The sequence below is a fragment of the Azospirillum sp. TSH64 genome, assembly GCF_003116035.1.
Lineage (GTDB): Bacteria > Pseudomonadota > Alphaproteobacteria > Azospirillales > Azospirillaceae > Azospirillum.
On record NZ_LGQW01000015.1, the window covers coordinates 6,280,653 to 6,338,323 of the forward strand.

The window sequence follows — 57,671 nt, forward strand, 5'->3', positions numbered from 1 at the left end:
CCCTGCTCTACCAACTGAGCTACCTGGGCATCTCGGCGCCGCTTGGTGGGTGACCGTTTCGGTCGGTGCGGCGCGTCGTGTGGGGCGCTTTTTAGAGAGGTTCGGACGGGCTGTCCAGAGGAAAATTCAAAAAATTTTCGACCCCGCTCACAGCCCCTCGTCGGGGTCGGATCCGCCGGGCACATCGGCGGTTTCCGGGCCTTCGATGCGGTAGACTCCGCCCAGCCAGCGCGACAGGTCGATGTCGGCGCAGCGCTTGGAACAGAAGGGGCGGGTGGCCGGCTCGGTCGGGCGGCCGCAGATCGGGCAGTTGGTGCCCGCCTGGGCCTGGGGCTGCGCATGGGGCTGGGAGCGCTGCGGTGCGCCGGGGGAGCGGGAGTCGGTCAAGGGAAGGCCTCCGTAACGAACTTAAGCAGTCAGGGCCGCAGCAGGGCCGCCAGCGGCGTGCCGCGGCGGGCCCGGGTCAGTTCGACCAGACCCAGTTTGGACATGCCATAAACTTGGGTCTGCACCGGGTCGCTTTCCACCGCCTGCGACAGTGCGGCCAGCACACGCTCGGCATCGCCGCGGCTGCGCATGTTGACGAAATCCACCACCACGATGCCGCCGACATTGCGCAGGCGAAGCTGGCGCGCGATCTCCGCCGCGGCGTCGAGGTTGACGTCCAGGGGGTTGCCGCGCTCCCCGGCATTCACGTCGACCACCGTCAGCGCCTCCGTCCGCTCGATCACCAGCGAACCGCCGAGCGGCAGCGGCACCCGGACGTCGAGCAACTCGGCAATCGCAGAGTCGAGGTCGCGCAGGTCGAACAGGCGCTGGGCGTCGGTGTGGCCGCCGAGGCGCGGCAGCAGGTCGGGGGCGTGGTGCCCGCACCAGTCGCGCAAGGCCGACAGCAGCGGCCCATCGCCGATCCTGATCCCGCCAGCGGGCGGCGGGTCGTCGACCAGGATGGCGGCCGGGGCGGCCGCCCCTTGCTCGATCAGGGCGCGGGTGGGGGCGTCGGGGCCGGGATGCAGCAGGCGCGGGGCGGAGCCGGCGCGGGCATCGTCGCGGATGGCGCGCCATTGCAGGTGCAGCGCCTCCGATTCGGCGGCCAGCAGATCGTCGGATGCCTGGGCGGCGCCGGCGCGCACGATCCAGCCGGCGCCGGTGGCGAGCTGTTCGATGCGGCGGGCCAGTGCCGTGCGTTCCGGACCGGAGCCGAGGCGCTTCGACACCGCGATGTCACGGCCGAGCGGGGCATGCACCAGGAACCGGCCGGGCAGGGTGATGTCCATCGTCAGCGACGGACCCTTGGCCCCGGCGGCGTCGGCCTTCACCTGAACCAGCACCGGCTGGCCGGTGCGCAGCAGCGCGCCGATGGGGGCCGGCTTGGCGCCCGGCCGATTGGCGCGCGGTTGTGGGGAATCGTCGTCGAGGACGGGGCGGCGCACGTCGGCCGCCGGCAGCAGGCCGGACAGGCTGTTCCCGAGATCGACGAAGGCGCCGTTCAGGCCGGTGGCGATGCGCTCGACCCGGCCGAGGATGATGGCGCCGAGCAGCGACGGGCGGCCGGCATGGTCGATGTGCAGGTCGGTCAGGCGGCCGTCGGTCAGCACCGCCGCCCGCGTCAGCGGGCCGTCGCGGTCGACCAGCAGCTCAAGCCTGCTCATCGGTCGGATGGGCGATCGGGGGGTGCGGGAAGCCGGCGCCGTGCAGCATGCCGGCGACCTCGTGCAGCGACAGCCCGACGACGTTGCTGTAGGAACCGCCGATCCAGCGCACCAACGCCCCCGCCCGGCCCTGGATGGCATAGCCGCCGGCCTTGCCCTTCCATTCGCCGGACGCGATGTAGGCGTCGGCTTCCGACCGGTCGAGCACCTTGAAGGTGACGTCGGTGCGGACCAGCCGGTCGATCCGGCGGTGACCGTCCCCGTCGGGCACCAGCAGCACGATGCCGCCGATCACCCGGTGCCGCCGGCCGGACAGCAGGGACAGGCAGCGTCGTGCCTCCTCCTCCCGTTCGGCCTTGGGCAGGATGCGGCGGCCGCAGGCGACCACGGTGTCGGCGGCGAGAATCCACGAATCGGGATGGCGCGCGGCGACGCACGACGCCTTCTCCGCCGCCAGACGCAGGGCGTGCTGGGGCGGGAGTTCGTCGCGCAGCGGCGTTTCGTCGAGATCGGCGGGATCGACCGCGTCAGGCACGATGCCGATCTGGCGCAGCAGGTCGAGCCGGCGGGGCGAGGCCGAAGCCAGCACCAGCCGGGGCGCCTTGGACGGGATCGTCACGGGGAACCGCGATGCAGCAAGGATGCTACTTGAACCGGAAGGTGATGCGGCCCTTGGTCAGATCGTACGGCGTCATTTCCACATTGACGCGGTCGCCCGCCAGGACGCGAATCCGGTTCTTACGCATCTTGCCGGAGGTGTGCGCCAGAACCTCGTGATCGTTGTCGAGCTTCACCCGGAACATCGCGTTCGGAAGCAATTCGACGACGGTCCCGGAAAACTCGATCAGATCTTCCTTTGCCATAGGCCCTTATGTCCGTCCTAATAGTTTCGCGGCAATAACTGACCTTCCAAGGCCGCCGGGTCAAGGGGGATTCCCACCTCCGATGCGTTCGGCCGCAGCCATTCGCGCGGGGCAGCCCCGCGTTGCGTGCCGGAAATGCCCCGTGACCCCCGCCGCGTCAGACCGACTGGTAGGGGTTGAGTGGCGATGCACCGCCTTCTTCCAGGCGGCGCGGCTGGTCCATCGCCTTGCCGATCGCCGCGAACATCTCGCGCTGGTCGATCTCCATGCGGCGGGTCAGGCGGCCGACGGTTTCCGCCGCACTGAGCGCACGGCCGCTGGATCTGTCGTGGAACAGGTTGTGATTCGCCTTCGCAGCACTGGGCAACAGGTCGGCGGCGACCGCGCCCGGTGTCGATTCGGCGGCTCGGATCAGCTTCGCCGCCCCGCCGGAGCCCAGAACATAGGCCATGCGGCTTTCCGATTCGCTGGCCGGGCGGCCCAGCCGCTTCTCCAGCGCCTCGCGCCCCTCGGCCAGATAGCGGGCGGCCATGCCGGCCGACAGGTCGACGTCGTGGCGAAGCTCCAGGATCTGGCGGCGGATCGCCGGATCCTTGACGCTGGACACCCCGTTGCGGACCTGGATGTGCGACGCCAGCTCGCCCTGGCCATAGGCGGCGCCATGGCGGCGGAACAGGTCGAGCCAAGTCGATTCGAGAAACTGGAACGGGCCGGCGGCCGAGCTGCGGCTGTTCTTCGCCGCACTGTCCAGCCCGCTCTCCTGGGTCGCCTGGGCGAGGATGGCGGTGAAGCTGTGGCCCGACAGGCCGGCGACCTGCTGCGAGGCGACCAGCACCCGCGTGGCGGTCGGATCCTCGGCCGCAACGGCCTTCACCGCCTCCGCCACCTTGGCGGAGCTTGGGGCCGGTGAAGTCTGCGCCGGTGCCGCCGGCTTCAGACCGGGCAGGGGCGCGCGCGGCGCTGCGGTCTCCGCGGACGTGGAGTCGGAGGCCATCAGGACCGGCGCTTCGGGCTTTGCGGCGGGAACCGGCACCGTGCTGCCGTCGGCGAGGCGGATGGGGGTGACCGGCTTGGCCGCGGGCAGGGGAACCTGGGTCCCGTCGCCCAGCAGGATCGGGGCCGGCGGCTTTGAAGTCGGCAGGGGGGCGGCCGGCAATGGCGGGGTCTTCTGACCGTTCGCCGGCCGGCCGACCGGCACGGTCCCGGCACCAGTCCGGGTGGACTGGACCAGCGTGTCGCGGAAGGACGGCTCGCCGACGCTGCCGTCGGTGAGCACGGGGGAGGCGTCGGGCTTGCGCTCCGGAACGGGGGCGAGAGGGGGCTGCGCAACCTTCATGGCACACACTTCGCTACGGACCGGCCGAGCCTGCCGGGAGAAAGCCCCGTCTTTCCATGCCCCACGAGCGTGGGCATGGCCGGACGGATGCAGGCACTATAGCACCGACTCGTCAGCGATGTGCGATCAACTGTGGGCGCGGGGCGTCGTCCCCGGCCTCATCCCCGCCGGGGAACGGATGGCCGGCCAGCGGATCATCAGGCAGCGGATCGTCGGGCAGCGGATCATCGGGATGCGCGACGCGCGCCCAGCGGCCGATGGCGGCCAGCAGCTTGGATTTTTCCAGCGGTTTGGCCAGATGGGCGTTCATGCCGGCCTGCAGGCAGCGTTCGACCTCGATCTGCATCACGCCGGCGGTCAGGGCGAGAATCGGGATGCGGCTCACCGGGCCGGGCAGGGCGCGGATGCGGCGGGTGGCCTCCAGCCCGTCCATCACCGGCATCTGCACGTCCATCAGCACGAGGTCGTAAGGCTGCTCCTGCACCGTGGCCACCGCGGCGGCGCCGTCGTCCACCGCGTCGACCCGATGGCCGGCCCTGGTCAGCATGGTCACCGCCAGATCGCGGTTCATCGCCAGATCCTCCGCCAGCAGGATGCGGGCGCTGGCGACGCCGGACTCGAGAGGGGACAGGATGGCGCTGTCGGGCTGGATCGCGGCGCTGCCGGCGGGCAGCAGAGGCAGCGAGAACCAGAAGGTGCTGCCGGTGCCGAGCTGGCTTTCCATGCCGATCTCCCCGCCCATCAGCTCCACCAGCCGGCGGCAGATCGCCAGCCCCAGCCCGGTGCCGCCGCGCCCGCGCTCCAGCTGGGTGAAGCGCTGGAACAGGTCGCGCTGCCGTTCGGGGGCGATGCCGATCCCGCTGTCGGTGACGGTGAAGGTGCAGATGCGGCCGCCGCCCTTGCTGCCGTCCTCGATCGCCTTCACCGTCAGGCGGACCGAACCGCGGTCGGTGAACTTCACCGCGTTGCTCAGCAGGTTCAGCAGGAGCTGGCGCAGCCGGTCGGGGTCGCCCATGACGAAGCCGCGGGCGGTGGCCGAGATGCCGGTCTGCAGCTCCAGCCCCTTCTGTTCCGCGGCCAGCCGGACGATGGCGACGCAGCGGTCGGCCAGATCGTCCAGCCGGAAGGGCACGCTGACCAGGTCGAGCCGCCCCGCCTCCAGCTTCGACAGGTCGAGCACGTCGTTGATGACGGTCAGCAGCGACCGTCCGGCATCCCGCACCTGCGAGGCGTAGCGCCGCTGTTCGGCGGTCAGCGGGGTTTCCAGCAGCATTTCCGCGAACCCGATCACGCCGTTCATCGGCGTGCGGATCTCGTGGCTCATGGTGGCGAGGAATTCCTCCTTGGCGCGGCTGCCGGCCCGCGCCTCCTCCATGGCGGAGCGCAGCTCCTGCTCGCGCTGCTTCAGGCGGCGCGACATGTTGTTGAAGGCATGGGAGACGACGCGGAATTCGTGGGGGGCGCGGTCCGCCTCGATCACGGTGCCGCCGCCGCCGTCGCCGATGCGGGTGGCCGCGGTGCCGAGTTCCCACACCCAGCGCAGGACCGAGGCGCGCAGCAGCACCCAAAGGGCGGTGACGCTGACCAGCGCCGCGATGGCGAGCAGGCCCAGGCTCTGCCACAGGTCGCGCCGGGCCTCCGCCAGGATCGGCCCGGTCGGCATGCCGACGGCGAAGACGGTGTCGGTCTCGTCCGAATGGCGGAAGGCCCACAGCCGGCCACGGCCGTCGGCGCTTTCCGCATCCAGCGTGCCGTCCTTCTCCTTCAGCATCTGCCGGATATGCGGCATGTTGCCGATGTTGCGGTTCAGCCAGCCCTCAGGATCGGGCTGGCGGGCGACGATCACGCCGTGGCGGTCCAGCACCATGACGCGGGCGTCCGGCTGCTTCATCACCTTCACCAGATCGGTCAGCCAGGTGAGGTCGACCGCCACGCCCATGACGCGGACGATCCGCCCATCCTCGATGATCGGGCTGGCGACGATGATCAGCGGCTTCAGCGAGCGCTTGCCGATGATGAAATCGCTGACCACCCAGCTTCTGGTGTCCAGCACGCGCTGGAAATATTCGCGTTCCCGCAGGGTGATGCCGGCACCGGGGCCGGTGGTGTCGCAGATGATGTTGCCGTCGGCGTCGGTCAGCCAGACGCCGGTGGTCCAGCGGTGCTGGCGCGGCATCGGCGCCAGGGTGGCGACGCAGGCGTCGGTGTGGTCCATCGTCGCGTTGCGGATGGCGGGCACCAGCGACAGCACGCCAAGCAGGTTGCGCGCCTCGCCGATCAGGTCGTGCTGGCGCTCCACCCCGTCGTCGGCCAGATGCTGCACCAGCTCTCGCGCCGCGTCGATGTGGTCGTCGAGCTGCTGGTCGGCGAGATAGAGCGTCCCCCCCAGCGGCAGCGCCAGCGAGGCCAGCACCACGCCCATCAGGCGGGCGCGCAGGCTGCGCGGGCTGAAGGCGCGGAGCAGGCGGTGCATCGGACCTGCGGGCATGGATGACGGCTCTCCGCGGGAATGTTCGTCTACGCCCCCCGAGCCTAAGGCGGCTCAGGGTGCGTTGCGATGACACAGCTCAATAGCACTGGCGGGGACGCGAAGTGAACACGGAGCCGCGCAAAAAGTTGCAGAATACCAAATTTATTACCGACCATGCCGTGTGGTGGGCGATTGGGAGGAGGCGATTGGACGGGGCGAGCGGACGGGGTGACCGTCAGACGGTCGGCCCGCGGGACAGCGGGAAGCGCTGCTTCATCTTGGCCATCAGGCCGTCGCGGACCTGGCGGTAGGCTTCCAGCATGGCGTCGCGGGTGCCGTCGACCAGGGTGGGGTCGAAGGTGTTCCAGAACTCCACGTCGCAAGCCATGGTGCGCGTCATCTCGATGGCGCGGTGCTGTGCCTCCGGCGACAGCGAGACGATCAGGTCGAAGTTGGTGTCCTCCAGATCCTCGAAGGTGCGGCAGCGGTGCTTGGACAGGTCGATGCCGATCTCCTCCATCACCGCGACGGCGAAGGGATCGACCTCGTCGCCCTCGCGGACGCCGACGGAATCCACATAGACCCGCGTGCCGTGGTAATGGCGCATCATCGCCGCCGCCATCGGCGAACGGATCATGTTGTAGGTACAGGCGAACAATACGCTCGTGACCGGCAGAGGGGTGAGGACCGGGGTCGCCGCCATGGCCTTGCCCGGTCCGTCAGCCGCGAATGTGCAGGACGCAGATCAGCGTGAACAGCCGGCGCGCGGTCTGCAGGTCCATCTCCACCTTGCCGGCCAGCCGTTCGCGCAGCATCTCGGACCCCTCGTTGTGCAGGCCGCGGCGGCCCATGTCGATGGCTTCGATCTGCGACGGCGTCGACCGCTTGATGGCGGCGTAATAGCTCTCGCAGATCAGGAAATAGTCGCGGACGATCGACCGGAAGCCGGTGATCGGCAGCATCAGCCGGTCGAGTTCGCTGTTGTCCTCGCGCCGGACGTCGAAGACCAGCCGGTTGTCCTCGATCGACAGATGCAGGTGGTACGGCCCGTCCTCCGCGAACTCGCAGGGGCAGAACTCGTTGTCCTCCAGCAGGTCGAAGATGGCGACGGCGCGCTCATGCTCGACCTCCGGCTTGTGGCGGACGACACTCCGCTCGTCGAGCGTCACATGGGTGATGCGCCGCTTGCTTTTCGTCGTCACGCCCCGCCTCCCCCGCAGTCTTCAGTCTTTGTAGAACTTATTCTTTATAGTTTGGCAGCCGCTGGGCGACGGAACGCGCATGCGCCTCCAGCCCCTCAGCCATCGCCAGCGTCACCGCCGCCGGGCCGATGGCCCGCAGGCTGTCGGCGTCGCAGGCGACGAAGGTCGTCCGCTTCATGAAGTCCAGCACGTTGAGGCCGGAGGAGAAGCGGGCGCTGCGCGCCGTCGGCAGCACATGGTTGGGTCCGGCGACATAGTCGCCGATGGCCTCCGGCGTGTAGCGGCCGAGGAAGATGGCGCCGGCATTGCGGACCTTCGCCGCCAGCGCGTCCGGATCCTCGACGGCCAGCTCCAGATGCTCCGGCGCCAGCCGGTCGACCAGGGCGGGGGCATCGGCCATCAAGTCGCCGACCAGGACGATGGCGCCATGCTCGCGCCAGCTTTCGCCGGCGATTGCCGTGCGCGGCAGCGTCTCCAGATGCTTCTCCACCGCCGCGGCCACCGCGTCGGCGAAGGCGGCATCGTCGGTGATCAGGATCGACTGCGCCGAGGTGTCGTGCTCCGCCTGCGACAGCAAATCCATGGCGATCCAGGCCGGATCGTTGTGGCCGTCGGCGACCACCAGGATCTCCGACGGGCCGGCGATGCTGTCGATGCCGACGAGGCCGTAGACCTGCCGCTTGGCGGCGGCGACGAAGGCGTTGCCGGGGCCGACGATCTTGTCGACCGGCCGGATCGTCGCCGTGCCGTGGGCCAGCGCCGCGACCGCCTGGGCACCGCCGATGCGGTAGATCTCGTCGATGCCGCAGCGCTTGGCGGCGGCCAGCACCAGCGGGTTGATCGCCCCGTCCGGCGTCGGCACCACCATGACGACGCGCTCGACGCCCGCCACCTTGGCCGGCAGCGCGTTCATCAGCACCGAGGACGGGTAGGAGGCGGTGCCGCCCGGCACATAGAGGCCGACGGCGCCGACCGCCGTCCAGCGCGCACCCAGCCGCACGCCGGCGGCGTCGCGGTAGTCGGTGACCTCCGGGATCTGGCGGCGGTGGAAGTCCTCGATCCGCTGGGCGGCGAGGTCGAGCGCCTCCAGCGTCTCGGCCGAGCATTTGGCCGTGGCGGCGTCGATCTCGTCCCGGCCGATGCGCAGGGTGTCGGCGGTCAGGGTCTGGCGGTCCCAGCGGGCGGTGTAGTCGATGAGCGCCGCGTCGCCGCGGCTGCGGACCTGATCGATGACGCCGGCGACCAGCGTCTGGACATCCTCGCTGGCCTCGCGCTTGGCGTGCAGCAGCGCCTCGAAGCCGGCGGCGAAGTCCGCGTCGCGAATATCAAGCCTGACGGGCATTCACCGCCTCCCGGAACTTGTCGATCCACTGAGAAATCTCGGCCGTCCGCGTCTTGAAGGCGGCGCGGTTGACGATCAGGCGCGAGGTGACGTCGGCGATATGCTCCACCTCCACCAGCCCGTTGGCCTGCAGGGTCGAGCCGGTGGAGACCAGATCGACGATGCGGCGGCAGAGGCCCAGCGTCGGCGCTAGCTCCATGGCACCGTTCAGCTTGACGCATTCGGCCTGGACGCCGCGCGCGGCGAAGTGACGCTTGGTCACCTCCGGGTATTTGGTGGCGACCCGCACATGGCTCCAGCGCGACGGATCGTCGCTCTTCAGCATCTCCGCCGGTTCGGCGACCGACAGCCGGCAGGCGCCGATGCCGAGGTCGAGCGGGGCGTAGATCTCCGGATAGTCGAACTCCATCAGCACGTCGTTGCCCGCCACGCCCAGATGGGCGGCGCCGAAGGCGACGAAGGTCGCCACGTCGAAGGAGCGGACGCGGATGATGCTGAGGTTCGGCACGTTGGTGGCGAAGCGCAGAAGCCGGCTCTTGTCGTCGTCGAAGGCCGGCTCCGGATGGATGCCGGCATGGGACAGCAGCGGGCGCAGCTCCTTCAGGATGCGGCCCTTGGGCAGGGCCAGCACCAGCTGGTCGTCGACAGGAACCTCGGCGGCCGGCAAGCCCAGGGCGCTGGTATCGGCGGACAAAACACTCTCCTCGCATCGCTCGCCGGGGCGGTGTGGGGGCCCCGGATGAACCATCGCCGCGATAGATAGCACATTCCGGGCGCCCGTCACCTGTCGCTGTCGCGACCGCGAGATTTAACGGGGAAAATATGCTCAATGAGGAATTTCACACAAACCGCAAAAATGGGTTTGACCAAACTCCATCAAAAGGGTAGATAAAAATCCATGGACGCCCCGCCGGGCATCCCGCGGCAATTTGACTTCTGCAGCTTGCGCCGCGTCACCAAACGCTAAAGCGCCACGATACCGGTCGTGGACCTCTTCAAGAAGGAGAGACCGGAATGACATCGCGAGTTTCCGCTCCCCCATCCGCGCTTCGGACCGCTTTTCCGGCCTGCATGATGCGCTCGGGCCTGTGTTGCCGCTGACATCGCGGCCCCAAGACACAGCGCCCATTCCGCACATCCGCCGATCCTGACCATCAGGTCCCGAACGCATCTGCGCCGCCGCCCCGCCATGACGAGGGCCGCCCGCGCGCCCAATCCCATCTGGGGGGAGCAGTCCGCCATGTCCCACGCCAACGCCTACGCCATCGAAGTCCAGGGCCGCTCCGCCGGCATCGTCGTCGCCGAACGCGGCGGCTTCACCTTCTTCGTGTCCGATTGGGCTTTCCGCGATCTCGACCGCCGCGTCTTCCGCAATGTCGGACAGGCCCAGCGCGCCGCCCACCAGCATTACAGCCGGCTGCCCGACACCCGCCGCCGCTGAACCCCGATAAAAGCCCGCTGCCAAGAAACCCGCTCCAATAGCCCGCTGCTGAAAATCCTGAGGAAAGACCCGATGAAGCGTATCCTGATGTCGGTGGCCGTCGCCGCCGGCCTGCTGACCGCCGCGACCTCCGCTTTCGCCGCTCCGCTGAAGCTGGGCGTGTCGGCCGGCCCCTATGGCGAGATCCTGGAATTCACCGCCAAGCTGGCCGCCAAGGAGGGCATCGAGGCGCAGGTGATCGAGTTCACCGACTGGAACATGCCCAACGCGGCGCTCCAGGCCGGCGACATCGACGCCAACAACTTCCAGCACCAGCCCTTCCTCGACAATCAGGTCAAGCAGCGCGGCTACGACATCGTCTCCGTCGCCAAGAGCGTCGTGGTGCCGATGGGCGTCTACAGCAGCAAGGTGAAGGCGCTGGCCGACCTGAAGCCGGGCGCGTCGGTGTCGATCCCCAACGACCCCACCAACGGCGCCCGCGCCCTGTTCCTGCTGGCCAAGGCCGGCGTGATCGGGCTGAAGGAGGGCGCCGGCCTCAACACCACCATCGCCGACGTGGTGAACCCGAAGGGCATCAAGCTGGTGGAACTGGACGCCGCCCAGCTGCCGCGCTCGCTCGACGACGTGGATGCGTCGGTCATCACCCTCAACTATGCCGTGCTGGCCGGGCTGGAGCCGAAGAAGGCCCTGGTGCTGGAGGATGACCAGTCCAAGTGGAACCTGGTGTGGGCGGTCCGCAAGGATCGCATAGAAGACCCGACGATCAAGCGCTTCATTGCGCTGTATCGTTCGCCCGAAGTGCGGCAGTTTATCGAAACGCGCTTCAACGGTTCCATCATTCCGACGTGGTGAGGGAGGCTGGGGGACGCTGGACGTCCCCTTTTGCCGATTAAAAGATGATAACGCTAACAAACATTCACAAGACTTACGCGGCGCGCGGCGGTGGGGCTCCGGTCCATGCGCTGGCCGACATCGACCTGTCCATCGAACGCGGCGAGGTCTTCGGGATCATCGGCCGGTCCGGCGCCGGCAAATCCACGCTGCTGCGCACGGTCAATCTGCTGGAAAGCCCGAGTTCGGGCAGCGTCACGGTGGACGGGGTGGAGATGACCGCCCTGTCGGCGGCGGAGCTGCGCAAGGCCCGCCATTCCATCGGCATGATCTTCCAGCACTTCAACCTGCTGTCCTCGCGCACCGTCTTCGACAATGTGGCGCTGCCGCTGGAACTGGCCGGTACCCCGAAGGCGGAGATCCGCCGGACGGTGGAGCCGCTACTCGACCTCGTCGGGCTGGCCGACAAGCGCGACCGCTACCCGGCGGAACTGTCGGGCGGGCAGAAGCAGCGCGTCGGCATCGCCCGCGCGCTGGCCAGCAAGCCGAAGGTGCTGCTGTCGGACGAGGCGACCTCCGCACTCGACCCGGAGACGACGACGCAGATCCTGCATCTGCTGGGCGACATCAACCGGCGGCTCGGCCTGACCATCGTGCTGATCACCCACGAGATCGCCGTCATCAAGGAGATCTGCCACAAGGTGGCGGTGATGGAGAACGGCCGGGTGATCGAGCAGGGGCCGGTCTTCGACATCTTCGCCCACCCCAACCACCCGACCACCCGCAGCTTCGTCGATCCCGTCATCAACCGCGGCATCCCCGACAGCCTGCGCGACCGGCTGTCGCCCCAGCCCGGTTTGGGGAGCAACCCGGTGCTGCGCATCACCTTCACCGGCGCGAAGGCGACCACCCCGGTCATCAGCGCCATCAGCCGCCAGCTGAACCTGGACCTGAACATCTGGCACGGCCAGATCGACGAGATCCAGGGCGCGCCGTTCGGCACGCTGGTGGTGGAGGCGCTGGGCGATCAGGCCAAGGTCGATGCCGCCATCGCGCTGGTGAAAGAGAACAATCTGGGTGTCGAGGTGTTGGGCCATGCTCTCCCCGCAAATCATTGACCTGCTGATCAAGGGGCTGATCGACACGCTGCACATGGTGGCGGTGTCGGGCGCCATCGGGACGCTGATCGGCCTGCCCATCGGCGTGATGCTGGCCGTCACCGGCCGGGGCGAGCTGTTGCAGAATTTCGCCTTCAACAAGGTGATGGGGGCGGTGGTCAACATGACCCGCTCCACCCCCTTCATCATCCTGGTGGTGGCGATCATCCCCTTCACCCGGCTGATCGCCGGCACCTCCATCGGCACCAACGCCGCCATCGTGCCGCTGACCGTCGCCGCCGCCCCCTTCATCGCCCGCGTGGTGGAGAATGCGGTGCGCGAGGTCGACCGCGGGCTGGTCGAGGCGGCGCAGGCGATGGGGGCCACGCCGTTCCAGATCATCCGCAAGGTCCTGCTGCCGGAAGCCCTGCCGGGCATCGTCGCCGGCCTGACCCTGTCGGCGGTCAGCCTGGTCGGCTATTCCGCCATGGTCGGTGCCGTTGGCGGCGGCGGCCTGGGCGATCTCGGCATTCGCTACGGCTATCAGCGCTTCCTGCCGGAGGTGATGCTGGCGGTGGTGATCGTGCTGATCGTGCTGGTGCAGATCGTCCAGTCGACGGGCGACCTGATCGCCCGCCGCGTCAACAAACGCAATCTGAAGTCCTGACCCCCCAAAAGACCTGACTCAAGAAACCGAGGAGTGTTCGAGATGCTGCGCTTCCGTTCGCTGGCTTCGCTGCTGGCCGGTGCCGCCACCATGGCCATCGCGCTTGGTGCTTCCGCCGAGACCATCAAGGTCGGCGTCACCGCCGGTCCGCATGCCCAGATCCTGGAAGCGGTGAAGCCCATCGCCGCCAAGGACGGGCTGGACATCCAGATCCTGGAATTCACTGACTACGTCATCCCGAACCAGGCGCTGGCCGGCGGCGATCTCGACGCCAACAGCTTCCAGCACCAGCCCTATCTGGACAACCAGGTGAAGGACCGCGGCTTCGATCTGGTCAGCGTCGGCAAGACGGTGGTCTATCCCATCGGCATCTATTCCAAGAAGGTGAAGAGCCTGGAAGAGCTGCCGACGGGTGCCAAGTTCGCCATTCCCAACGACCCGACCAACGGCGGCCGCGTCCTGCTGCTGCTCCAGGCCAAGGGCCTGATCAAGCTGAAGGACGGCGGCACCCTGAAGGCCTCGCCCATCGACATCGTCGAGAACCCGAAGAAGCTGGAGATCGTCGAGCTGGACGCCGCCCAGCTGCCGCGCTCGCTGGACGACGTGACCGCCGCCGCGATCAACACCAACTTCGCGCTGGAGGCCGGCATCGACCCGGTCAAGGACGCCATCGCCCGCGAGGCGGCCGACAGCCCCTATGCCAACGTCATCGCCGTCCGCAAGGCCGACAAGGACAAGCCCTGGGTCGCCAAGCTGGTGAAGTCCTACAACAGCCCCGAGGTGAAGGAGTTCATCCTCACCAAGTTCAAGAACGCCGTGGTTCCGGCATTCTGAGTCAGCGCGTTCTGAGACCGATGAGGGCACGCCCGGCGGCGCTGAGCGCGTCGCCGAGCGTCCCGCCCGGTTCCGGGCAGACCAGCCGCATCGACGGATACCAGGGCCGGCAGCCGGTGCCGAGCGCCGTCCAGTCCCCCGCCGGCCCGATCCGCCAGACCGGCACGCCCAGCGCGCCGGCCATCTCCGCCACCGAGGTTCCGGCGGAGATCACCAGATCCAGCGCCGCCGTCAGGGCGGCGGCACCATCCAGATCGTTTTTGAGGTCGAGCGGTGGGCGGTGGATCGCGATGCCGAAACGCCGTTCGGCGTCGGCGAGTTCGGCCTCGCACTCGTCATATTGCAGGCTGATCAGCCGCAGGCCGGGCAGGGTGAGAATCGGCGCCCAGTCGGTCAGCGGGGCGTAATTGGCGTCGCGCGCGGCACCGCGCAGGCCGCTGCGCCAGCAGAGACCGACGGTGAGGCTGGAGCCGCCGCCCCCCAACCACTCCCGCCACCGCTCTACCGCCGCCTCGTCGGCGCGCAGCCATCCGCCACGCTTCGCAAAGCCGGCCAGCCCCCAGCCCAGCCGCAACGGCAGCGACCCGGCCGGGATGTGACAGTCGGCATCCGCCGGATCCGCGGTCGCGGCGCGCACCGTCGCCTGTGGGAAGGAGCGCGCGAACAGCGCCACCAGCCGCGGCTCGCATTCCACGATGATCCGGCCCGCGGCTGCGGCTGCGCGTGCGATCAGACCGGGGTAGCAGGCGCTGTGCATCAGCTCGTCGCCGACTCCCTGCTCGCGCCAGACCAGCAGCGTCCGTCCCGCCAGGTCGCCGCCGTCCCAGGCGGGAATGCGGAAGCGGCGGTCGGGCAAGGCCTGTCCGGCGGCGAAGCGGGCCTCCAGCCCGGTCCAGCCGGTGTCGAGTTCCCCACGTGCCAGCGCCGCATAGCCGCGGTTGAAGGCGGCGAGCGTCAGGGTCGGGTCGTCCTCCACCGCCTGCCGGTAGGCAGCATCGGCCTCGACCGGACGGCCGGCGGCGTGCAGGGCGTTGCCCTGGTTGTAGCGCCACTCTGCCCGTCCGGGCTCCAGCGCCAGGGCGCGGCCCCAGCCCTTCAGCGCGGCATCGGGCCGGCCCTGCCGCTGGCGCAGATCGGCCAGCCCGGCCCAGCCGGCGCCGGCTCCGGGCGCAAACAGGATCACCCGCCACCAGGCCAGCCCGGCAGCATTGCCGTCGCCCGCCCGCTCCAGTGCCAGGGCGAGGTTGCCCAGCGTGGCGAGATCGCCGGGGCGGCCCTGGAGCGCCAGACGCAGATGGGCGACCGCCTCCGCCGGCCGGTCGAGCACCAGGACCGCCAGCCCCAGGTTGCTGATCGCCGCCGGGTCGCCGGGTCGCAGGCGCAAGGCCCGGCCGGCGGTGCGCTCCGCCTCGGCGGCATGGCCGGGGTTGCGCAGGGCCTCGGCCGACAGGGCGGTCCAGCCCTCCGCCGTCGCGGGGTCGAGGGCGAGCGCTCGCATGAAGAAGGGCCGGCCTTTCCCGCCCATCGCCTGCCGCGCCAGCCCGGCATTGATCCACAGCCCGGCATGGACGGGGGCGAGGCGCCGTGCCGCGTCGGTCGCCTCTGCCGCTTCGGCCGCCGCGCCGCGGGACAGCCGCAGGGCGCCGAGATTGCCGAGCGCCTCGACATCCTCGGGCGCCAGCGCCGCGGCGGCCTGCCAATCGGCCTCGGCGTCGGCGAGCGCGCCCATCTCCTGCCGGGCCAGGGCGCGGCGCTTGTGGCGGTCGGCGCTCGGCTCCGCCGCGATGGCGCGGGTCAGCAGGGTGTCGGCGATGTCGGGGCGGCCGGCCTGCTGGCCGAGCAGCGCGTAGCCTTCCAGCGCCGCCGGCATCTCGCCGCCCTGGTCGAGGATGCGCTGATAGGCCTTCTCCGCGTCCGGCCAGCGGCCCGACCCGTGCAGGTCGCGCGCTTCGGCCAGCCACTCCTCGATTGGCAGGGCAGAGGGCAGAGCAGGGGGGGGCAGAGCAGAGGGCGGAGCAGGGGCCAAGCGGCGCAATTCCGCCGCCATGCGCGCCAGCACGTCCGGCAACCCCTCGCCGGGGCGGGTGCTCCACAGCCGCATTGACGGGAACCAGGGGCGCACCCCGGTGCCGAGCGCCGTCCAGTCGCCGGCCGGGCCGAAGCGCCAGACCGGCACCCCGAGTGCGCCCGCCATCTCGCCGACGGAACTCGCCACCGTCACCACGAGGTCGAGGCCGGCGATCAGTGCCGCCACGCCTTCCAGATCGTTCTTCAGATCGGTGCCGGGCCAGCGATGGATGCGCAGGTCCAGTTGCGCCTCGACGGCGGCGATCTCCGCCTCGCGCCCGTCATATTGCAGGGTGACCGGGATCAGGCCGGGCAGGGTCAGCAGCGGCGCCCAGTCGGCGAGCGTGGTGTAGGAGGCCTTGCGCTCCCCCAGCATGTTCTGGCTGCCCCAGCAGAGGCCGACGCGCAGCCCCGGCCCCAGCGCCGCCAGCCGGTCGCGCCACTCCGCCAGCCGCAGCGGGTCGGGCGCCAGCCAGGAGGGCCGGGCGGGAAAGTCGGCGAGGCCGGGGCGCAGCAGCCGGGGCAGCGATCCCATCGGCAGATGCGCGCCGGCGTCGGCGGGGGCGGGATCTGCCGTCTGCGCTCGTACGGTGACGCCGGGAAGGGCGCGGCCGACCAGCCCGGTCAGGCGGGCATCGACCTCGACGACCAGCGTTTCCGGGCCGAGCCGCTCCGCAAGGTCGGGCAGGGCGGTGCCGAACATCAGCTCGTCGCCCAACCCCTGTTCGCGCCAGACCAGCAGGCGCGCCCCCGGAGTTCCGTCCCAGGCCGGCAGGGAAAAGCTGCGCCCGGCCGACACGCGGCGGGAGGCGAAGCGCGCCTCATACTCCTCCCAGCCTCCCGTCAGCCGGCCGCGCCCGAGCAGCCGCAGGGCGAGGTTCCAGCGGGCCAGCGCAAAGCCGGGCGCCTGGATCAGCGCCTGGGCGTAGAGCGCCTCCGCCTCGTCGCCGCGGCCCTGGGCCTCGCACAGCAGGGCGAGGTTCACCATGGCTTCGGCATCGCCGGGGGCGAGCCGCAGGGCCTCCAGATGCGCCGCCTCGGCCTCATTGGTGCGGCCGGTCTCCTTCAGCACGACGCCGAGATTGGTCAGGGCGGTGGCATGGCCGGGGTCGAGCCGCAGGGCATGGCGCAGCGCCGTTTCAGCCTCTGCATACTCATCCTGGGCCCGCAGCAGCGTGCCGAGATTGGCCGAGGCCTCGGCATAGCCGGCGTTCAGCTCCAACGCGCGGCGGTAATGGACGGCGGCCTCCGCCAGCCGGTCCTGCTCCTGGAGCGCGCTGCCCAGGCTGTTGTGCGCCTCGGCATAGGTTTCGCGGAGCGCGAGCGCGCGGCGGTATTCCGCCTCCGCCTCCGCCAGCCGGCCCAAAGCGTGCAGCGCGAGGCCGAGGTTGGCGTGCTGTTCGGCGACGCCGGGGCGGCGCGCGACGGCCTGCCCGATCAGGCGGACGGCCTCGGCATCCAGCCCGCGCTGGTGATGCAGCACGCCGATCAGGTGCAGCGCGTCGGCGTTCCGCCCGTCGGCGGCCAGCATGGCGCGATAGCCGCGCTCCGCCCCGTCCAGATCGCCGGCGCGGTGATGGGCCAGCGCCTCGCGCAGGAGGGCGGCCAGTCTGGACGAGAGCCTGGAGGCGGCGGAAGGCGGCATGGGGCGGTGGCCGGATCGGAAAGAACGTGGCGTTTCGATAGCATGAGTCGGCGGGATGGCGCGCAGGCAAAATCCCAAGAACATTTAAGGGGACTGGCGCGGCACATTTCATTCTGTATACTTGCGCTCAATTCGGTCCAGGCTAGGCTTCCTTGGCCAATATCCATCCAAAAGGCGTATATCTTGAGTAAGACTGCAATCATTGTCGATGACAGCAAGCTTTCGCGCATGCATGTGCGGGCCATGGTCTTGCGCAACAAGCCGGACTGGACGGTGGTCGAGGCTGCGAACGGCGGCGAACTCTTCACGACGTTGCAGGACACGCCGGTCGATGTTGCCATCATCGACTACAACATGCCCGGCGACAACGGCGTGGAGACCGCGGCCAAGCTGCGCCAGAGCCATCCGGGCATCCACATCGCCATCATCACCGCCAATGCCCAGGACGCGGTGGTGTCCGGCATCCGCGGCGTCGGCGCCGCCTTCATGCCCAAGCCGCTGGAGGAGGAGCAGGTCGTCCGCTTCCTGAACTCCACCGCCTTGCCGCCACGCCGCCCGACACAGCCGCAGCAGGAGTGACCGCGTCCCCATGCTGAGCGATCTGGAGCGCGACGCCCTGGCCGAACTGGGCAACATCGGCATCGGCCGGGCATCGACGGCGCTCGGCCGCATGCTGGGCGGGCTGGTGACCCTGTCGGTCCCGACGGTGGACATGGTGCCGCCGGACACGGTGGCCGGGCTGCTGGACCGGGCGCTGACGCCGCCGCTGGTGGGCATCTCGGAAACGCTGGGCGGCCTGTTCGCGGGCTGCGCCCTGCTGGTCTTCCCCCAGGCGGGCAGCATTGCCCTGGTGCGCGCCGCCCTGCCGCCCGAAATCCCCGCCGAGGAGGTGCCGGAGCTGGAGGACGAGGTGCTGTCGGAGTTGGGCAACGTCGTCCTGAACAGCGCGCTGGCGCTGGTCGCCAACCTGCTGGGCGAACCGGTCGACACCGGTCTGCCGGCGGTGTTCCGCGGCAATGCGGCGGAGGTGTTGCGGGGCTGTGCGGGAACGGCTCCGACGGCGGAGGGGGCCGCGGTGCTGTTCCACATCGATCTGCGCACCAGCCTGCCGGGCGGCGAAGGCGTCGTGGTCGGCGGGCGGGTGGTCCTGCTGCTCGACGCCGGCTCGGCCGGCGCGCTCCAGGCGACGCTCGGCCGCTACATCGGCCGGCTCGTGGCGTAACGGAAACAAGAACAACCGGCCGGTCGGACAGGCGGGTAAGGAAGACGGGTAAGGACCATGGCACTCATCAAGAAGACCAAGATCGATACGGCGCGCACCGCCCGGACCAGATCCGGCGCCGACGACGAGGGTCCGGACCGGTCCGCCGCCGCTGTCGAGTCCGCGCCGGCCGCCTCGGCAGCCGCCCCCCCGATGGCCGCCACGGGTGCGCCGCAGCGCCGCCGGGCGCGCGCCGATTCGCGCCGACGGCAGGCCGCCACCGGCATCGCCGCCGCCTCGACCGAGCTGGCCAGCGGCATCACCCAGGCGGCGTCGGCGGCGGAGGAACTGCGCCGGGCGATGGAGCAGATCGCCGCCGGAGCCGAGGAGTCGGCCGGCGCCACCCAGCAGTCGCAGCGCATGATCGGCCGCGCGTCGGAACTGCTGACCCGCTCGCGCAGCACGGCGGAGCAGGCGGTGCTGCGGGTCGAGGCGTTGCAGGCGACGCTGAAGGACGTCAGCGGCCAGATCCTGTCCTCCATCGAGGGCATCGTCCGCGCCGCCGAACGGCAGGAGGCCTCGGTGCGTCTGGTCCGCGACCTGGAAGCCCAGGCCCGCGAGATCGGCACCATTGTGCAGAGCGTCGCCGCCATCGCCGACCAGACCAATCTGCTGGCGCTGAACGCCGCCATCGAGGCGGCCCGCGCCGGGGAGGCCGGCAAGGGCTTCGCCGTCGTCGCCGACGAGGTGCAGGCGCTGGCCGAACGGTCGGAGCGCAGCGCCAACGACATCCAGTCGATGGTCGGGGAAATCCAGGATGCGGTGGCCGCCATCGCCGCCGGCATCGTCGCCTCGTCGGACGCGGCCAAGGCGGAAGTGGAGCGCGGCCGCAGGATCGTCGAGCAGCTGGAAGGCGTGCGGTCGGACATGTCGACCCTGGTCCAGGGCGCGCAGGAGACGATCCGCGCCGCTGTCGAGGCCGATCAGGCGGCGCGCGAGGCCCTGCGCGGGGCCGAGACCATCGCCGCCAGCGCCGAGGAACAGTCCGCCGCCGCCGAGGAGGCGCTGCGGACCGCGGGCGAGCAGGCGGTGGCCCTGGCCCAGAGCCAGCGCGCCGCCGGCCAGCTGTCCGAGGTGGCCGAGGATCTGGATGGCACCGCAGACCTCGCCGCCACCGCCGACGAGCTGGCGTCGGCCGCCGAGGAGCTGTCGGCCGCCATCGAGGAGATCAACCGCGGGGCGGCCCAGATCATGACCGCCATCGGCCAGATCTCCGGCGGGGCGCAGTCGCAGAGTGCCGCCACCCACCAGCTTGCCTCCGCCATCGCGGAAATCGACGCGGCGGCGACGCTGGCCGCCGGCCGGGCCGGCGAGTCGGTGGAACGCTGCACCGCGATGGAAGGGCTGCTGGGCGAGACGCGGGACACCATCGGCCGGCTTGCCGACGGCATGCTGGAGGCGGTGGAGTCTTCCCGCCGGGCCGGGGACCGGCTGGACGCGCTGGACCGGATCGGCCGGCGCATCGACAAGGTGGTGGACGCCATCGCCACCGTCGCCATCCAGACCGGCATGCTGGCGGTCAGCGGCTCCATCGAGGCGGCGCGGGCGGGCGAGTTCGGCCGCGGCTTCACCGTGGTCAGCGGCGACATCCGCAAGCTGGCCGGCGACAGCGCCGACAGTGCGGAGCGGGTGAAGGACATCGTCCGCGACATCCAGGACCAGATGCTGCGGGTGCGCCGCGACGTGGAGGAGGGGTCGGCCACCGCGGTGACGGAGATCGCGCGGCACCGCGCCTTCGGCGTCACCCTGACCGCCAGCGCGCAGGAGCTGCGGGTGGTCACCGCCGGCAGCCGCGAAATCCTGGAGGCCGCCACCGAGACGACCATGGCGCTCCGCGAGACCCGCGTCGGGGTGGAGCAGGTGGCCACCGCCGCCGCCGCCGCGAACCTCGCCGGCACCGAAGCGGCCAAGGCGGCGCGCGAGCAGGCGAAGGGTGCCGAGGAACTGGCGTCGGCGATCGAGGAGATCGCGGCGATGGCCGACAGCCTGCTGGGCGCGGTTTGACCGCCGTGGCCGGGCGCGCGCCAGGGGAGACGGACGGGGAGACGGGCGGCGCTCTCGACTTCGTCACGGTGACGGTCGCCGACCTGCGCCTTGCCCTGCCGCTGCCGGCGGTCCGCGCGGTGATCCGGTTGCCGGAACTGGTGCGCATCCCGCTGGGGCCGCCCAGCCTGGACGGGCTGGCGCACTGGCATGGCGACGCGGTGCCGGTGCTGGACCTCGCCACGGCGTTGGGCAGGCCGGGCGGCGCGGAGCCGACGCGGGAGACGCGGGTGGTGCTGGTCGGGCATCGCAGCCAGATGGGCGGCCAGACGACGGTGGGGCTGCGGGTGGATGCGATGGCCGGCATCCTGCGCAGCAATCCCGACCGCATCGATCCGGTGACGCAGGAGGAGGGCGGGCTCGACCCCGCCCTGCTGGACGGCCTGCTGCGTGACGGCCCGGCGACCATCCTGAAGCTGGATGCGCTGATCGACAGCCAGTTCGGCGATCCGGCGGAGACGGAGCGGACGGACCGGGGCTCAACCTCCGCGGCGGCCGGCTTCGGTCCCGTGCCGGCCGGGGGAAGTGGTGCCGCGGGCGGTATCAAGGGCACTGTCGACCGGCAGGCCCTGCTGGTCTTCGAGGTGTCGGGACAGGAATTCGCCCTGCCGGTGGATCGGGTGCGCGAGGTTTTGCCGGCCCCGCGCGAGGTCACGCGCATGGCGCGGTCCAGGGCGCACCTGCTGGGCGTGATGGCGGTGCGCGACCGGCTGCTGCCGCTGGTGGGCCTGCGCGCCCTGTTCGGGCTGGAGGCTGGCGAAGGGCAGGACTCCAGTGGATTGGCGGCCGGGCGCCGCGTCGTCGTGGTGCGCTCCGGCAATGGGCAGGCGCCGGTCGGCGTGCTGGTGGACGAGGTGCGCGAGATCCTGCGGCTCGACCCGGCGCTGATCGACCCGGTGCCGCCGCTGCTCGCCCGCGAGCCGGAATTCGAGGATCTGGACGGCATCGCCAGAGCGGATGGCGGGGCTGGCGGCGTGTCCGGTGGTGGGCGGCGGCTGGTGTCGGTGCTGTCGGCGGAGCGGCTGTTCCGCCATGGCGCCGCATTCGGGACAGGGGCGGGCGCTGCGGAGGCGGACGGGGAAGGGGACGGGATGGAACCGGCGCAGCCTGCGGATGGCTCCAACGGGATCGGCGGTGCGGGGGAACGCTTCGTCGTCTTCCGCCTTGCCGGGGCGGAATATGGCCTGCCGGTCTCCGCCGTGCGCGAGGTGTTGCGCCGGCCCGACAGCATCACGCCATTGCCCAATGCGCCCGACTTCGTCGCCGGCGTGCTGACCCTGCGCGGCGAGGTGCTGCCGCTGATCGACCAGCGCCGGCTGCTGGCGCTGCCGGCCGCCGACAGCAAGAGCGGACCAGCCGGGCTGGAGCGCGGGCGGGTGGTGGTGGTCGGGCGCGACGGGCTGCTGGTCGGGCTGCTGGTCGACGGGCTGTCCGGCCTGCTGACCGTCCCGGCGGATCGGATCGGTCCGGCCCCGGCGGTGTCGGCGGCGCAGCGCCGGCTGATCCGCCGGGTGGCGACGCTGGATGCGGCAGGGGATATGGCCGGGGATGTGGCCGGTGCCGCCCGCCTGATCCTGCTGATGGAGGCGGACAGCCTGCTCGACATGGACCGACTGGCGGAGCTGCCCGTTACCCCGCGGTGACGGACGGATGGGGGGGCGGCGTGCTGACGGTTCTGGTGGTGGACGATTCCGCGCTGATGCGCCGGCGCATCGCGGATCTGCTGGTCGAGGCCGGTTTCCGGGTGGAGACCGCGGCGACGGGAGAGGAGGCGCTGGCGCGCCTGCCGGAGGTCGATCCGGATGTGGTGACGCTGGACATCACCATGCCCGGCATGGACGGGCTGACCTGCCTTGCCCGCATCATGGTGGAGCACCCCAAGCCGGTCGTCATGGTCTCCGCCCTCACCGGGGCGGGGGCGGGCGAGACGCTGGAGGCGCTGCGGCTGGGGGCGGTGGAGGCGGTGCAGAAGCCGGCCGCCGGCTCCATCGGCCGCATCGGCGAGGAGCTGGTGGAGACGGTGCGCGCCGCCGCATCCTCCCGCCCGCGCCGGGTGCGTGGTCTGCGCGAACGGCTGCGCCTGGCCCGCGCCCGCATCGCGGGTGAGGATTTCGTGGCGCCCGCACCGCCGGCGGCGCCCTCCGTGGCGGTGGATGGCGAGGTCGAGGGCGTGGTGCTGGTCGGCGTGTCCACCGGCGGGCCCAGCACGCTGGAGGACATCCTGCCGCTGCTGCCGGCCGGCTTCCCCTGGCCGGTGGTGGTGGCGCAGCATATGCCGGCCGCCTTCACCGCGACGCTGGCGCGGCGGCTGGACGAGATGTGCGCGCTGAGCGTGGTGGAGGTGGAGCGGGCGACGGTGCTGGAGCCGGGCACGATCTGCATCGCCCGCGGCGGTGCCGACGTGGAGCTGGCGCGGCGCGGCGGACGCTTGCAGGCGGTCTGCGTGCCGTCCTCGCCCGACCGGCCCTGGCACCCCAACGCCGACCGGCTGGTGACCAGCGCCATGCGGCTGCTGCCGCCGGAGCGGCTGGTCGGCGTGCTGCTGACCGGCATGGGCAACGACGGGGCGGCGTCCATGGCGGAGCTTCATGCCCGCGGCGGCCGCACCATCGCGGAATCGGAGGACAGCGCGGTGGTCTTCGGCATGCCGCAGGATCTGATCCGGCGCGGCGGTGCCGGCGTCGTGCTGCCGTCGGACCGGATCGCCGGCCAACTGACCCGCTGGCTGTCGCCCGCCGCGCGGCGGACCGAAAGGACTAGGGAGTGACGCCATGGGACTTGTGAAGAAGAAGGCCGCTCCGGAGGTCTCCCCGGCCGCCGCCGGGGGGGTGCGCGATCCGCTGGCCGCGCTGGAGGATGCCGGCGCCGCTGTCCGCCGCGATGCCGCCCACGGGCTGGGCCACAGCCCGCCGCCGGGTGCCGAAGCGGCGCTCGCCCGCCGGCTTCAGGCGGAGGGCGACGCCGGCGTGCGCGAGGCCATCCTGACGGCGCTCGCCCGCATCGCCACGCCTGCGGCGGCGGCGGTCCTCGTCCCCTTCCTCGACCGCGAGGATGCGGCCTTGCGCAACGCGGCGCTGGAAAGCCTGCAGCAGATGCCGGCGGAGGTCGCCGCCCCGGCGCTGCTGCCGTTGCTCGACCATGCCGACACCGATCTACGCATCTTCGCGGTGCAGGGGCTGGGAAGCCTCGTCCATCCGGACCGCGCCGACTGGCTGGCACGGGTGATGGAGCGCGATCGCGACGTGAATGTCGGCCTCGCCGCGGTGGAGGCGCTGGCCGAGGCCGGCAGCCCGGAAGCGCTGTCCAGCCTGGAGACCCTGGCCCGCCGCTTCCCCGACGACGCCTTCGTCGCCTTCGCCGTCGATGCCGCGCGTTCGAGCTTCGGCGGACGGTGAACGGAGTGAGCGAAACCGACCCGCAAGGCCTGTCGCCGGAGGATTATGCGACCCTGTGCGGCTTCCTGCGGGACCGCACCGGCCTGTCCTTCACCGAGGCCAAGCGCTATTTCGTCGACCGCCGCGTCGCCGCCCGCATGCAGGCGGTCGGGGCGACGGATCTGCGCGCCTACATGAACCTGCTGCGCTTCCAGGCGTCGGGGGAGGAGCTTCAGCGGCTCGTCAACCTGATGACGGTGAACGAGACCTATTTCTTCCGCGAAAAATACCAGTTCGACTGCCTGGTGAATTCCGCCCTCGACGAGCTGGTGCGCGGGCGGCCGAAGGGGTCGCGGCTGCGCATCTGGTCGGCCGGCTGCGCCACCGGGGAGGAGCCCTATTCCATCGCCATCATGCTGCTGGAGAACTGGAGCCGGGTGGACGATTACGAGATCGAGCTGCTGGCGTCCGACATCGACAGTGCGGTGCTGGAGCGCGCGCGCGAAGGCATCTATGACGAGCGCGCCCTGCAAGGGCTGCCGGCGCATCTGCGCGCCAAATATTTCCAGCCCCTGCGCGGGGCGGCCGACGATTGGGGACCGCGCTGGCAGATCGTCGAGGATTTGCGGGACTCGGTCGATTTCTCGCTGGTCAACCTCGCCGACCCGCAGCAGGTCCGCGGTTTCCGCGGGATCGACGTGATCTTTTGCCGCAACCTGCTGATCTATTTCGACGATCTTGGCCGACGGGAGACCGCGAGCATGTTCCACGATGCCCTGGCGCCGGGCGGCTTCGTCTGTCTCGGCCATTCGGAAAGCATGAGCCGCATGTCCTCGCTGTTCGTGCCGCGCCGCTTCCCCGACGCCATCCTTTACCAGAAGCCGGTCGACGGGGGTGCCGCATGAGCGCGAACCATACCGGTGGGCCGCGCGTCCTGGTGGTGGACGACGCCGTGACCGTGCGCGCCTTCAGCCGCCGCGTGCTGGAGGGCGCCGGCTTCGTGGTGGACGAGGCGGTGAACGGCATCGAGGGGCTGGAGCGCGCCATGGCCGTCGTGCCCGACCTGGTGATCGTCGACGTCAACATGCGCAAGATGGACGGCTACACCATGCTGCGCGTCCTGCGCCGCGATCCGGCGCTGCGCGACGTGCCGGCCATCATGATCAGCACCGAATCGAAGGACAGCGACCGCGAGCAGGCCCTGCTGGCCGGTGCCAACTGGTACATCGTCAAGCCGCCGCGGCCGGAGGTGCTGGTGGAGGCGGCGCGGCTGCTGACAGGGCAACCTCTCACCACGGAGGGCGTGCCATGAGCGAGCTGTTCGACCAGTTCGTCGTCGAGGCGCAGGAGCTGCTGGAGACGGCCGGCGGCGCGCTTCTGGCACTGGAGCGCGATCCCGCCGACCGCGCGTCGGTGGACGAGCTGTTCCGCGCCTTCCACACGCTGAAGGGGGCGAGCGGCCTGTTCGACATGGCGCCCTTCACCCGGCTGGTCCATGTCGGGGAGGACACGCTGTCGCTGCTGCGCGACGGCCGGCGCGGCATGACGCCGGAGCTGGCCGACCGGCTGTTCCGCGCGCTCGACCAGTGCGCCCGCTGGGTGGCGGCGCTGGAGGACACCGGCGCCCTGCCCGCCGACGCGGCGCAGGCATCGGAGACGCTGGTCCGCGGGCTGTCCGGAGTGTCTGCGGAGGGGGCGGCCGGTGGCGGCGAGGCCGCCGGGGAGACGGACGCCTTCCCCTGGGTGGCGGCGCTGGCCGGCGAGGACCGGGAGGCGGTTGGGGTGGCCGGCGGCGTGCTGACCGCCATCGACTACAGGCCCGATCCGGACTGCTTCTTCACCGGCGACGATCCGCTGGCCCTGTTCCGGCGGGTCCCCGACCTGCGGTGGCTCCGGATCGAGCCGGCCGAGCCGCTGCCGCCCCTGGCGCAGTTGGACCCCTACCGCTGCCTGCTGCGCTTCCGCGCGCTGAGCGGGGCCGGGGTGGAGGCGGTGGCGCCGGCCTTCCGCAGCGTTCCCGATCAGGTGCGGATCGGCAGCGTCACACTGATGCCTGCTGCGGCGCCCCCCGCGGCACCGCCCTCCGCCAAGCCGATCACCATGGCGCCGCCGGGCTCGCTGGCGGCGGCGATGCTGGAGGAGCAGGCGCGCATTCTCGATCTGCCCGGCAGCGCTGCCGAACGCCAATCCCGCAACGCCGCGGTGACGCGTGCGGTCACCGCGATCCTGACCGCGCTGGGCCGGTCGGCCGACCGGGCCGTCGTGGCGGCGGCCTGCGTCGATTCCAGGACGTTGCGCCGCTTCCTGGCCGACGGGCCTCCGGAAAAGGACCCTGCGGAAAAACCCGCCGCTGCCGAGGCGCGGCCCGCCTCCCCGCGCCGTGCCCTGCGGGTGGAGCCGGAGCGGATGGACGCGCTGATGGCGCTGGTCGGCGAGCTGTCGGTGGTGAAGGGGCAGTTGGAACCGCTGGTCCGTCGCGTCGGGGACGGCGAGCTGACGCGCGACATGAAGGCCTTCTCCGCCCGGCTGGACAGCCTGGTCGGCGACCTGCGCCATGCGGCGCTGCGCCTGCGGCTGCTGCCGCTTGCCCGCGTGTTCGATCCGCTGCCCCGGCTGGTGCGCGACACCGCCCGCCGGCTGGACAAGACGGTCGAGCTGGTGCTGGACGGGGCGGAGACGGAGGCCGACAAGGACATCCTCGACGTGCTGGGCGAGCCGTTGCTGCATCTGGTGCGCAACGCAATCGACCACGGCATCGAGGCGCCGGAGCGCCGGGCCGCGTCGGGCAAGCCACCGGGCGGCACCTTGCGGGTCCATGCCTTCCAGGACAAGGGTGGGGTGGTGGTGGAGGTGTCGGACGACGGCGCCGGCATCGACCCGGCGGCGATGCGCAAGGCCGCCGTCGCCAAGGGGCTGCTCGCCCCGGATGCCGCCGCGGCGCTCGGCGACGACGAGGCCGTGCGGCTGGTCTTCGCCCCCGGCTTCAGCACCGCCGGCAGCGTGTCCGACCTGTCGGGCCGCGGGGTCGGCATGGATGCGGTGCGGGCGGCGGTGGAACGGGCCGGCGGCCGGGTGGAGATCGCCTCGACCCCCGGCAGCGGCACGCGGGTGCGGCTGGCGCTGCCGCTGACGCTCAGCATCACCCGGGTCGTGGTGGTGGAGGCGGCGGGATCCTTCTACGGCATCCCGGTGGCGGTGGTCGGCGGCGTCCAGCGGGTGCCGCGTGCCGAGATCCGCGGGGTGAAGCGGGCGGAAAGCGTTGTGCTGCGCGACCGGGTGGTGCCGCTGGTCCGTCTGCGACGCCTGCTGGGCCAGCCCCCCGATGACGGGCACGGGCACGGGCATGGGGACGGGCATCGGGACGGGCGGAGCGGCGGGGCCGACTGCGTCGTGCTCGCCGAACTGGGCGACGGGCCGGTCGCCGTGGCGGTGGACGATGTCGGCGAGCGTGCCGACGTGGTGCTGCGTCCGATGAGCGGGGTTCTGCGGGGCTTACGCGGCTATGCCGGCACGGCGGTGCTGGGCGACGGCCGGCTGATCCTGGTGCTCGATCTGCGGGAGCTGTTGTGATGCCGATCCGTTATGACGCCGACCTCGCCCGCTTCGAGGCCGCCTGCACCGTCGAGGACGCCCTGCCGCTTGCCGAATGGCTGGAGGCGACGGCGGCGCCGCGCGTCGATCTGTCGGCTTGCACCGACCTGCACACAGCACTGCTGCAACTGCTGCTGGCGGCGCGGCCGACGGTGACGGCGGGCCCGGAGGACGCGTTTCTGGCGCGCTGGGTCGGCCCCGCTCTGGGCGTCCCCCCCTCCCCAGGGGGAAAACCTGCTTAGAACTGGCCCTTGGGAATCCGGTAGATGTCCGGGTTTCCGGGGTTGGAAATGTAGGACAGGGACAGGGCCGCGGGGGTCAGGGTCTTTCTGTCGCCAGTCTGCTCGACCGGGCCGGACAGGGTCAGGATCGTCGCCGGACCCTGGGTGGTGATGCCCCGGAACAGCATCACCGATCCATCGGGAAGCACGGCGTCCACCGCCGATTTCTGCGGATCGTACCCCGCGCCGAGCAGATAAGTCTTCAGCAGCTGCGCTGTCCCCAGGAGTTGCTCCGCGGTGGCCGGCACACCGGCGACCGCCCCCCAGCCGACATTGATCTGGATGAGTGTCTTGCTCTTGTGACCGAGGATGTAGGCCAGCTTCGCCTTGCCGGTGTCCGGCAGAAGATCGGGCACGGTCACCGAGATGCTGGTGGTGCGCTCGATCTTGTTCTGCTCGACCGCGATGTCGGGGCGATTGACTTTGAAGTCCTTCTGGATGGCCGCGATGACCTGCGCCTCGGTCATTCCGAAGGTGGCGCTGCGAAAGCCGGTGACGACCGCGGCGCCGGGCTGTTCCGCCGGTGTCGCTTCGGCAGCGCCGGTGGCGGAGGCGGAAAGCCCCAGGACACCGATCAGCATCGCCACGGATGCCAGACGGCGGCACCTCAATGAAGAAAAGAACGCCATGGACGACAACTTTCTGCGTGAAATGGCATCAGGCCAGCGACCGGGCGACCAGTTCCGGCCACCGGTGCAGCGAGAAAAGATGCGCATAAATCAAAGCCAGCCAGCCCTTGCGCTGCCAGTCGAGCAACTGGTCGTCGGGCAGTCGGCCCAGCTTTTCCTCGTCGACCACCTGGAACCCGTCGGCGCGTGCCTGGGCCCCGTTGCTCAGGCTGATCTGCGCGGCCTTTTCCGTCAGGACGCCGGCTTCGACGATGGCCTTCACGAAGGCAGCGCCTGTCCGCGCCTCGTTCCGGAAGGTGGCGCAGAAGCTCAAGGCCTGACGCGTCGCATCCGTCGGCTGGTCGCCGTCGAACAGCGGCACGTCCTGGTCCGGGCCGATCAGCGTGCTGTCCGGGTCATAGCCGAGGGCCGAGCTGTCGCTGTCGGGAAGATCGATGAAAATGAACGGGTAGCGGCGAACATAGGCCGGCACGTAGCAGCCCGCCTTCCACCGGCCGTCGGCATCGACGAACAGGTTCTCGTCGGTCTTGATGCCGACCACCGCCACCGCATCGACGGTGGCCCCGGAGGTGAAGACGATCGGATAGTCGGCGAGCGCGGCGCCGAACTCATTGGCAAGCAGCGGGATCAGGCTGGTTTGGCGCGCGAAGGCGGCGGTCGGCGCCGAAGCAAGGCGCAGGCCCCGGTCACGGGCCGGATCGAGGGAAAACACCCTGTTGTAGAACAAGGGCATCTGGATACGCTGCGATTCCGAAGATGCGGACGGCTGCTCGGTCATTCATAACCTGATTGGTTGGGTGCGCCTCGGCCTGCCGGGAACCGCCGGACTCTGCCGGGATATGCCGGATCCGACAGGATTTCACGCACCGGAGTCCGCCGAAGCGGACTGTGGATGGTCGATAACGCTCCAGGGTCGGTCCGGTGCCTAACCGACTCATCGGACGAACTCCGACCTCCAACATCCGCCTGTCAGCGGCCGAGATTGGCAATTTCCACCCGGCGGTTCTTGCCGTCCTTGGGATTGCGCGGATCGAGGGGCATCTCGGAGCCGTAGCCCGCGGTCTGCAGGCGGTCAGGCGAAATGCCGAAGCGGCTGCTGAGATACTCCTTGACCGCATTGGCGCGGCGGGCCGAAAGCTGCTTGTTGTAGGTGGGGCTGCCGACAGCGTCGGTGTGGCCGCCAATCCGGAAGCGATAGCCCTTCAGGTCGGACGTCGTCAGCGCCTGGCCCAGTAGATCGAGCACCTCCGTCGCGGAGGGGAGCAGGGTGGCCGAGTTGAACTCGAACTCGACCTTGAAGTCGAGCTTGCGCATCTGCGAGGACGGCTCGGCCGCCGCCGAATTGTTGGTGCCGTTCGCCAAGTTCAGGCCGCGCTCCACACCCGGCTTGGGGCGGGCGTTGCTGACTGCGGACTGCTGGGTCGGTGTCAGCGCGTCCACGATGCCGTTGACGGACATCGGCGCTTCCCCGGCGCCGGCGGCCAACGCCGCACCGGACCAGGCAACCATGATCGCGACAGCGACGGCCTTCATCTGCATCCCTTTCGGCTGGAACATAGCTGGGCCAATTCTCTCTGTATGCGTGTGAACGGAAGCTGGGAAAACTATATCCTAAATTTGCGAGAACTTCTACCCGGAAGAGTTGGTCATGGCGACTTTGCCTATTCCATAAAGGATGGATTGGATGGATATGCGGCAACCGCTCAGGGAATCATCGTCGTCGACTGGCCCGGATTGACGATGGAGATCACGCCGGCCCAGGCGCACATGCATTTGGATGGAGTGTCGAGTGCCGGCGCGTTGTCCAGAATGACCGTCGGCGCGCCGGGAGCCCACGGGACCGGGGTGTTGGGAATGCAGGGCATGGGCGTCAGCACCCCCATGGCGGCGGCGGTGGCCGAGGCGACCGCCGGGTTGGCGAGGCTGCTGCACATCCCGAACGGCAGGATGTTGACCATGGGCTGATGGTCCATGATGTTGGCTGCCGGCTGGTTGCCGGCCATCGTCCGATGCACCGGCAGCACCACCAGCGTCGATGGCGCCATGCCGAAACTGCACTGAAGCGTGGCTCCGTTCACGACCTGCATCGGCATGTCGGCTGCTTCCTCTTTGAAATGGGCATTCGCAAAAGACGGCTGCTTGCGGACACGTCGGACGAAGGCCGGCTCTCAGCTTTTCCGTGCGCTTCACGCTTCATGCTTCACGCGGCTCCGCTTCCACGCGGTCCGATCCGGGCGCCGGCCTTCAGCCACCGAGCGGCATGGGGGCCGCCAGCACGCCGTCCGGTCCGGGTTCCATGCGCAGCAGCGTGGCCGGCCGCTCGCCTTCCATGAAGATGGCGCTCGCCGGACCGAAGAAGTGGATGGTCTGCTCCGGTGTGCAGGTCGGAAGAAAGACACGCGTCACGCGCGGATCGTAGAAGCGGAAATAGACCACCCGTCCGTCAGGCAGCCGCGCCATGGTCAGATGGCGCAGATGGCTCCGCACCTCGGTCAGCCCGGCATCCGTCTTCAGCAGGATGCCCCAATGCCGGTCCCAGCCTTCGCCGAGGAACCAGCGCGTGAAGGGGGACTCCGGGATGAGTTCCGCCAGATAGGGGGCTGCCTCGGCCAACTCGGGCTCCAGCTCTCCCCGGTAGAGGCAGATGGACGGCACCCCGTGCCGGTCCAGCATGGGCAGCAGCGCCGGGCAGCCGGCGCCGTCGATCACGGCATAGACCGGCAATTGATCGGCGAACAGCGTGCCCGCCAGAGTCCGAAGCGCCTGTTCCGTGATCATCGCGAGCCTCCGCCGTCCATGGCCGCCGCTTTGCGGCCCGCCTCGCACTGTTCGCAGAAGGGTGTGCCGTTGTCGTAGGCGTCCTTCAACTGCTTGGCGACCGGATGCGAGCTGAGCGCCAGCTTCGGCGGCGTGTATTTGGGTTTCGGCTCGACGGCCGTGGCGCTGCCGTGGCTGTCGGACGCCGCGGCTTTCGGCAGTTTCGGCATGTCCGGATGGGCGCCGGCACCGGACCCCGCCGACCCGCCGCTGTTGATCAACACCATCGCGCCACTGATGGTGACCCCGGACGGGCCGATGGTGATGAAGCTGCCGGACGCCTTGATGGTGACGGACACCCCGGCTTCCAGCACCAGATTCATGCCGGCCTTCAGGTGGATTTCCATGCCCGACTGCATGGCGGCGTTCTGCGCGATCTTCTGGTGCAGATCGTGTTCGACGGTCAGCGACACGGTGCCGGTGACCTTCTCGTTCCGGTCGCCCTCGACCGTCAGGTGCTTGTCGGCGTCGACCCGTTCGACCTGGTTCCCGCCGACGATCAGGTGCCGGTCCCGGCCGATCCGTTCCAGCTTGTCGTTCCGGACATGGTTGTCCTGGTTGCGCTGGGCGTGGATCAGGATCTGCTCCTCGCCCGCCTTGTCCTCGAAGCGCAGCTCGTTGGCGCCCGATCCCTTCACCGTGCTGGTGCGCACGCCCGACTGCGTCGCCTTGGCGGGCAGTTCGTAGGGCGGCATGGCGTCGCCGTTGTAGAGGCTGCCGGTGACGACCGGGCGGTTGGGGTCGCCGTCCAGGAAATCGACGATCACCTCCTGGCCGATGCGCGGCAGGAACTGCGCACCCCAGCGCTTGCCCGCCCAGCTCTGCGCCACGCGGATCCAGCAGGAGCTGGTCTCGTCCGCCTTGCCGGTGCGGTCCCAATGGAATCGCACCTTGATGCGGCCGTACTTGTCGGTCCAGATCTCCTCGCCGCTCTTGCCGCTGACGATGGCCGTCTGCGGCCCGCGCATCACCGGAAGGGGGGTTTCGCGCGGCGGCCGGAACTGCTCCTGGCTGTTCAGCACGGTGAAGCGGCAGCGGTACGGCTCCTGCGCGGCCGCGGAGTCGCTGCCGCCCTCGAACTCGTCGGACACGATCTCCGACACGGTGGACAGCACCAGATACTCGCGGTTCCGGTCGTCGATCGGGTGGTGCGTCAGCGAGAAGAGCTGGCCGCAGCGCAGGTCCCGGACCGTCGTCGCCGCCTCCACCGTCTCATGGCGGCACTGGATCTCCTCCAGCCGCATGCGGGCGTAGACCGGCCCCATGCCGCTGCGCTGGCCGGTCTTCATGTAGGCCATGTCGGCCGGATACTCGAACACCTCCATGCCCGACAGCGCGTGCGGGCGCGCCATGGACAGTCCGGTGCGCAGCATCGCTTTCGGCCGCTCGAAGTCGAAGTCGTCCACGGTGCAGGCCCCGCTCAGCACGTGCCGACCGACAGTCCAGGCGTCGACGGACGGCACGCTTTCGCGGTGGCGCGCCTCGGGATTGTAGCGCAGCCGGTCGGTCGGGGTCAGGTGGTCGTGTGCCCCGACCCCGTCGCCGAGCACCAGCGTATGGTTCCCGTTCCGGTGCGTGAAGTAATAATAGATGCCTTCGTGCTCCAGCAGCCGGCTGATGAAGGCGAAGTCGCTCTCCTGATACTGGACGCAGTATTCCCAGGGCTGATAGCTGCCGGACAGGCGGTCCTTGATGTCGGTGAAGCCATGCTCGCGCAGCACGGCCTTCACGATGTCCGGAACCGTCTTGTCCTGGAAGATGCGGCAGTCGCGGTTGCGGGTGAGGAACCACAGCCACGGCCGCAGCACCGCCCGGTAGAGGCCGTGCCGCCCGGCCGATCCGACATGGGAGAAGGCCGTTACGAAGCCGTTGAAATGGCGCTCCCCGGTGTCGAGCTTGAGCCGCACCGTCATGTTCTGGCCGAGCATGCTGTCGAAGTCGATCTTCGGGCGCGCGGTCAGAAGATCGATGTCGAAGCGGAACAGCGTGCTGATCTCCTCGACCGCGGTCATGCGGCGGAAGACCAGCACGTCCTCTCCCAGATGCGAGGAGACGGCGATGTCGCGGTAGGCCTGCGTCAGCATTCCAGTTCACGCCTCCGATGCCGGGGTCCGGCGGCTCCCGGCTCAGCCGAAGTCATAGGAGAAGTCCTGTTCCGTCACCCCGACATGGATGCGCGGCACGGTGCCGCCCCCCAGCATGCGTTCCAGCATGGCGTTGCTGACGGTCGGCAGCACCGTGTTGGTGAGGATCGCGTCGATCATGCGGCCGCCGCTCTCCAGCTCGCCGCACCGGCTGGCGATCAGCGTCACCACCGCGTCGTCGTAGGTGAAGGGGATGCGGTGCGTCGCCTGGACGCGCTTCTGGATGCGGCCCAATTGCAGGCGGATGATGTTGCCGATCATCTCGTCGCTGAGCGGATAGTAGGGAATCGTCACGATGCGCCCGAGCAGGGCGGCCGGAAACACCTTCAGCAACGGTTCGCGCAACGCCTTGGCGACGGCTTCCGGCTCCGGCAGCAGTTCCGGATCCCGGCACATGTTCATGATGAGGTCGCTGCCGACGTTGGACGTCAGCAGGATCAGCGTGTTCTTGAAGTCGATCAGCCGGCCCTCGCCATCCTCCATGATGCCCTTGTCGAACACCTGGAAGAAGATCTCGTGCACGTCGGGGTGGGCCTTTTCGACCTCGTCCAGCAGAACGACGCTGTAGGGCTTGCGCCGCACCGCCTCGGTCAGCACGCCGCCCTCGCCATAGCCGACATAGCCCGGAGGGGCGCCCTTCAGCGTCGAGACGGTGTGCGCCTCCTGGAACTCGCTCATGTTGATGGTGATGACGTTGTGCTCGCCGCCGTACAGCGTTTCGGCCAGCGCAAGCGCGGTCTCCGTCTTGCCGACGCCGCTGGGCCCGCACAGCATGAAGACGCCGACCGGCTTGTTCGGGTTGTCGAGCTTGGCGCGCGAGGTCTGGATGCGCTTGGCGACCATCGCCAGCCCGTGTGACTGGCCGATGACACGCTGGTTCAGCGTGTCGGCGAGCTTCAGGACCGTTTCGATCTCGTTCTTGACCATGCGGCCCACGGGGATGCCGGTCCAGTCGCCGACGACCGAGGCCACCGCCTGTTCGTCCACCGTCGGAAGGATCAGCGGCGCGTCGCCCTGAAGCTCGTCCAGCTCCGCCTGCCGGGCCCGCAGGTCGGCCACGAGGCCGGCGCGCTCCGCATCGGTCAGCGCCTGCTGCGCCGTCTCCGCCGCGGCGGCGCGGGCCTCCAGGTCGGAGCCGGTGCCCTCGATGGCCGCGCCGCCGCTGCGCAGACGGCCGCGCAGGGCCAGGATGCGGTCGACCAGCGCCTTCTCGCTCTGCCAGCGGGCCTCGAGCCCGGTCAGGCGGCCGGTCTCGGCGGCCAGCCTTTCCTCCGCCTCTGCGGCGCGGCGCACCGTGTCGATGCCGACCGCAGACTCCCTGGCGATGATCGCCAGTTCCGTGCGCAGCGCTTCGATGCGGCGGCGGCTGTCGTCCACCTCGGCCGGGACGGCATGCTGGCTGATGGCGACGCGGGCGGCGGCCGTGTCGATCAGGCTGACCGCCTTGTCCGGAAGCTGGCGCGCGGGGATGTAGCGGTGCGACAGCCGCACCGCCGCCTCCAGCGCCTCGTCGAGGATCTGCACCTTGTGATGCTTCTCCAGGGTGGAGGACAGGCCGCGCATCATCAGGATGGCCTTCTCCTCGCTCGGCTCGTCCACCTGCACGGTCTGGAAGCGGCGGGTCAGTGCCGGATCCTTCTCGAAATACTTCTTGTATTCGGCCCAGGTGGTGGCGGCGACCGTGCGCAGGTTGCCGCGGGCCAGCGCCGGCTTCAGCAGGTTGGCGGCGTCGCCGGTCCCGGCGGCTCCGCCGGCACCGATCAGGGTGTGCGCCTCGTCGATGAAGAGGATGATCGGCTTGGGCGACGACTGCACCTCTTCGATCACTTGGCGCAGGCGGTTCTCGAACTCGCCCTTCATGCTGGCGCCGGCCTGGAGCAGGCCGACGTCGAGCGTGCGCAGCGTCACGTCGCGCAGCGGCGGCGGGACGTCGCCGGCGGCGATGCGGAGCGCGAAGCCCTCGACCACGGCGGTCTTGCCGACGCCGGCCTCGCCGGTGAGGATCGGGTTGTTCTGGCGGCGGCGCATCAGGATGTCGACGATCTGGCGGATTTCGTCGTCACGGCCGACGATGGGGTCGATCTCGCCCTTGCGCGCCTTCTCCGTGAGATCGACGGAAAATCTCGCCAGCGCCTCCTGCTTGCCCATCGCCGCCGGGGGCATGGCACCGCTCGCCTCGCCGGGCGCGGCCCCGCCGAAATCGGCGCCGTCCGCCTGGGCGTCCTCCGGCGAACCGGCCGTGAGGGCGGTGAACTCCTCCACCAGCGTGTCCAGCCTGACCTTGGCGAACTCGCGCGACAGGGAGGGCAGGGCGTTGCGCAGGCCGGGCGTCTGCAGCATGCCGATCACAAGGTGGCCGGTCGTCACGCGCGGCGCCTTGAACATCAGCGAGGCGGCGACCCAGCCACGCTCGGTCGCTTCCTCGATCTGCGGGGACAGGTCGCTGATCGCCGTGGCGCCGCGCGGCAGGCGGTCCAGCGCCTCGACCACGTCCCGTGCCAGCCGCGACGGGTCGAGGTCGAAACGGCGGATCGCCCGGTGCAGGTCGCTGTCGGGTAGCTGGAGGATCTGGTGGATCCAGTGCGCCAACTCGACATAGGGGTTCCCGCGCATCTTGCAGAACACGGTCGCGCTTTCGATGGCGCGGTAGGCCACCGGGTTGAGCTTGCCGAACAGCGAAACGCGGCTAATCCCTGCCATGGTCACACTCCTGGAAACGGTCGGGCGCACCCGTGGCGGGGCGCGTGGCGAATGGGTCGAGAACGAGATCGTCGGCGTCGCGCGCGGTGCCTTGGGCATCGGCGGGGCGCGGCCCCAGCCAGCAGGTCCAGCCCAGCCGGTTCTGCCCGCCGAGCCGGAAGGGCGGCACCTCGGGCGCGCGCAGCACGAGCTGGACATCCCAGGCGAATTCGTCGCCGGCATAGCCGCGCACCAGCGCGACCAGCCGATCCAGGCTCGGCCCGCCCGGCAGCATGCGCGCGTAGTCGTCCATGCCCATCGGGCCGAGCCGGATGCGGAAACGGTGCTGCGCATCCACGACCCGCGCCCCCAGCGTCAGCCCCTCTCCCAGGGTCGGTCCGGCGCCGGCGGTCACCGACATGGGGTCGCCGCCCAGACGCCAGCGGCATTCCGGCGGCAGGTCCATCCAGGCCCGGACGAACTCCTGCACCGTCGCCCCGATGGCGAAGAAGCTGGCGATCATGGCGCACAGCCCTTCGGGGTTGCGGGCCTGCCCCACCAGCCGGCCGGCGAAATGGAGCCTCACGCCGTCGGGCAGCGCGTCCCGGTCGCGCAGCGACGGCAGTCCCAGCCCGATCAGGGACGCCAGATAGGTTGCGAATGGATCGCTGTCGGGGCGGTCGTGGCTGACGGTCGGCTCGGCATCCGCCCAGGCGCGGTAGAACAGCGACATCAGCCGGTGGTGGAAGAGGTCGGCGAACCGCGCCAGCGTGTCGTCGCCGTGATAGCGCCGCCGCTCCAGCAGCTGGTCGGTGATGTGAAGGGGCATCGGGCCGTTGGGCCCGAACATGCCGAAACCATAGGCCAGAAGCCGGTCCGGCCTGCCGTCGCCGCCGGCGACGGCGGCCAGCGTGGCCGGCGCGAAGCCCATCGTCGGCTGCTGCCCCAGCCGCACCGGCTCCTCGGCCGCGCGGCTCCTGGGCCGGCCCAGCCGCGGGGCCTGCGGATTGGAGCATTCGATCAGGCGCAAGGCGTGGAACAGGCCGAATGCGTGCGGCTCGGCCCGTATCGCCTCGAGCGGATCTACAGCAGCTCGCGGCGGCCGATCCGGGCTGGCCATCGCATCACCTCTCCGCGGTCAAGGCTGTGGATCACTGTTTCGGTGAAGCTGTTCAGCGACACGTATTTGGCGAAGAATTCCTCCAGCACGGCGCCCAGCAGAAAGATGCCGCTGCCGTCGAACGCATGCTCGTCGAAGGTTACCGACACCTCCAGCCCGCGCGCATGCACGATGTGGCCTCGCCCGGGGACACGCCGCACGATGGGCGTCGTCCGGACATGCCGGACGCCGTCCACCTGCTTGGCGGCGGATGCCTCCTCCCGGTCGGTGTAGAGCTTCAGCAGGTCCCGGAGCGCCTGGGAACCCCGTTCCGGGTCGCTGTCGGCCAGGGACAGGTAGTTCAGCGACAGGTGGCTGATCAGCCGCCAGGCGGTGACCCCCTCGGCGTTGGAGGGGCGCGGCTTCGACGGGCCGGCGACGCAGCGGATGGACTCCACCGGGGCGCCCTGGTCCATGGTGAAGTCGGTGTTCAGCTGTCCGAACGACGCGTGCAGCGGCAGGTCGCGGTTGGTGCACAGCGTCATGATGCCGAGCTGGCGCAAATCGTGGCCGTAGGGGGCCTCCTCGCCGTCCACCAGCGAGACGAAGGCCTCCGACCCGATGTAGCTCGACCGCGGCCCGACGCGTCTCTGCTTGGCCGACAGCACCCGCGGCTGCCGGGACAGCGCATAGAAGGCGTGGTCCGACCCGGCGGCATGCTGGTCGCGTGCGGCGTAGAAGGGCTTGAACTCCTGCGCAACCTCCGTCCCGGCGCCATAGCCGGCCACCGACAGCACCGAATGCACCTCGAAGTCGAGCGGGCGGGTGCGGTCTGGAACGATGTGGTGCTCGGTGTCGCGGGTGTTCAGGTGGATGCGGTCGGCGCGCTTCGGGAACAGGTTGACGGCGGGCGCACAGAAAAGCTGGATGTTCTGCTGGTCGATCACGCCGTCCAGCTGCGGGTTGGCGCGGCTGAACAGGATGACGATCTCCAGCTCATCACCGGTGCAGCGGCGGACCGCGCGGGACAGATCGCGCAGCTCGACGAACTGGAAGCGCGCCGGGAAGCTGAAATACTCGTGCAGAAGCCGGTATCCGTCGAAGGAGCGCGGCGAGGTGGGCAGCAGCGCCTCCCGCTCCGAAAAGCCGCAGCGTGCCAGGCTGGCGGCGGGGCGGATTTCCTGCCAGGACGCCGGGCGTTGCGCCGGGCGGATCGCCATGCCGAGGCCGGCGCCGAGGATCTGCTCGCACAGGGCGACCGGCAGGCCGCCGGCGCCAGACAGGAACAGCGGCAGCCGGTCGAGCGCCAGCTTGTCGAAGGTCAGGCCGGCCGTCGTCTTCAGGCGCAGGCGCAGGCCGGCGCGCACGCCCCGGACCTCCGGCACATCGAGCGCCGCGACCGCACCGGAGGTCGGCAGATACTCGGCACGGATCAGTTCGATCGGCCACAGAGTCACGTCGTGGCCGGTCCGGTATTCACAGGCGGTGTTCCGCCCCTTGCCGGCCACGCTGCGCAGCACGGTGTCGCCACGCGGGATCAGGAAGCCCGACGCCAGCCCGCCCTCGCTCAGATCCGGCTGGAACCGCACCACCGCCATCGACGGCGTCGGCGCCAGATAATGCGGGTAGACCACCTCCAGCAGATGGTTGATGAAGCGCGGGAACTGCGCCTCCATCTTGATCTGCACGCGCGCGGTCAGGAAGGCGAAGGCCTCCAGCATGCGTTCGACATAGGGGTCGGCGCACTCGAACTTTTCCAGCGCCAGCCGCCCGGCGATCTTCGGAAACTCCTCGGCGAACTCCGCCCCCACTTCGCGCAGGTGGCGCAGTTCGTCGTCGTAATAGCGCAGCAGCTGCGGGTGCATCATCGGAAGCCCGCAGTGTCGGAGACATTCACCACGCCCACCTCCAGGTCCACCTCGGTGCGCAGGAAAATCCGGATCGGCACCGGCTGGGCCCACAGCTCGCCTTCGATGTCGAAGGTCAGGGCGCGGCTGTTGTGCTGCTCTCCCTGCCGGATCAGCTTGACGTTCAGGGTGTTGGGCAGGATGCGCGGTTCAAAGCGACGGATGGCGTCGAACATCCGCCGTTCCAGGTCGGGAAGCTCCACGCCGATGCTGGACAGGCCGGCCAGCGGTGGCATGCCGTAATTCAGCACCGAGCGGGCGATCTCCGGATGATTCTCTTCGTCCAGTTCGGCGCCCAGATTGCTGGCGTTCAGAAGCCAGGCCAGATCGCGCATCACGCTCTCGCGCAGCCGGCGCAGCGACAGGACCCGCCGTTCGCGCGATTCCTGCCGCTGCGCCGGTTCATCGTCGAACAGGCGGTCGAGCAGCGATGGCTGAAGCTTTTCCTGGACCGTCAGTTCAGCCATGATGGTCTTCGGCCATCGCGTCTCCACCGTCCTCCGCGGTCGCCGGCCCGCCCGCATCCAGGCCGATGGCCAGGTCGATGGCCAGATCGATGCGGCGGACGTCCATCAGCGCGTGTTCTCCGGCGTCGGTCGCCAGCATGCGCTGGCCCAGCCCCGTGTAGAGGCCGCCGGGCGTCTCCACCCAGTCCGTGCGCCGGGCAAGCCGCAGAAGGGGATCGGCGCTCTCGGCGCTGCCGGGATAGCGCGTCGGAACGAGCGCCACGATCTCGCCGCCGTTGGCGAGGGTCAGCGTAACCGCCGTCCACACCAGATCGCGCAGATCCGTCGGGGGTTCGACGTCGATGCTGCGGATGCGGTGCAGGGGAATCCAGCAGTAGCGGTCTTTGACGACGGCCTCCAGAACCGGTCCCAGCCGCTGGTCGCCGTCGGCGATCCAGGAAAAGGGCGTGCCGTCGATGGTGCCGGCGGTGGCCGGCGCCTCGTCCAGCGCCTTCACCCGCAGCGCCGCGGCCTCTTCGGTCTTTCCCAACCCGTCCAGACGCAACGCCTCGATCAGCAGGGCGATCCAGTTCTCCGGCTTTCCCAGGACGATGGGGGTTTCCCGTCCGGCGAAGATGCGGGCCCGCAACGGCTCGCAGGGAAGCGCCTCCCGATAGGTGCCGACCATCAAGGCGGTTTCGGCGGTCATGTCGCCCGCGACGGCGAGCTGGTTGAGCGAGCGGTCCCAGTCGCCGCAGATCGCGAACAGCTGGAACAGCAGGATGCGCGGCTTCGCGGACGCGGGGTCTTTGCGCACCAGGGTCTTGGCCTGCTCCAAGGCCTTGGCGAGGTCGCCGTCCTTCAGGCTCTGGCGGACATCCGCGCCAGGTTCCATACCGCCCATCGTCGCCACCCGATCCGTTTCGTCAGTCCCTCGCCGCCGGGAGAGGCGATGGGGCGCCTCTCCCGGCGAATGGGATCAGAGCTTCTTGTTTTCCTTGACGCTCCAGCCGGCGTCCTTGAACGCCTCCATGCTGCCGTCCTGCTTCTGCTTGGCGTAAGACACCTTGATGGTCGAGAAGCCGAGCGTGACCTCTTCCAGCGGCTGGTGTTCCGGGCCGTTCGGGTCGCCGACCGTGCTGAAGCTCTGGACGAGCACGTCGGTCAGCAGGACCTTCAGGAAATCGCGCTGCTCGCCGCCGGCTTTGCGGACGATCAGGGTCGCCTGCTTGATGTGCTGGCCGTTGGCGCAGTAGAGGAACAGCAGGTGGGTGGCGCTGTCTGTGTGCTTCAGGAACTTCAGTGCCGAGAAATCCGCCTTGCCCGCGCCGCCGCCGCTGTTGTGCGCGAAGGTGCCGGACTGGGCGACGCCGAAGGAGAAGCTGCGGACGGCGATCTTGTCCTTGTACTTGGCGTCCAGCGATTCGCCGGGAATGCCGTCGATGTCAATGAAAACGTCATAAGCCATGTTTCAAGCTCCAATGGGTTGGTTGTAAAGCAACGACCAGGATTGGTCGGGACCGGGTTGAGCCGGGCGGCGGTGCGCCGACGGAACGGGGCGCACCGCCTTCGGCGTCAGGCCCCCCGACCCGACGGCAGCTTCGACACCAGCCGCAGCGACACGGTCAGGCCTTCAAGCTGGTAATGCGGGCGCAGGAAGAATTTCGAGGTGTAGTAGCCGGGATTGCCGTCGACCTCCTCGACCACCACCTCGGCGGCGGCCAGCGGCTTTTCGGCCTTGGTGGTCTCGCTGGAGTTGGCCGGGTCGCCATCCACGTACTGGATGATCCACTCGCTCAGCCACTGCTCCGTTTCCTTGCGGCTCTTGAAGGAGCCGACCTTGTCGCGGACGATGCACTTCAGGTAATGGGCGAAGCGGCAGGTCGCGAACAGATAGGGCAGGCGGGCCGCCAGATTGGCGTTTGCCGTGGCGTCGGGGTCGTCGTATTCGGCCGGCTTGTGCAGCGACTGCGCGCCGATGAAGGCGGCGAAGTCGGTGTTCTTCTTGTGCACCAGCGGCATGAAGCCGTTCTTCGCCAGTTCCGCCTCGCGGCGGTCGCTGATGGCGATTTCCGTGGGGCACTTCATGTCCACGCCGCCGTCGTCGGTCGGGAAGCTGTGGACCGGCAGGCCCTCGACCGCGCCGCCGGATTCGATGCCGCGGATGCGCGACACCCAGCCGTAGGTCTTGAAGGAGCGGTTGATGTTGGCCGCCATGGCATAGGCGGAATTCGACCAGGTGTATTTCCCGTGATCGGCCCCCTCGGCGTCCTCTTCGAAGTTGAACTCCTCGACCGGGTTGGTCTTGGCGCCGTAGGGCAGGCGCGACAGGAAGCGCGGCATGGCGAGGCCGATGTAGCGCGAATCCTCGCTCTCCCGCAGCGAACGCCAGCCGGCATATTCGGGGGTCTGGAAGATCTTGGTCAGGTCGCGCGGGTTGCTCAGCTCCTGCCAGCTGTCCATCTGCAGGACGGCCGGGGACACGCCGGCGATGAAGGGCGCATGGGCGGCGGCGGCGACCTGCGCCATCTGCCCCAGCAGCTCGACGTCCGGCGGGCTGTGATCGAAATGATAGTCGCCGACCAGGCAGCCGTAGGGCTGTCCGCCCAGCTGCCCGAACTCCTCCTCGTACAGCTTCTTGAAGATCGGGCTCTGGTCCCAGGAGGTGCCCTTGAACCGCTTCAGGGTCTTGCCCACCTCCTTTTTGGAGATGTTCATGACACGGATTTTCAGCATCTCGTCGGTTTCGGTGTTGTTGACGAGATAGTGAAGGCCGCGCCAGGAGCCTTCCAGGGACTGGAAATCCTTGTGGTGCAGGATATGGTTGACCTGCTCGGTCAGCTTCTTGTCGATCTCGGCGATGATCGCCTGGATCGTGCCGGCGGCGTCGCCCGACAGGACCGTGGCCGAACGCAGGGCCTCCTCGGCGAGGGTGCGGACGGCGTTCTGAACCTCGCTCCGCGCATTGTCGGAGCGCGGCTTGAATTCCTTCTGGAGAAGGGAGGAGAACTCATCGAGTTCCGCAACGCCGATGGACGTCTGGCCCTGGTGCAGAATGCTGGACTCGGTCATGGGATCAGCCTTCCGACGAGGTTTCGGTGGTCGTGTCGACGGACTGGAGGGCGGGCTTGGGAGCGGACGCCAGGGACTTCAGCAGCGCAGGGTCGCTCAGCGTCTTCTGGATCAGCTCCTCGGCGCCGGCCTTGCCGTCCATGTAGGTCAGCAGGTTGGACAGCTGCGTGCGCGCCTCCAGCAGCTTGCGCAACGGCTCGACCTTGCGGGCGATCTCCGCCGGCGAGAAGTCGTCCATGCTTTCGAAGGTGATGTCGACGCTGAGGTTGCCCTCGCCGGTCAGCGAGTTCGGCACCTGCAGGGCAACGCGCGGCTTCATGGCCTTCAGGCGCTCGTTGAAATTGTCGACGTCGATTTCGAGGAACTTGCGTTCTGCGACATTTTGCAGCGGTTCGGCGGGGGTGCCGCTCAGATCGGCCATCACGCCCATGACGAACGGCAACTGCACCTTCTTCTGGGCGCCGTACAGTTCGACGTCATATTCGATCTGGACGCGCGGAGCACGGTTGCGGGCGATGAATTTCTGACTGCTTTGTGTCGCCATACCTCGGTTCCTCTCCAAGTCCTCTGCCGATCAGGCGCGAGACGGTCGCGGGGGGCGCGAAACGCTCCGCCGGACGGCCACGGTCAGTCGTCGCGGCGGATGCCGCTGATGGTTTCGAATTGGCCGACCCCGTCCGGAGTCAGGTCGCGGAGCAAATCCATGAAATTCAGACCGACCAGGCGGCGCGCCCGCTGCAGGATCTGCGGCACCGGGCTGGATGGCTCGTTCTTCGCGTAGTAGTCGCAAATCCTGTCGAGCGTCTTCACCACGTCCTCGTTCGACGCGATGATGCCGGGGGCGCCCGGCCGCACCGCGGCGACGGCAACGGCCGCAGGCACGCCGGTGGGCGCATCCTCTCCGGCCGACGAACCCGTCCCCCCTTCCGCCCGGCTGTCCGCCCGTCCGTCCGCCTGGGCTTCCCCGCCGCCGGTCGCCCGCGCCGTCAAGCGGGCGTTCAGGAGTGCCGACGCTTCGCGCAGCACGCTGGCGATGGCCGACAGATCCACGGCGTTGGACGCGCCGACCTGATCGGTCACGTACATCTCGATGCGGCGGATGCGGTCGTAGCTGCGCTTCGCCGCCTCCGCCGTCGCCCGCAGGTCGTCGATGGCGCATTCCTGAAAGGCCGCGTCGACCAGCGACGTGTCGGTGCCTTCCGGCGGGTTGGCGGCGCTTGCCGCGACCACCTGCCGCAAGGTGAACCGTCCGGCCGTCCTTGCCGAGACGACGATGCTTTCGCGCACGGCGCGCAGCATCGTCTCGTGGTGGGCAAGTCCGGCGACGATGTTGACCCGCATGGTCGGGTCGTCGTCGTCGTCCGGGTCCAATTGGGGGTGGAGCGTTGGCCAGTACCGTTCCAGCAGGCCGTGGAAGACATCGAGCCCCTGCGCCAGTCCCGGCAGCCCGTGCAGGCCGAGCAGGGCGCGGCACAGATGCAGGGCGACGCGAATATCCTTGGTGCGCCCGAACAGTCCGGTCGTCAGGGCAAGAACCTCCCGCCATTCCGGGGGAACCGCGGGCTGGACGACGTCGCCGAGCTGCCGCTCCGGCTGTCCCTCGGCTTTCTTTTCGAGCTCGGTGAACGCCGGGTCGTATTCGCAGTTCTCGCCTTCGGGCTTCGCGGCGGCAATTTCCCGAAGCATCGCCTCGACGTCAACGAATGCGGTCTCCAAGACCTTCTCCATGCACTTAAGGGTGCAGCATCAGGAGTCTCAGAACGCCCCTGAGGGGTTCTCGGGACCGACCGTCCGCCGATAAACGTTCGTATGCGATATCCTTTATCGAAAAAACGGAACGCGCTGACATCTGTATGGATTTTTCCGGCCTAAATTGGCGAGTTGTTTTCCACATATACGTTTAATTAGATAATACCACTGGCGCATAGGTGTCAATATCGTCTATAAATTCAATCTAATTTCGCATAATGCCGCGCCGCCGGGCGGCCGAAATCCGAATCCATACAAGCACCAAGCGAGACCGGACCGCGCGCTCATGCTCACTCTGCGTATCACCAAGGGTCGGTTGTGCGGGGCCGTGCGCACTCTGAAGCGCACGGGTCTGATCGTGGGCCGGGGCAGCGCCTGCGACTGGATCCTTCCGGACGTCGAATGCATTCTGTCCAACCAGCATTTCAGGATTTCCTGGGTCGACGGGCAGTATGTGCTCACCGACACCAGTTCGAACGGCGTCTACCACAATGGCGCCGGGCACCCGATCGGCCGGGGCGGCTCGGTCGCACTGGCCGATGGTGATTCGCTGGTGCTGGGCGATTATGAAATGGCCGTGTCGGTCGGACAGGCGGCGGACCCCGTCGCGGTTTCCCCCTGGGACGAGGCCGTGTTCCAGGATTCGCTCGACAGCCCCTTCTATCCCGGCGGCGAGGCGGAGCCGTTTTCCGGCTTGCGGACGCCCGGCCCTCCTCCCGCCCCTCCTCCCGCGGCGACCCAGCCCGACCACGTCCCGTTGGATCGGTCGTACTTCCAGCCGCCGAACCCGATCGAGGCGCTGCCGGACGACTGGCTCGAAAGCCTGGGAATTCCACAGCAGCCGTCTTCGGGCAAACCGGAGGCCGCGCCGCTTCCGTTCGGATTCGACGAGTTCGACCCCGAAGCCCTGCAGCGGGATGCCGCGGCGCAACCGGCACCCTCCGCCCCGGCCTCCATGGCCGATGCCGACCGCCCGGCCTTCCCCCCGACGCCGGTCCCCCTGACGCCGGTGCCCCCGATGCCGGTTTCGCAGACGCCGTTGTCTCCGGCCTCACCGCCCCCGGTTGCGCCGCCGGCTGGACCGGATCCGGACCAGCCCGCTCGCCCGGCCGCTCCGCCTCCTGTGCCCGCGGCACCTCCTGCCGCGGGAGACGCCCGGGCGGTTGACGGGGCGCTTCTCGCCGCCTTCCTGGACGGGGCCGGGCTTCCGCCTGCGGCGTTTTCCGGGACCGACCCCGTCGCCGCCATGCGTCTGGCCGGCGGCATCTATCGGCAGATGGTCGAGGGGCTGGCCGGCCTGCTCGCCGTCCGCGCCAGCCTGAAGAACGAGTTCCGCATCGACCGCACCGTCATCGGCGTACGCAACAACAACCCGCTGAAATTCTCGCCGGATCCGGCATCGACCGCGCAGCAGCTCCTGGAGGCGCCGCGGCCGGGATTCATGCCCGGCGACGCTGCCGTCCGCGAAGGGTTCCGCGACCTTCAGCAGCATGAGCTTGCGACCAGCGTGGGCATGCATTCGGCGCTTTCGGCGCTGCTGCGGCGCTTCGATCCGGCGACGCTGAAGGAGCGGCTCGACCGCCAGTCGCTGCTGGCCAGCATTCTTCCGGCGGCCCGCCGGGCGCGCTACTGGGAGCTTTACGAGGGACTCTACAAGCAGATCGTCGCCGAGGCGGAGGACGACTTCCAATCGCTGTTCGGACGGGAGTTCGCCCAAGCCTACGAGCGGCAGGTCCGGAGCCTGTCCACGCCGGAGGACCCGCCGCCCGGGACGGCGTGACCGTGCGCGCCCCGGCAAGGCGGCCTCAACCAATGCACCCGTTCAGCGGAGTCGAAGCGTATGTCGTGGGATAACAGGGTCGTCTGGTCCGAGGGCATGTTCGTCCTGCCCCAGCATTTCCAGCAGGCCGACCGCTATGTCGAACGTCTGGTTCGCGCGCGGGTCGCGGCGTTGCGGAGCTTTCCGTGGGGGGTGACCGGGCTGGAGATCAACCGGAACCTGCTGGCCACCGGCCAGTTCGCGGTAACCCGGTGCAGCGGCGTGCTGGAGGACGGAACCCCCTTCTCCATTCCCGACGACGCATTCCCGCCGCCGGCCCTCGACGTGCCGGAAAACACGCGGGACTGCATAATCTACCTGACCCTGCCCATCGTCCATCCCGGCGGGGTTGAGGTGGAGCTGGACGACGTCGCCCAGACCGTCGCCCGCTACAGCGCCCTGGAGGTGGAGGTCGGCGACAGCGTCGGCAGCGCCGGCGGCTCCAAGGCACGGCTGCATCTCGGCCGCCTGCGTCTGCGTTACGCGCTGGAAACCGATCCGCGCGCCGACACCGTCAGCATCGGGCTGGCCCGCATCGTCGAGGTCCGCCCGGACCGGTCGGTCGTGCTCGACGACCGCTACATCCCGCCCAGCCTGACGGCCGCCGCCTCGCCGGTTCTGACCGGCTTTCTGACCGAACTCCATGGGCTGCTGCGCCAGCGTGCGGTGGCGCTGGCCGGCCGCGTGTCCGAATCCGGCGTGAAGGGGGTGGCGGAGTTCGCCGACTACCTGCTCCTGCTGGTGCTCAACCGCTACGAGCCGGTTCTCGCCCATCTGGCCCAGATCGGCGCCATCCATCCGGAGGACTTCTTCCGGACCTGCGTGCAGATCGCCGGGGAACTGGCGAGCATCTTCGCGAAAAGCCGGCGTCCGCCGGAGTTTCCGGTCTACCGCCACGACGATCTGCAGAAGAGCTTCGCTCCGGTGATGAGCGAATTGCGTCACGCGCTGACCATGATGATCGATTCGGCGGCGACGCCGCTGATGCTCCAGCAAACCAAGTTCGGCATCTGGTACGCGCCTTTGACCGACCGGACGATGCTGTCCAACACCAGCTTCGTGCTGGCGGTGAAGTCCGCGGCCGCGGTGGAGACGTTGCGGGCCACCTTTCCCGGACAGGTCAAGATCGGACCGGGCGACCAGATCCGCGACCTCATCACGTCGGCCTCGCGCGGGATCCACATCCGCGCGCTTCCCGTGGCGCCGCGGCAAATCCCCTACCACGCCGGCAAGGTCTATTTCGAGTTCGAGCGGAACGGGCCGCAATGGGATGCCATGCGCTCCTCCGGGGGATTCGCCATCCACATCGCCGGTGACTTTCCGAACATCGAAATGGATCTGTGGGCAATTCGCGAGGTGACGTCGTGAGCGGAGACGATCCTTTCAACCCGTCCGACCGGACCGTCATCCGCCCGACTCCCGGAGGCCGCCGTCCGGCTGCTCCGCAGGAGGCGTCGGCCTCCGGCTGGCCGCCGCAGCCCACCCCCTCGGGCTCCCCCTCTCCGGACGCGGCGGCACCGGTCCAGGCCGGGCAGGCGCGGGCGGCGGAGGTAAATCGCGGAGCGGTCCCAGGGGTTGGCGGACCGGTCGTGGCGACGGCGACCGGAATCCTTCTGATGGTTTGCAAGGTGCGCACGATGCTCGCCGCGCCGGACGTCGAGCGGCTGCACGGCCTGATGATCGAGGAAATCCGGAAGTTCGAGCAGCGGCTGCGCGCCATCGGCCTGCCCGGCGATCTGGTGCGCCACGCCCATTACGTGGTGTGCGCCACGGTGGACGACCTCGTGCTGAACACGCCGTGGGGCGGCAGCAGCCTGTGGGCGCGGCAGGGCATGGTGGGCACCTTCCACCGCGAGACGGTGGGCGGCGAGCGGTTCTTCGACAACCTCGCCCAGCTGAAGGCCTCGCCCGGCCGCAATGCCGGCGTCCTGGAACTCATGTATCTGTGCCTCAGCCTCGGCTTCCAGGGGCACATGCGTATCACGCCGCGCGGCGGCGAAGAGATCGCCCGCCTGCGCGAGGACCTGTACCGCCTGCTGCGGCGCGAGGGAACGGAGGACGGGCTGTCCCCGCATTGGATGGGGGTCCGCGAGCCGGCGCGCCGGCTGTCGACCATCATCCCCCTGTGGGTGATCGGTGCTGCGGCCGGCGCGCTGCTTCTGCTCGCCTATGTCGGCTTCAGCTTCGCGCTGAACGGTGCCTCGGACAGCCTGTTCGGCCGCCTGGCCGAGCTGCCGCAGCGCGGCATCGTTCTGGTCGCCCGGCCGCCCCTGCCGCCGGCTCCGGTTCCGGTCCAGCTCCAGCAGGCGCCGCGCATCAAGAAGTTCCTGGAGCGCGAGATCGCCGAAGGGCTGGTCACCGTGGAGGAGACGATGGACAGCATCATCGTTCGCATCCGCAACCGCGGCCTGTTCGCCTCCGCCAGCACCACGGTGGAGGCCCCCTTCCTGCCGACCATCGACCGGATCGCCCAGGCGCTGGAAGGCGAGAAGGGCAAGGTCACCATCATCGGGCACACCGACAACCAGCCGATCCGCTCCGTCCGCTTCCCGTCGAACTGGAGCCTGTCGGTGGCCCGTGCGGATGCCGTCGCGGCGCTGATCGGCCGGTCCCTGACCGACAAGACCCGGGTCAGGACCGTCGGCAAGGCGGATTCCGATCCGGTCGCCGGGAACGACACGCCGGAGGGCCGGGAGCAGAACCGCCGCATCGACGTGGTGCTCGGCAAGGGGGACGGACCATGACCGGCCTCCGTCGCCCGACCAGTTTCCCTTCCCTCCACCCTCGCCGGATCCCGCGGCCATGACGTCCATGATCAACATCCTGACCGCCCGCTGGTTCACGACCCTCGTCGGAGCCCTGGTGCTGTGTCTGCTCGTGTGGTTCGTCGGGCCGCTGGTCGCCATCGGCGACGCCCGTCCGCTGGAGGCCGATCTCGTCCGGTTCGCCGTGGTGCTGGTCGTGCTCGTCGCCTGGGGCGTGGCGAACATGCTGGCGCTGTCCCGTGCGAAGAAGACCGAAGCGGAACTGGTGGAGGCGGTGACCGGCGGCGCCGATGCCGGTGGTGGAGGCGGCGGCGACGCGGCGGCGGCGGAGGTCGCCACCTTGAAGGAGCGGCTGGACGAGACCGTCGCGCTTCTGCGCAAGTCGAACGCCAAGGGCGGACGGGGCAGGCGCTTCCTCTATGAAATGCCCTGGTACATGATGATCGGCCCGCCGGGATCGGGCAAAAGCACGGCGCTGGAGAATTGCGGGCTTGTGAGGCACGCCGCCGGCCGGTCCGGCCGCAGCGCGGTGCGCGGCGTCGGCGGCACCCGCAACTGCGAGTGGCTCTTCACGGAAGAGGCCGTGCTGATCGACACCGCCGGCCGCTACACCACGCAGGACAGCAACGAATCGGTGGACGCGGCGGGCTGGCGCGGCTTTCTCGACATGCTGAAGAAGACGCGGCCGCGCCAGCCGATCAGCGGCGCCATCGTCGCGATCAGCCTCGCCGATCTGGCCGGCGGGTCGGAGTCGGAGCGCGCGTCCCATGCCCAGGCCGTCCGTCAGCGGTTGAACGAGCTGTACGGCACCTTCGGCGTGCGCTTCCCGACCTATCTGCTGCTGACCAAGGCCGATCTGATCGCCGGCTTCACCGAATTTTTCGATGACCTCGACAAGGGGCAGCGCGAGCAGGTCTGGGGTGCCACTCTGCCCTATACCCCGGACCCCGACGTGACGGCCGAGGGCGGCTTCGCGCAGGAATTCGACCTGCTGCAGGAGCGGCTGAACACCCGCCTGCACGACCGCCTGCAGCAGGAGTCCGACCCGGCCCGGCGCAGCCTCATCTTCGGCTTCCCGGCGCAGGTGGCGTCCCTGCGGGAGCCCGTCATGCAGTTCCTCGCCGACGTGTTCGAGGGCAGCCGCTACGAGCACAAGCCGCTGCTCCGCGGCGTCTACTTCACCAGCGGAACGCAGGAGGGGACGCCGATCGACCGTCTGACCGCGAACATCGCGCGGATGGTCGGGGCCGGACAGGCCGCCGTGTCGCCCTTCACCGGCGGCGGCCGCGCGTATTTCCTGACCAATCTGCTGCGGGGCGTCATCTTTCCCGAAGCCAATCTGGTCAGCACCAACCCGCAGCTCGAACGGCGGCTGCTGTGGATGCAGCGCGGCGTCCTGGCGGCGACCGCGGTGACCGTGCTTGCGGCGCTCGGCGTCTGGACCGGCAGCACCGTGGAGAACCGCTCCCTCATCGCCGAAGCGGAAGCCGCCGCCGACCGCTTCGTCGAGCAGATCGAAAGCGTGCCGAAGAACGCCGGGCAGTCCCTGCGCCTGGAGGCCGTTCTGCCGCCTCTGGACACGATGCGGGCGCTCGCCCTCAAGGACGGGCAGCCGGCCCCGGTCGGGGCGACCTTCGGCCTCTACCAGGGTGACAAGATCTATGCCCAGGCGGCCGGCACCTACAGCCGCGCGCTGAACGCGCTGCTGCTGCCGCCGCTGGTCTACCGGCTGGAGGCGCAGATCCGCCAGAACCAGCAGAACACCGAGTTCCTGTACGAGGCGCTGAAGGTCTACCTCATGCTCGGCGGCCAGGGTCCGCTGGACGCCGCCCTGGTCCGCCAGTGGATGGCGCTCGACTGGACCGGGCTGTACCCGGATCCGACCGGCGGACCGATGCGCGAGACGCTGCTGGGCCATCTCAACGCCCTCCTGTCCGCTCCGCTGACCCCGGTGCCGCTCGACCAGCCGCTTGTCGAGCAGGCGCGCCGCCAGCTCGCGCGGTTCCCGCTGGCCGAGCGCGCCTATGCCCAGCTCCGGCAGGTTCCCGCCGCCCGCAAACTGCCGGAATGGCGCGTCGTCGACATCGGCGGGCCGGCGGCCGGACGGGTGTTCGCCCGGCGGTCCGGCAAGCTGCTTTCGGAGGGCATCCCCGGCCTCTACACGCGGGACGGTTTCTACACCGTCCTGCTTCCCAGCCTGACCACCATCGCCGAGGATGTCGCCCGCGAAAGCTGGGTTCTCGGCGATCCGGGCCGGGGGGATCAGAACCGGGGGGATCAGGGCCGCGAGACCGGCGCCGGGCAGGTCGGGCAGTTGTCCCGCGACGTCCTCCAGCTCTACCTCAACGACTACATCGCCCGTTGGGACGGCGTGCTCGCCGACCTGACGCTGGTTCCGATGCAAACGGCGTCCGTCGCCGCCCAGGTGGCGAGCGAACTGTCCGGGCCGGCCTCGCCGCTGCGCAATGTCCTGCTTGCCGCCAACGCCCAGACCAAGCTGGCCGCCGGGAAGTCGGCGACGGCCGACGCGGCGGCGACCGTGACCAACGTGGCGACCGCGGCCAAGCTGCCGGGGGGCGACCGTCTCGCCTCGGTCATGGCCACGACCACCGCTGCCGCCAACGCGCTTCCGGAACCCGGAAAGGCGGTGGACGACCATTTCGCGCCGCTGCACAGCTTCGTCGAGGGCCGGACGGGCGTCGCGGGGGCATCGCTCGACGACCTGATGCGGCTGCTGAACGACCTATACCTGCAATTGAACCGCGCCCAGGGAGGAGGGCCGACCGGCGTGCCCGGTGCGCCGCTCGGCCCTTCGCCGGCCCAGCAGATCGCCGCCGTGGCATCGCGCATGCCGGGTCCCGTCGCGGCGCTGGCCCAGCAGATGGGCCGGGCCGGTTCCAGCGCCACGGTCGGCACCACCCGCACCGAGCTGAACGCCCAATGGACGGCGCAGATCCTGCCCTTCTGTCGGCAGGCGACGGAAAACCGCTATCCGGTCTACCGTTCGGGGGCGGCGGACGTGATGCTGGCGGACTTCGCGAAGCTGTTCGGCCCGAACGGCCTGATCGACAGCTTCTTCAACCAGCAGCTCCGCCCCTATGTCGACATGACGCGCCAGCCCTGGCAATGGCAGAAGGTGGACGGCGCCGATCTGGGCATCGCGTCCGGCGTCCTGGCGCAGTTCCAGCGGGCCATCGCCATCCGCGACACCTTCTTTTCCGGCGGCGCTGGGCCCATGGTCAGATTCGACCTCGTGCCCACCATGTTCGACAGCGGCGTGACGCAGGCGGTCATCGAGGTGGATGGGCAGCCCGTGAAGCTGGTCGCCGGCCAGACGCGCCCCCTGCCGGTGCAGTGGCCGGGACCGAGCCCGCAGACCCGCGTGACCGTGAATGACGGCCAGGCGCCCGATATGACGGTGGACGGCCCCTGGTCGTGGTTCCGGCTGCTCGACCGCGCGAAGGTCGCCGGCAGCGGCATGCGCGACCGGATAACGGTGACGCTCGCCGCCGGTGGCGGCAACATCGGGTTCGAACTGCGGGCCGGCAGCGTTCTCAATCCCTTCGCGATGAAGGAGTTGAGCGAGTTCCGCTGTCCGGGGGCGCTGTGATGGCGGCCGGGGCGGGCTGGGCCGGTGCCGGGTTCCACGGCAAGCTACCTGTCCGGGGCGACTTCGTCACCCGGAATCTGCCGGCGCCGGTCGTGGAGGCGTTGGACGACTGGCTGCAGGACGGCATCGCGCACAGCCGCGACCGGCTCGGCGCCGACTGGCTGGACCTTTATCTGAGCAGCCCGATCTGGCATTTCGCGCTCGATGCCGCCATTGCCGGACCCGCCGCCCTGACCGGCCTGATGATCCCCAGCGTCGACCGGGTCGGCCGCTATTTCCCGCTGCTGGTGCTCGGCCCGCTGGAGGAGACGCGAGGCTTGGTCGAACCCGCGCTCCGCCACCGGTCCTGGCGGGAACGCGCCGAGAAGGCCGCCCTGCTCGCGCTTGACGATGGGATAGCCCTGGAGCGGTTCGAGCAGGAGATCGCGGCGCTCGGCACACCGGACGGGGCGGCGGGCTTCACCCCGCTGGAAACCGCCGCCGCCGGCCTGGCGGAGGACGCGCTGCGGACGCGGCACGGCGACCGGATCAGCCTGTGGTGGACCGAGGGGGGGGAGCGGGTGGCCTCGGTGCTGCTCGCCGCCGCCGGCCTTCCGCCGGCCGACCTCTTCACCAGCCTGCTCGACGGCGACTGGACACGGTTGAACGGGCTTGCGGCCTCGATACGACCGCTGGGAGGCCGGATATGACCATCTGTGGCAGAACCACCCGTCTCGGTCCCCTGACCGTCCGCTCAGCTGCCGCCACCCATGTCGGGCGCGTGCGCAAGCTGAACGAGGACAGCCTGCTCGACCGGTCCGAGATCGGTCTGTGGGCGGTGGCGGACGGCATGGGCGGCCATCAGCGCGGCGAATACGCCAGCGCCGCCATCGTCCAGGCGCTGGAGGCGATTGCCGCCCCCGACGGCGCGCCGGCCCTGATGGCGGCCGTCAAGGGAGGGCTGGAGGCGGTCAACGGACAGCTCCGGTTCCAAGGCCAGCGGAGCGGGGGGCCGATCGCCAGCACGGTCGTGTGCCTGCTTCTGTCCGGCTGGAGCTTCGCCTGCGTCTGGGCCGGCGACAGCCGGCTCTACCTGCTGCGCGACGGATGCATTTTCCGGGTCAGCCACGACCACAGCGTCGTGCAGGAACTGGTGGACGCCGGCGCCCTGCACCCGGACGAGACGGCCAGCCATCCGCGCGGCAACGAGGTGACCCGTGCCGTCGGCGCCTTCGACGACCTCGCGCTGGAGATGCGGCAGGGCCGCGCGCAGCCGGGCGATCTGTTTTTGCTGTGCAGCGACGGCCTGACCAAATTCGTCGGCGACCGGGAACTGTCCATCCTGCTGGCCGCTCCCGACCTTGCCGCTGCCGTCGACAGGCTCATCGCCACCGCGCTGGAGCGCGGCGGGTCCGACAACGTGACGGTCGTGGCGGTTTCCTGCCAAGCCGCACCGGGCACGGACGACGTCGACACCCTCGTGCTGAAAAAGCGCCCCACCGCCATCGAGGGATCCCACGCCGCCGCCCCGATGGCGGCGGTTCCGGGATCCGGTGGCAACGCCGATGAGTCCGTTCAATGACGCTGCCGCACGACGATCCATACACATCGCAGACCGCTCCGGCCGATGGCGCCGCCACGCCGGGGACGCTTCCGTCCGATGCGCTGCCGGTCAATGCGCCAACTGTGATCGCCCCCGGCAGCGGACGGCAAACCGCGGTGCCCGTGACCACCGCCCCCCCTGTGGGGCAGGTCGCCACGCAGATCGTCGCGTCGGGGACGACGGCGGCGCCGGCGGCCACCGCCGGTCCAGACACCGCCGGTCCATGGACGGGCTCCGGCGCGTCGATGGCCATCCAGCCCGGCATGGTGCTCAGCCATACCTTCATCGTCGAGCAGGTGGTGGCGCGCGGCGGTATGGGCGAAGTGTACCGGGCGCGCCATGTCGAGTTGAACACGCTGCACGCCATCAAGGTGATCCTGCCCGAACTGGCCCAGGATCCCAAGCTGGTGGACCTGTTCCGGCGGGAGGCTTCGGTTCTGCGTCAGGTGCGGCACGACGCGGTCGTCGCCTATGACGGGATCAACCGGGACGAGTTCGGCCGCCTGTTCCTGGTCATGGAGTTCGTCGACGGTCCTTCGCTGACCGCGGTCATGCGCGACGGTCCGTTCAGCGCCTCGGATGCGGCGGTGCTGCTGGACCGCATCGCCACCGGCCTGGCCGCCGCGCATGAGAAGGGGGTCGTCCACCGCGACATCTCGCCCGACAACATCATCCTGCCTGGCCGCCGGATCGAGCTGGCCAAGATCATCGACTTCGGCATCTCCAAGCAGACGGCGCCGGACGCGGCCACCATCATCGGCGACGGGTTTGCCGGGAAATACTCCTACGCCTCGCCGGAGCAGATCGGGATGCATGGGGGTGTGGTCGACGCCCGGTCCGACATCTACAGTTTCGGGCTCGTCCTCGCCGCGGTCCTGCTCGGCCGTCCGCTCGACATGGGCAACTCGCCGCAAAGCGTGATGGAGCGCCGGATGCGGGTTCCCGATCTCGGCACCGTTCCGTCGCCGTTGCGGGAGGTGCTGACCGACATGCTGGCGCCGGACCCGGCCCGGCGGACGCAGTCGGCGGCCTCGCTGATCGGCATCTGCAACGCCCGGTCCCGCAGCGCGTCCAAGACGGGGACCGGTACCGGCAAGGGCTCCCGTCCTGTCATGCCGATCGTTGCCGCCGGTCTCGCCGCTGCGGCCCTGATCGGCGGGGTGGGGGGCTATCTGGCACTTTCCGGCCCGGCACCCGACCGCCCGCCTCCGGCTGTCGTCGAAAAGCCGGCCGACAAGCCAGTTGACAGGCCGGCCGAAAAGCCCGCCGAAAAACCCATCGTGAAGACCGCCGAGGTTGCTCCATCGCCACCGGCCTTCGCGCCGGCTGTGGCTCCGGCCGTGACGCCGGTGACGCCGACAGCGCCGGTTGCCCCCGCCGAGTCGGCGGCGTCCCCTCCGACGGCGCTTCCGACACCCCCACCGGTCGCCCTTTCTTCGGCACACCCTGCGACCCTGCCGCCGGTCCCGCCCCCTGTCGCGACGGGCGGGTCGCCCGCCGTGCTTCAACCGCCCGCCATCCAGACGCCTCCTGCTCAGATCGCCACCTTGCGGCCTGCGCCGACGCCGGACGATGTGCGGGTGCGGCTGGAGCAGGCCCGCCGGAGCCTGTCCTGCGCGGGCCTGCACATCGACAGGTCCGGCGGCGGCCGTTTCGCAGTTTCAGGCTATGCGGGATCGGACGCCGACCTCCGTCTTCTCAACGACCGGCTGAGCAATTTTGCTGCGGAAAGCAAGATCGACCTGTCGCTGTCGGTCCGTCCGTGGCCCTTCTGCGAGGCGCTGGCCATCGCCATTCCGCCCACCGAAGCCATGCGGGGCGAGTATGTTCAGATTGGCCTCAACAAGCCGTCCCTCGTCTACCGTGACGGGGAAACGCTGATGGTGACGGTCAAGGCCGGCATGCTCGGCGGCCATCTCACCGTCGATTACCTGGATCTCGACGGCAGCGTCGTGCATATGGTGCCCATGCCTCTCCGCCGCGACGGCCAGATCAACGCGCGGCAGTCTATCACGCTGGGCGCCGAGGCGAACAAGGTCGACAAGAACACGCGGGTCTACGACATCTCCGCCCCCTTCGGGCCGGGGATGATCCTGGCGGTGCTGACGGCGAAACCGCTGTTCGCCGCGAACCGGCCGGAGGTGGAGCGCGCGTCCGACTATCTCCCGGCTCTGCGGGCCAAGCTGGCGAATCTTGGGGAGGGCAATCGCGAACTGGCCAGCGACGCGGTCTTCTTCACGACGGTCGCCCGCTGAGAATGGCTCCCACTCCATTGCGCCGGATCGGGTTTGCCGCGCTTCTGCTCGCCGTCCTGGCGGGTGCGGCATCCCTATGGACGGTGGGCATGCGGTCACCGACGCTACCTGAGCCGGCAGCGCCGGCGCCGGTCGTCGTCGCCGTGCCGCCGCCGCCGGTGGCCGCTGCGCCGCCGGCACCGCTCTACGGCAGTTTGCGTCCGGCACCGTGTCCGTCGCCCGACCGGGACCCACCCTCCGTCCCCTCTCCGCGCTGTGCCGCCCTGACGGTGCCGCAGGATTGGGACCATGCCGCGGGTCCGGCGGTGGAGGTCTTCGTGGCGGTGCTGCCGGCCACCAGCCCGGCACCGCACGAGGAGCCCGTGCTGGTGTTGACGGGCGGCCCCGGACAGGCGGGCAGCGACGAGATCGGCTCCGCCGGAACCATGCTGAAGGCGATGCGCGCGCGCCGCGACATCATTCTGCTCGACCAGCGGGGAACCGGCCGCTCCGTTCCATCGCTCCGCTGCCCGGCCATAGATCCCATGCGCTTCTGGTACGGTGGCCTGACGGCCGACGACGTGCTGGAATGCCTCGGCCCGGTGCAGGCGGCCGGCTATCGCCTGGAGCATTTCGACACGCGGCAGAGCGCGCTGGACGTTTCCGCCCTCCGGCGTGCGCTCGACCTCCCGAACTGGAACATCGTCGCGACCTCCTACGGCACCATCCTGGCGCAGGAGCTGGTGCGCGAGGACGGCGATGCGATTCGGACGCTGACCCTGAATTCCCCGACAACGGCCTCCGCGACCTGGCTGGACGATGACCGGCTGGCATCGGTGCAGCGCGCTTTCCGAACGGTGACCGAAGATTGCGCGGCGATGACCGATTGCGCCCGGCATTTCCCCGGCCTGGCCGGTGCGGTTCCGCGGATCGCCAAGGCGCTGTCCGCGAGGCCGCTGACCTTGCGTGTGCGCGACCCGCGCAATGGACGCGAGTCCGACCTCCGGCTGGGGTGGCCGGTCATTGCGGGAACGCTGGCCTTCCATCTCGGAACCGGCGCCGAAATGGTTCGGGTGCCGGCCATGCTGGACTATCTTGACAAAATAAGCGCCGACCGCCAGG

49 protein-coding genes (1 of these 49 only partly in view) are annotated in these 57,671 nt (G+C 69.7%); 23 read left to right on the plus strand and 26 right to left on the minus strand.

Features of this window, described 5'->3' with window-relative positions; translation table 11 throughout:
* Positions 1–147: 147 nt before the first annotated feature.
* The 10 genes from yacG to hisG form a co-directional block, all read right to left on the minus strand.
* Positions 148–387 carry a DNA gyrase inhibitor YacG gene (yacG, locus tag TSH64_RS29785; RefSeq protein ID WP_109450580.1) on the minus strand — a complete coding sequence of 80 codons (240 nt, stop codon included), beginning with the start codon at positions 385–387 and terminating at the stop codon, positions 148–150.
* A 29-nt stretch (positions 388–416) separates the two neighbouring features.
* A complete protein-coding gene (locus TSH64_RS29790) occupies positions 417–1,652 on the minus strand; it encodes a ribonuclease E/G (protein ID WP_109450582.1) in 1,236 nt (411 codons plus the stop codon).
* Positions 1,639–2,271: a Maf family nucleotide pyrophosphatase gene (locus TSH64_RS29795; RefSeq protein ID WP_109450584.1), complete on the minus strand. Its 633-nt coding sequence runs from the start codon at positions 2,269–2,271 to the stop codon at positions 1,639–1,641. Before TSH64_RS29795 ends, TSH64_RS29790 begins: the two co-directional genes overlap by 14 nt.
* 25 nt (positions 2,272–2,296) lie before the next feature.
* The gene (infA, locus tag TSH64_RS29800; protein ID WP_012977999.1) at positions 2,297–2,515 is read right to left on the minus strand and encodes a translation initiation factor IF-1; all 219 of its coding nucleotides are present in this window, start codon (positions 2,513–2,515) and stop codon (positions 2,297–2,299) included.
* Between the two features lie 157 nt (positions 2,516–2,672).
* Positions 2,673–3,851 (minus strand): lytic transglycosylase domain-containing protein, encoded by a 1,179-nt coding sequence (locus tag TSH64_RS29805; protein ID WP_109450586.1) that lies wholly within the window; start codon positions 3,849–3,851, stop codon positions 2,673–2,675.
* Between the two features lie 112 nt (positions 3,852–3,963).
* Positions 3,964–6,339, minus strand: coding sequence for a hybrid sensor histidine kinase/response regulator (locus TSH64_RS29810; protein ID WP_109450589.1), 2,376 nt, complete (start codon positions 6,337–6,339; stop codon positions 3,964–3,966).
* A gap of 217 nt (positions 6,340–6,556) precedes the next feature.
* Positions 6,557–7,024 carry a low molecular weight phosphatase family protein gene (locus tag TSH64_RS29815; RefSeq protein WP_109450592.1) on the minus strand — a complete coding sequence of 156 codons (468 nt, stop codon included), beginning with the start codon at positions 7,022–7,024 and terminating at the stop codon, positions 6,557–6,559.
* 16 nt (positions 7,025–7,040) lie between these two features.
* Positions 7,041–7,523 carry a UPF0262 family protein gene (locus TSH64_RS29820; RefSeq protein ID WP_109450594.1) on the minus strand — a complete coding sequence of 161 codons (483 nt, stop codon included), beginning with the start codon at positions 7,521–7,523 and terminating at the stop codon, positions 7,041–7,043.
* Between the two features lie 37 nt (positions 7,524–7,560).
* Complete coding sequence (gene hisD / locus TSH64_RS29825; protein WP_109450596.1) at positions 7,561–8,865, minus strand: histidinol dehydrogenase; 1,305 nt, start codon at positions 8,863–8,865, stop codon at positions 7,561–7,563.
* A complete protein-coding gene (gene hisG, locus TSH64_RS29830) occupies positions 8,849–9,613 on the minus strand; it encodes an ATP phosphoribosyltransferase (RefSeq protein ID WP_247873387.1) in 765 nt (254 codons plus the stop codon). Before hisG ends, hisD begins: the two co-directional genes overlap by 17 nt.
* A 492-nt stretch (positions 9,614–10,105) precedes the next feature.
* Here hisG and TSH64_RS29835 point away from each other — a divergent pair, with 492 nt between their 5' ends.
* The 5 genes from TSH64_RS29835 (at position 10,106) to TSH64_RS29855 (ending at position 13,735) form a co-directional block, all read left to right on the plus strand.
* Entirely contained in the window at positions 10,106–10,306 is a 201-nt protein-coding gene (locus TSH64_RS29835; protein WP_045583820.1) for a hypothetical protein, read from the plus strand.
* Positions 10,307–10,378: 72 nt separating this feature from the next.
* A complete protein-coding gene (locus TSH64_RS29840) occupies positions 10,379–11,158 on the plus strand; it encodes a MetQ/NlpA family ABC transporter substrate-binding protein (RefSeq protein WP_109050373.1) in 780 nt (259 codons plus the stop codon).
* A 44-nt stretch (positions 11,159–11,202) separates the two neighbouring features.
* Positions 11,203–12,255: a methionine ABC transporter ATP-binding protein gene (locus tag TSH64_RS29845; protein WP_109450598.1), complete on the plus strand. Its 1,053-nt coding sequence runs from the start codon at positions 11,203–11,205 to the stop codon at positions 12,253–12,255.
* Entirely contained in the window at positions 12,233–12,901 is a 669-nt protein-coding gene (locus TSH64_RS29850; RefSeq protein WP_109450600.1) for a methionine ABC transporter permease, read from the plus strand. The genes TSH64_RS29845 and TSH64_RS29850 overlap by 23 nt, the downstream gene beginning before the upstream one ends.
* Positions 12,902–12,943: 42 nt before the next feature.
* On the plus strand, positions 12,944–13,735 hold the full coding sequence (locus tag TSH64_RS29855; RefSeq protein WP_109450602.1) for a MetQ/NlpA family ABC transporter substrate-binding protein: 792 nt from the start codon (positions 12,944–12,946) through the stop codon (positions 13,733–13,735).
* Position 13,736: 1 nt separating this feature from the next.
* On the opposite strand, the gene TSH64_RS29860 is transcribed toward TSH64_RS29855, so the two are convergent.
* Entirely contained in the window at positions 13,737–17,447 is a 3,711-nt protein-coding gene (locus TSH64_RS29860; protein ID WP_109450605.1) for a tetratricopeptide repeat protein, read from the minus strand.
* A gap of 183 nt (positions 17,448–17,630) precedes the next feature.
* Between TSH64_RS29860 and TSH64_RS29865 the strand changes: the two genes are divergently transcribed.
* From TSH64_RS29865 to TSH64_RS29910, 10 genes are read left to right on the plus strand one after another with little or no spacing between them, the layout of a single operon-like run.
* Positions 17,631–18,026: a response regulator gene (locus tag TSH64_RS29865; RefSeq protein ID WP_109450607.1), complete on the plus strand. Its 396-nt coding sequence runs from the start codon at positions 17,631–17,633 to the stop codon at positions 18,024–18,026.
* A gap of 10 nt (positions 18,027–18,036) precedes the next feature.
* On the plus strand, positions 18,037–18,669 hold the full coding sequence (locus TSH64_RS29870) for a chemotaxis protein CheC (protein WP_109450610.1): 633 nt from the start codon (positions 18,037–18,039) through the stop codon (positions 18,667–18,669).
* Positions 18,670–18,726: 57 nt separating this feature from the next.
* Positions 18,727–20,712, plus strand: a complete 1,986-nt coding sequence (locus tag TSH64_RS29875) for a methyl-accepting chemotaxis protein (RefSeq protein ID WP_109450612.1) — start codon at positions 18,727–18,729, stop codon at positions 20,710–20,712.
* A gap of 5 nt (positions 20,713–20,717) precedes the next feature.
* On the plus strand, positions 20,718–22,394 hold the full coding sequence (locus tag TSH64_RS29880) for a chemotaxis protein CheW (protein WP_247873216.1): 1,677 nt from the start codon (positions 20,718–20,720) through the stop codon (positions 22,392–22,394).
* Between the two features lie 20 nt (positions 22,395–22,414).
* The gene (cheB, locus tag TSH64_RS29885; protein ID WP_109450616.1) at positions 22,415–23,518 is read left to right on the plus strand and encodes a chemotaxis-specific protein-glutamate methyltransferase CheB; all 1,104 of its coding nucleotides are present in this window, start codon (positions 22,415–22,417) and stop codon (positions 23,516–23,518) included.
* Positions 23,519–23,522: 4 nt separating this feature from the next.
* Positions 23,523–24,146, plus strand: coding sequence for a HEAT repeat domain-containing protein (locus TSH64_RS29890; protein ID WP_109450618.1), 624 nt, complete (start codon positions 23,523–23,525; stop codon positions 24,144–24,146).
* 5 nt (positions 24,147–24,151) lie between these two features.
* Positions 24,152–25,030, plus strand: coding sequence for a protein-glutamate O-methyltransferase CheR (locus TSH64_RS29895; protein ID WP_109450620.1), 879 nt, complete (start codon positions 24,152–24,154; stop codon positions 25,028–25,030).
* Positions 25,027–25,437 carry a response regulator gene (locus TSH64_RS29900; RefSeq protein WP_109450622.1) on the plus strand — a complete coding sequence of 137 codons (411 nt, stop codon included), beginning with the start codon at positions 25,027–25,029 and terminating at the stop codon, positions 25,435–25,437. The genes TSH64_RS29895 and TSH64_RS29900 overlap by 4 nt, the downstream gene beginning before the upstream one ends.
* Positions 25,434–27,695, plus strand: a complete 2,262-nt coding sequence (locus TSH64_RS29905) for a chemotaxis protein CheA (RefSeq protein WP_109450624.1) — start codon at positions 25,434–25,436, stop codon at positions 27,693–27,695. The genes TSH64_RS29900 and TSH64_RS29905 overlap by 4 nt, the downstream gene beginning before the upstream one ends.
* Complete coding sequence (locus tag TSH64_RS29910) at positions 27,695–27,958, plus strand: hypothetical protein (RefSeq protein ID WP_109450626.1); 264 nt, start codon at positions 27,695–27,697, stop codon at positions 27,956–27,958. Before TSH64_RS29905 ends, TSH64_RS29910 begins: the two co-directional genes overlap by 1 nt.
* On the opposite strand, the gene TSH64_RS29915 is transcribed toward TSH64_RS29910, so the two are convergent.
* The 15 genes from TSH64_RS29915 to tssA all read right to left on the minus strand — a co-directional run bounded on the left by TSH64_RS29915 (position 27,955) and on the right by tssA (position 44,506).
* Positions 27,955–28,578 carry a hypothetical protein gene (locus TSH64_RS29915; protein WP_109450628.1) on the minus strand — a complete coding sequence of 208 codons (624 nt, stop codon included), beginning with the start codon at positions 28,576–28,578 and terminating at the stop codon, positions 27,955–27,957. The genes TSH64_RS29910 and TSH64_RS29915 overlap by 4 nt on opposite strands.
* 76 nt (positions 28,579–28,654) lie before the next feature.
* Complete coding sequence (locus TSH64_RS29920; protein WP_109450630.1) at positions 28,655–29,404, minus strand: SapC family protein; 750 nt, start codon at positions 29,402–29,404, stop codon at positions 28,655–28,657.
* 191 nt (positions 29,405–29,595) lie between these two features.
* A complete protein-coding gene (locus tag TSH64_RS29925; RefSeq protein WP_158285431.1) occupies positions 29,596–30,159 on the minus strand; it encodes an OmpA family protein in 564 nt (187 codons plus the stop codon).
* Positions 30,160–30,329: 170 nt separating this feature from the next.
* Positions 30,330–30,719 (minus strand): DUF4280 domain-containing protein, encoded by a 390-nt coding sequence (locus TSH64_RS29930; RefSeq protein ID WP_109450635.1) that lies wholly within the window; start codon positions 30,717–30,719, stop codon positions 30,330–30,332.
* Between the two features lie 151 nt (positions 30,720–30,870).
* Positions 30,871–31,404: a DUF4123 domain-containing protein gene (locus TSH64_RS29935; protein ID WP_109450637.1), complete on the minus strand. Its 534-nt coding sequence runs from the start codon at positions 31,402–31,404 to the stop codon at positions 30,871–30,873.
* Positions 31,401–33,527 (minus strand): type VI secretion system tip protein VgrG, encoded by a 2,127-nt coding sequence (locus TSH64_RS29940; RefSeq protein WP_109450639.1) that lies wholly within the window; start codon positions 33,525–33,527, stop codon positions 31,401–31,403. Before TSH64_RS29940 ends, TSH64_RS29935 begins: the two co-directional genes overlap by 4 nt.
* Before the next feature lie 42 nt (positions 33,528–33,569).
* Entirely contained in the window at positions 33,570–36,287 is a 2,718-nt protein-coding gene (gene tssH / locus TSH64_RS29945; protein WP_109450641.1) for a type VI secretion system ATPase TssH, read from the minus strand.
* A complete protein-coding gene (gene tssG, locus TSH64_RS29950; RefSeq protein WP_109450643.1) occupies positions 36,274–37,386 on the minus strand; it encodes a type VI secretion system baseplate subunit TssG in 1,113 nt (370 codons plus the stop codon). Before tssG ends, tssH begins: the two co-directional genes overlap by 14 nt.
* Positions 37,350–39,233, minus strand: a complete 1,884-nt coding sequence (gene tssF, locus TSH64_RS29955; RefSeq protein WP_199237697.1) for a type VI secretion system baseplate subunit TssF — start codon at positions 39,231–39,233, stop codon at positions 37,350–37,352. The genes tssG and tssF overlap by 37 nt, the downstream gene beginning before the upstream one ends.
* A complete protein-coding gene (gene tssE / locus TSH64_RS29960; RefSeq protein WP_109450645.1) occupies positions 39,230–39,739 on the minus strand; it encodes a type VI secretion system baseplate subunit TssE in 510 nt (169 codons plus the stop codon). Before tssE ends, tssF begins: the two co-directional genes overlap by 4 nt.
* Positions 39,732–40,613, minus strand: a complete 882-nt coding sequence (locus TSH64_RS29965; protein WP_109450647.1) for a type VI secretion system accessory protein TagJ — start codon at positions 40,611–40,613, stop codon at positions 39,732–39,734. Before TSH64_RS29965 ends, tssE begins: the two co-directional genes overlap by 8 nt.
* Positions 40,614–40,697: 84 nt before the next feature.
* Positions 40,698–41,186: a type VI secretion system tube protein Hcp gene (locus TSH64_RS29970; protein WP_109450649.1), complete on the minus strand. Its 489-nt coding sequence runs from the start codon at positions 41,184–41,186 to the stop codon at positions 40,698–40,700.
* 107 nt (positions 41,187–41,293) lie between these two features.
* Positions 41,294–42,790, minus strand: coding sequence for a type VI secretion system contractile sheath large subunit (gene tssC, locus TSH64_RS29975; protein ID WP_109450651.1), 1,497 nt, complete (start codon positions 42,788–42,790; stop codon positions 41,294–41,296).
* 4 nt (positions 42,791–42,794) lie between these two features.
* The gene (gene tssB, locus TSH64_RS29980) at positions 42,795–43,334 is read right to left on the minus strand and encodes a type VI secretion system contractile sheath small subunit (RefSeq protein WP_109450653.1); all 540 of its coding nucleotides are present in this window, start codon (positions 43,332–43,334) and stop codon (positions 42,795–42,797) included.
* A gap of 83 nt (positions 43,335–43,417) precedes the next feature.
* Positions 43,418–44,506, minus strand: coding sequence for a type VI secretion system protein TssA (tssA, locus tag TSH64_RS29985; RefSeq protein ID WP_158285432.1), 1,089 nt, complete (start codon positions 44,504–44,506; stop codon positions 43,418–43,420).
* A 319-nt stretch (positions 44,507–44,825) separates the two neighbouring features.
* Here tssA and tagH point away from each other — a divergent pair, with 319 nt between their 5' ends.
* From tagH to TSH64_RS30025, 8 genes are all read left to right on the plus strand, one after another.
* Positions 44,826–46,319, plus strand: coding sequence for a type VI secretion system-associated FHA domain protein TagH (gene tagH / locus TSH64_RS29990; RefSeq protein ID WP_109450657.1), 1,494 nt, complete (start codon positions 44,826–44,828; stop codon positions 46,317–46,319).
* Positions 46,320–46,379: 60 nt separating this feature from the next.
* The gene (gene tssK / locus TSH64_RS29995) at positions 46,380–47,726 is read left to right on the plus strand and encodes a type VI secretion system baseplate subunit TssK (protein ID WP_109450659.1); all 1,347 of its coding nucleotides are present in this window, start codon (positions 46,380–46,382) and stop codon (positions 47,724–47,726) included.
* Complete coding sequence (tssL, locus tag TSH64_RS30000) at positions 47,723–49,102, plus strand: type VI secretion system protein TssL, long form (RefSeq protein ID WP_146208083.1); 1,380 nt, start codon at positions 47,723–47,725, stop codon at positions 49,100–49,102. Before tssK ends, tssL begins: the two co-directional genes overlap by 4 nt.
* Before the next feature lie 58 nt (positions 49,103–49,160).
* On the plus strand, positions 49,161–52,733 hold the full coding sequence (gene tssM / locus TSH64_RS30005; protein WP_109450663.1) for a type VI secretion system membrane subunit TssM: 3,573 nt from the start codon (positions 49,161–49,163) through the stop codon (positions 52,731–52,733).
* Complete coding sequence (gene tagF / locus TSH64_RS30010) at positions 52,733–53,422, plus strand: type VI secretion system-associated protein TagF (protein WP_109450665.1); 690 nt, start codon at positions 52,733–52,735, stop codon at positions 53,420–53,422. The genes tssM and tagF overlap by 1 nt, the downstream gene beginning before the upstream one ends.
* Positions 53,419–54,294 carry a protein phosphatase 2C domain-containing protein gene (locus TSH64_RS30015; RefSeq protein WP_109450667.1) on the plus strand — a complete coding sequence of 292 codons (876 nt, stop codon included), beginning with the start codon at positions 53,419–53,421 and terminating at the stop codon, positions 54,292–54,294. Before tagF ends, TSH64_RS30015 begins: the two co-directional genes overlap by 4 nt.
* Positions 54,291–56,570 carry a serine/threonine protein kinase gene (locus tag TSH64_RS30020; protein WP_109450669.1) on the plus strand — a complete coding sequence of 760 codons (2,280 nt, stop codon included), beginning with the start codon at positions 54,291–54,293 and terminating at the stop codon, positions 56,568–56,570. The genes TSH64_RS30015 and TSH64_RS30020 overlap by 4 nt, the downstream gene beginning before the upstream one ends.
* Before the next feature lie 89 nt (positions 56,571–56,659).
* Positions 56,660–57,671, plus strand: partial view of an alpha/beta fold hydrolase gene (locus TSH64_RS30025; protein ID WP_109450671.1) — the 5' portion only. 530 nt of this gene lie beyond the right edge of the window; 1,012 of the gene's 1,542 nt are visible here — the first part of the coding sequence; its start codon is at positions 56,660–56,662; its stop codon lies off the right edge, out of view.

Bases quoted from the DNA above. Each gene is read 5' to 3' on its own strand.
- TSH64_RS29790 (WP_109450582.1), bottom strand. From the start codon at position 1,652: ATGAGCAGGCTTGAGCTGCTGGTCGACCGCGACGGCCCGCTGACGCGG.
- infA (WP_012977999.1), bottom strand. From the start codon at position 2,515: ATGGCAAAGGAAGATCTGATCGAGTTTTCCGGGACCGTCGTCGAATTG.
- TSH64_RS29805 (WP_109450586.1), bottom strand. From the start codon at position 3,851: ATGAAGGTTGCGCAGCCCCCTCTCGCCCCCGTTCCGGAGCGCAAGCCC.
- TSH64_RS29810 (WP_109450589.1), bottom strand. From the start codon at position 6,339: ATGCCCGCAGGTCCGATGCACCGCCTGCTCCGCGCCTTCAGCCCGCGC.
- TSH64_RS29815 (WP_109450592.1), bottom strand. From the start codon at position 7,024: ATGGCGGCGACCCCGGTCCTCACCCCTCTGCCGGTCACGAGCGTATTG.
- hisD (WP_109450596.1), bottom strand. From the start codon at position 8,865: ATGCCCGTCAGGCTTGATATTCGCGACGCGGACTTCGCCGCCGGCTTC.
- hisG (WP_247873387.1), bottom strand. From the start codon at position 9,613: ATGGTTCATCCGGGGCCCCCACACCGCCCCGGCGAGCGATGCGAGGAG.
- TSH64_RS29835 (WP_045583820.1), top strand. From the start codon at position 10,106: ATGTCCCACGCCAACGCCTACGCCATCGAAGTCCAGGGCCGCTCCGCC.
- TSH64_RS29840 (WP_109050373.1), top strand. From the start codon at position 10,379: ATGAAGCGTATCCTGATGTCGGTGGCCGTCGCCGCCGGCCTGCTGACC.
- TSH64_RS29845 (WP_109450598.1), top strand. From the start codon at position 11,203: ATGATAACGCTAACAAACATTCACAAGACTTACGCGGCGCGCGGCGGT.
- TSH64_RS29850 (WP_109450600.1), top strand. From the start codon at position 12,233: ATGCTCTCCCCGCAAATCATTGACCTGCTGATCAAGGGGCTGATCGAC.
- TSH64_RS29855 (WP_109450602.1), top strand. From the start codon at position 12,944: ATGCTGCGCTTCCGTTCGCTGGCTTCGCTGCTGGCCGGTGCCGCCACC.
- TSH64_RS29860 (WP_109450605.1), bottom strand. From the start codon at position 17,447: ATGCCGCCTTCCGCCGCCTCCAGGCTCTCGTCCAGACTGGCCGCCCTC.
- TSH64_RS29870 (WP_109450610.1), top strand. From the start codon at position 18,037: ATGCTGAGCGATCTGGAGCGCGACGCCCTGGCCGAACTGGGCAACATC.
- TSH64_RS29875 (WP_109450612.1), top strand. From the start codon at position 18,727: ATGGCACTCATCAAGAAGACCAAGATCGATACGGCGCGCACCGCCCGG.
- TSH64_RS29890 (WP_109450618.1), top strand. From the start codon at position 23,523: ATGGGACTTGTGAAGAAGAAGGCCGCTCCGGAGGTCTCCCCGGCCGCC.
- TSH64_RS29900 (WP_109450622.1), top strand. From the start codon at position 25,027: ATGAGCGCGAACCATACCGGTGGGCCGCGCGTCCTGGTGGTGGACGAC.
- TSH64_RS29905 (WP_109450624.1), top strand. From the start codon at position 25,434: ATGAGCGAGCTGTTCGACCAGTTCGTCGTCGAGGCGCAGGAGCTGCTG.
- TSH64_RS29910 (WP_109450626.1), top strand. From the start codon at position 27,695: ATGCCGATCCGTTATGACGCCGACCTCGCCCGCTTCGAGGCCGCCTGC.
- TSH64_RS29915 (WP_109450628.1), bottom strand. From the start codon at position 28,578: ATGCTGATCGGTGTCCTGGGGCTTTCCGCCTCCGCCACCGGCGCTGCC.
- TSH64_RS29920 (WP_109450630.1), bottom strand. From the start codon at position 29,404: ATGACCGAGCAGCCGTCCGCATCTTCGGAATCGCAGCGTATCCAGATG.
- TSH64_RS29925 (WP_158285431.1), bottom strand. From the start codon at position 30,159: ATGAAGGCCGTCGCTGTCGCGATCATGGTTGCCTGGTCCGGTGCGGCG.
- TSH64_RS29930 (WP_109450635.1), bottom strand. From the start codon at position 30,719: ATGCCGATGCAGGTCGTGAACGGAGCCACGCTTCAGTGCAGTTTCGGC.
- TSH64_RS29935 (WP_109450637.1), bottom strand. From the start codon at position 31,404: ATGATCACGGAACAGGCGCTTCGGACTCTGGCGGGCACGCTGTTCGCC.
- TSH64_RS29940 (WP_109450639.1), bottom strand. From the start codon at position 33,527: ATGCTGACGCAGGCCTACCGCGACATCGCCGTCTCCTCGCATCTGGGA.
- tssH (WP_109450641.1), bottom strand. From the start codon at position 36,287: ATGGCAGGGATTAGCCGCGTTTCGCTGTTCGGCAAGCTCAACCCGGTG.
- tssG (WP_109450643.1), bottom strand. From the start codon at position 37,386: ATGGCCAGCCCGGATCGGCCGCCGCGAGCTGCTGTAGATCCGCTCGAG.
- tssF (WP_199237697.1), bottom strand. From the start codon at position 39,233: ATGATGCACCCGCAGCTGCTGCGCTATTACGACGACGAACTGCGCCAC.
- tssE (WP_109450645.1), bottom strand. From the start codon at position 39,739: ATGGCTGAACTGACGGTCCAGGAAAAGCTTCAGCCATCGCTGCTCGAC.
- TSH64_RS29965 (WP_109450647.1), bottom strand. From the start codon at position 40,613: ATGGAACCTGGCGCGGATGTCCGCCAGAGCCTGAAGGACGGCGACCTC.
- TSH64_RS29970 (WP_109450649.1), bottom strand. From the start codon at position 41,186: ATGGCTTATGACGTTTTCATTGACATCGACGGCATTCCCGGCGAATCG.
- tssC (WP_109450651.1), bottom strand. From the start codon at position 42,790: ATGACCGAGTCCAGCATTCTGCACCAGGGCCAGACGTCCATCGGCGTT.
- tssB (WP_109450653.1), bottom strand. From the start codon at position 43,334: ATGGCGACACAAAGCAGTCAGAAATTCATCGCCCGCAACCGTGCTCCG.
- tagH (WP_109450657.1), top strand. From the start codon at position 44,826: ATGCTCACTCTGCGTATCACCAAGGGTCGGTTGTGCGGGGCCGTGCGC.
- tssK (WP_109450659.1), top strand. From the start codon at position 46,380: ATGTCGTGGGATAACAGGGTCGTCTGGTCCGAGGGCATGTTCGTCCTG.
- tssM (WP_109450663.1), top strand. From the start codon at position 49,161: ATGACGTCCATGATCAACATCCTGACCGCCCGCTGGTTCACGACCCTC.
- tagF (WP_109450665.1), top strand. From the start codon at position 52,733: ATGGCGGCCGGGGCGGGCTGGGCCGGTGCCGGGTTCCACGGCAAGCTA.
- TSH64_RS30015 (WP_109450667.1), top strand. From the start codon at position 53,419: ATGACCATCTGTGGCAGAACCACCCGTCTCGGTCCCCTGACCGTCCGC.
- TSH64_RS30020 (WP_109450669.1), top strand. From the start codon at position 54,291: ATGACGCTGCCGCACGACGATCCATACACATCGCAGACCGCTCCGGCC.